Annotated in this window: 27 protein-coding genes; 5 read left to right on the forward strand and 22 right to left on the reverse strand. The window is 55.4% G+C overall.

Going from position 1 to position 45816, the window contains the following annotated elements:
* Positions 1 to 498: 498 nt before the first annotated feature.
* Positions 499 to 816 (reverse strand): hypothetical protein, encoded by a 318-nt coding sequence (locus IDH45_RS31315; RefSeq protein WP_190932089.1) that lies wholly within the window; start codon positions 814 to 816, stop codon positions 499 to 501.
* Positions 817 to 997: 181 nt separating this feature from the next.
* Between IDH45_RS31315 and IDH45_RS31320 the strand changes: the two genes are divergently transcribed.
* Positions 998 to 2542, forward strand: coding sequence for a catalase (locus IDH45_RS31320; protein ID WP_397327120.1), 1545 nt, complete (start codon positions 998 to 1000; stop codon positions 2540 to 2542).
* Positions 2543 to 2683: 141 nt separating this feature from the next.
* Here the strand turns inward: IDH45_RS31320 and IDH45_RS31325 are convergent, their stop codons facing one another.
* From IDH45_RS31325 to IDH45_RS31335, 3 genes are all read right to left on the reverse strand, one after another.
* The gene (locus IDH45_RS31325) at positions 2684 to 4375 is read right to left on the reverse strand and encodes a MutS-related protein (RefSeq protein WP_190932091.1); all 1692 of its coding nucleotides are present in this window, start codon (positions 4373 to 4375) and stop codon (positions 2684 to 2686) included.
* A 1218-nt stretch (positions 4376 to 5593) separates the two neighbouring features.
* Positions 5594 to 6031, reverse strand: coding sequence for an Hsp20/alpha crystallin family protein (locus tag IDH45_RS31330; protein ID WP_190932092.1), 438 nt, complete (start codon positions 6029 to 6031; stop codon positions 5594 to 5596).
* 91 nt (positions 6032 to 6122) lie between these two features.
* Positions 6123 to 7217, reverse strand: coding sequence for a GerAB/ArcD/ProY family transporter (locus IDH45_RS31335; RefSeq protein WP_190932093.1), 1095 nt, complete (start codon positions 7215 to 7217; stop codon positions 6123 to 6125).
* A 157-nt stretch (positions 7218 to 7374) separates the two neighbouring features.
* Between IDH45_RS31335 and IDH45_RS31340 the strand changes: the two genes are divergently transcribed.
* The 4 genes from IDH45_RS31340 to IDH45_RS31355 are packed head-to-tail and all read left to right on the forward strand — an operon-like array spanning position 7375 to position 11536.
* Positions 7375 to 8895, forward strand: coding sequence for a spore germination protein (locus tag IDH45_RS31340; protein WP_190932094.1), 1521 nt, complete (start codon positions 7375 to 7377; stop codon positions 8893 to 8895).
* Between the two features lie 19 nt (positions 8896 to 8914).
* Complete coding sequence (locus IDH45_RS31345) at positions 8915 to 10114, forward strand: Ger(x)C family spore germination protein (RefSeq protein WP_190932095.1); 1200 nt, start codon at positions 8915 to 8917, stop codon at positions 10112 to 10114.
* A 5-nt stretch (positions 10115 to 10119) separates the two neighbouring features.
* Complete coding sequence (locus IDH45_RS31350; RefSeq protein WP_190932096.1) at positions 10120 to 10350, forward strand: hypothetical protein; 231 nt, start codon at positions 10120 to 10122, stop codon at positions 10348 to 10350.
* A 16-nt stretch (positions 10351 to 10366) separates the two neighbouring features.
* Entirely contained in the window at positions 10367 to 11536 is a 1170-nt protein-coding gene (locus IDH45_RS31355; RefSeq protein ID WP_190932097.1) for a GerAB/ArcD/ProY family transporter, read from the forward strand.
* A gap of 57 nt (positions 11537 to 11593) precedes the next feature.
* Here the strand turns inward: IDH45_RS31355 and IDH45_RS31360 are convergent, their stop codons facing one another.
* The 18 genes from IDH45_RS31360 to IDH45_RS31445 all read right to left on the reverse strand — a co-directional run bounded on the left by IDH45_RS31360 (position 11594) and on the right by IDH45_RS31445 (position 44920).
* Entirely contained in the window at positions 11594 to 13678 is a 2085-nt protein-coding gene (locus tag IDH45_RS31360) for an ABC transporter ATP-binding protein (RefSeq protein WP_190932098.1), read from the reverse strand.
* A gap of 8 nt (positions 13679 to 13686) precedes the next feature.
* Positions 13687 to 15444, reverse strand: coding sequence for an ABC transporter ATP-binding protein (locus IDH45_RS31365; RefSeq protein WP_190932099.1), 1758 nt, complete (start codon positions 15442 to 15444; stop codon positions 13687 to 13689).
* Positions 15445 to 15893: 449 nt separating this feature from the next.
* Positions 15894 to 16811, reverse strand: coding sequence for a metallophosphoesterase family protein (locus IDH45_RS31370; protein ID WP_190932100.1), 918 nt, complete (start codon positions 16809 to 16811; stop codon positions 15894 to 15896).
* A 41-nt stretch (positions 16812 to 16852) separates the two neighbouring features.
* On the reverse strand, positions 16853 to 17743 hold the full coding sequence (locus tag IDH45_RS31375; RefSeq protein ID WP_190932101.1) for a carbohydrate ABC transporter permease: 891 nt from the start codon (positions 17741 to 17743) through the stop codon (positions 16853 to 16855).
* A 16-nt stretch (positions 17744 to 17759) separates the two neighbouring features.
* Positions 17760 to 18650, reverse strand: a complete 891-nt coding sequence (locus tag IDH45_RS31380; RefSeq protein WP_190932102.1) for an ABC transporter permease — start codon at positions 18648 to 18650, stop codon at positions 17760 to 17762.
* A gap of 19 nt (positions 18651 to 18669) precedes the next feature.
* Positions 18670 to 20325 carry an extracellular solute-binding protein gene (locus tag IDH45_RS31385; RefSeq protein ID WP_190932103.1) on the reverse strand — a complete coding sequence of 552 codons (1656 nt, stop codon included), beginning with the start codon at positions 20323 to 20325 and terminating at the stop codon, positions 18670 to 18672.
* A gap of 42 nt (positions 20326 to 20367) precedes the next feature.
* Positions 20368 to 21510 carry a phosphonoacetaldehyde reductase gene (locus tag IDH45_RS31390; RefSeq protein ID WP_190932104.1) on the reverse strand — a complete coding sequence of 381 codons (1143 nt, stop codon included), beginning with the start codon at positions 21508 to 21510 and terminating at the stop codon, positions 20368 to 20370.
* Positions 21507 to 22316: a phosphonoacetaldehyde hydrolase gene (gene phnX, locus IDH45_RS31395; RefSeq protein WP_190932105.1), complete on the reverse strand. Its 810-nt coding sequence runs from the start codon at positions 22314 to 22316 to the stop codon at positions 21507 to 21509. The genes IDH45_RS31390 and phnX overlap by 4 nt, the downstream gene beginning before the upstream one ends.
* A 155-nt stretch (positions 22317 to 22471) precedes the next feature.
* Positions 22472 to 23248: a DeoR/GlpR family DNA-binding transcription regulator gene (locus IDH45_RS31400; RefSeq protein ID WP_190932106.1), complete on the reverse strand. Its 777-nt coding sequence runs from the start codon at positions 23246 to 23248 to the stop codon at positions 22472 to 22474.
* A gap of 240 nt (positions 23249 to 23488) precedes the next feature.
* Positions 23489 to 24670 (reverse strand): M20 metallopeptidase family protein, encoded by a 1182-nt coding sequence (locus IDH45_RS31405; protein WP_190932107.1) that lies wholly within the window; start codon positions 24668 to 24670, stop codon positions 23489 to 23491.
* Positions 24671 to 24728: 58 nt separating this feature from the next.
* Entirely contained in the window at positions 24729 to 25760 is a 1032-nt protein-coding gene (locus tag IDH45_RS31410; RefSeq protein WP_223837192.1) for an SGNH/GDSL hydrolase family protein, read from the reverse strand.
* 254 nt (positions 25761 to 26014) lie between these two features.
* On the reverse strand, positions 26015 to 31885 hold the full coding sequence (locus tag IDH45_RS31415) for an OmpL47-type beta-barrel domain-containing protein (protein WP_190932108.1): 5871 nt from the start codon (positions 31883 to 31885) through the stop codon (positions 26015 to 26017).
* A gap of 157 nt (positions 31886 to 32042) precedes the next feature.
* Positions 32043 to 33332 carry an ABC transporter substrate-binding protein gene (locus IDH45_RS31420; RefSeq protein ID WP_190932109.1) on the reverse strand — a complete coding sequence of 430 codons (1290 nt, stop codon included), beginning with the start codon at positions 33330 to 33332 and terminating at the stop codon, positions 32043 to 32045.
* Positions 33333 to 33345: 13 nt separating this feature from the next.
* Positions 33346 to 34965 (reverse strand): response regulator, encoded by a 1620-nt coding sequence (locus IDH45_RS31425; RefSeq protein ID WP_190932110.1) that lies wholly within the window; start codon positions 34963 to 34965, stop codon positions 33346 to 33348.
* Positions 34966 to 35046: 81 nt separating this feature from the next.
* Complete coding sequence (locus IDH45_RS31430; protein ID WP_190932111.1) at positions 35047 to 36888, reverse strand: sensor histidine kinase; 1842 nt, start codon at positions 36886 to 36888, stop codon at positions 35047 to 35049.
* A gap of 62 nt (positions 36889 to 36950) precedes the next feature.
* Positions 36951 to 38585, reverse strand: coding sequence for an extracellular solute-binding protein (locus IDH45_RS31435; protein ID WP_190932112.1), 1635 nt, complete (start codon positions 38583 to 38585; stop codon positions 36951 to 36953).
* Between the two features lie 258 nt (positions 38586 to 38843).
* Positions 38844 to 42872 (reverse strand): immunoglobulin-like domain-containing protein, encoded by a 4029-nt coding sequence (locus IDH45_RS31440; RefSeq protein ID WP_190932113.1) that lies wholly within the window; start codon positions 42870 to 42872, stop codon positions 38844 to 38846.
* A gap of 413 nt (positions 42873 to 43285) precedes the next feature.
* Complete coding sequence (locus IDH45_RS31445; RefSeq protein WP_190932114.1) at positions 43286 to 44920, reverse strand: right-handed parallel beta-helix repeat-containing protein; 1635 nt, start codon at positions 44918 to 44920, stop codon at positions 43286 to 43288.
* Between the last annotated feature and the right edge of the window lie 896 nt (positions 44921 to 45816).

Consider the following 45816-nt stretch of genomic DNA (forward strand, 5'->3'; position numbering starts at 1 on the left):
TTTTAATAGGTTGCATCTATGGATTCCTCTTTTTGGCACAACTATACCATATTCATCCAACCTATACTATTAGATTTGAGAGAGTACTAGGAGTACTTTAGGTAATATGTGACTTAAGCGGCGTGTGCTTGGGTGGCAAATTCGTACAAGCCCCGATGTTCAGATATTAAATCTCCAATATTATATATTTTACTCTACATCCACAAAACTGGACGCATCTTTGTCGTACATCGGCTCCGTAGTGTGCTTGTGTCGGGATGATCGCAAATCGATTCTAACAGATATTACCATTAGCGCACCTGCTCTCTCGGCTACAGCATCATTAAGAGCTTTTTGCACCTCTTAATTTCAACAAACTTGGGCGCCAGACAAGAATAGCGGATGTTTGAAACTCTTATTTTCACATATATTAAGTTTTAAGCCGATTAGGCTGTCAATAAGAGCTTCTATCGACTTCTATTCTCCTCCATCGGCCGAAAACGTGGCAAATAGCGGCTTCTAGAGACTTTTATTCTTATCTTGCTTCCCTGTGCCGAGGGGGGTTATGAGTTTCTGGGAGGATGGGAGTCTCGGGTTGCTTGGGTTGCTCAGGGTTGCTCGGACTTCTCGGGGTTCAGCAGTTTCAGCGGATTTCAGCAGTTCCAGCCGTTCCAGGGGTTCCAGGGGTTTCAGCAGTTTCAGCAGTTTCAGCAGTTTCAGCAGTTTCAGCAGTTTCAGCCCTTTCAGCCCTTCCAGCCCTTCCAGCCCTTCCAGCCCTTCCAGCCCTTCCAGCCCTTCCAGCCCTTCCAGCCCTTCCAGCCCTTCCAGCCCTTCCATCGGTTCAACGGTTCGCCGCCCGCGTCATGCATAATCCTCGGCGTCTAGGCAGAAAATGGGTAGGATTAATGATTTTACCCAGGAGGATTGGAGCATGAACTCGGATCAGACGACACACGGAACGCATGTCAGCGGTGCAGGAGGCCCAACCGACCGGCGGTTCGCCCCGCAGGAAGACGGGATGACGCTTACCGACCGGCAAGGCCATCCCATTACGGATAACCAGAACATCCGGACGATTGGCGACCGCGGACCTTCCACGCTGGAGAACTACCATTTTCTCGAGAAAATCTCCCACTTCGACCGGGAACGCATCCCCGAGCGGGTCGTGCATGCCCGGGGCGCCGGCGCCCACGGTTACTTCGAAGCATATGGCACCGCCGGCGGCGAGCCGGTGTCCAAGTACACCCGGGCCAAGCTGTTCCAGAAGGCGGGGACTCGCACGCCGGTATTCGTCCGCTTTTCCACCGTCGTTCACGGCGGCCATTCTCCGGAGACGCTGCGCGATCCGCGAGGCTTTGCCGTCAAATTTTATACCGAGGACGGAAACTGGGACCTGGTCGGCAACAACCTGAAAATTTTCTTTATCCGTGATCCGCTGAAGTTTCCGGACATGGTGCATGCGTTCAGGCCCGACCCGGTTACGAACATCAACGATCCAGAACGGATGTTCGACTTCCTGTCCAATACGCCGGAATCGATCCATATGGTCACCTTCCTCTTCTCGCCTTGGGGCATCCCGGCTAATTACCGGCAGATGCAGGGCTCCGGTGTCAATACATACAAGTGGGTGAACGCGGAAGGCACCGGCGTGCTCGTCAAATACCATTGGGAGCCGCTGAACGTGCCGATCCGCAACCTGACCCAGCAGGAAGCCGACGAGATTCAGGGGGTAAACTACAGTCACGCCACCCAAGACTTGTACGAAGCGATCGAACGCGGCGAATACCCGGAGTGGGAGCTGAGCGTCCAGATCATGAGCGACGATGAGCATCCCGAGCTCAACTTCGATCCGCTCGATCCGACCAAGCTGTGGGACCAGGAACAGTTCCCCTTCCTCCCGGTCGGCAAAATGGTGCTGAACCAAAACCCGGAAAACTACTTCGCCGAAGTCGAACAAGCCGCATTCGGCACGGGCGTCCTGGTGGACGGGCTCGATTTCTCGGACGACAAACTGCTGCAGGGACGGACGTTTTCGTATTCGGATACGCAGCGCCACCGGGTCGGGACGAACTACTTGCAGCTGCCGATCAACGCTCCCAAAAAACATGTGGCGACGAACCAGCGGGACGGGCAGATGACGCATTTCGTCGACCGGGCCCCGGATCAGGACCCGCACGTGAACTACGAGCCTTCCTCGATCGGCGGGCTTCGCGAAGCGAAACCTGCAGGCCAAGAGCACGAGCCGGCGTACAACGAGAAGCTCGTACGACGCAAAATCGAACGTGCGAACGACTTCAAGCAAGCGGGCGAAACGTACCGCAGCTTCGAGGATTGGGAGCGGGACGAGTTGATCCGCAACTTGACGGGCGCCCTGCTCGTATGCCGACCGGCGGTTCGCGACAAGATGATCGAGCATTTCCGGCAGGCCGACCCGGAGTATGGCCACAGAGTGGCCGAATCGCTGGCAAAGGCTTCCCCCGAGCCGGGCCGCCTCGGGTCTGTGTCTGAACAGCAGGGCGTGGAGATGGCTGAGGAAATGGGCCGCACGACCGACGGGTACTAAGCGCGGTCCAGATCCGGCAGCCGTAAGCGCCGCCTCAGCTTCTCCACGGACCGAATCCCAACAAGAGAGCTTCCACACCCGCAAAGCGGCGAGTGCGAAAGCTCTCTCGTTTTATTTCCGACATTCCGACAGACCGCCGTCCTAGGGGTCGATCGCTTTGCGCTCCTTCAGCGAGCTTACGATCTGCTCGAAGCTGATCCCGTACAGCTCCGCGATATCCCTCGCAAAGCTGAGTTCGCTCGGAGGTCCGGGATTCACGAGGTAGGTCCGTTTCCCTTTGGCTGCCGCAGGCCGGCCATCCCCCGAGCCCAACCGCTCGACACCGGCGACCATACTGATCAGCTTGCTGTCGCCTTCCACTTCTTCGTTAATCCGCTCCACGCCCGCGGCCAGCTCCAGCAAATGCGTGGCATATACCGCCCGGCACCCTAACACTCGCATCCCTTTGACCACGTCCCGGGCCAGATGCATACTGTCCGCATGGCTCGTACTCGACAGCGATTCATTTAATAAAATAAGACTGGTCCGGGTTGCTTCGCCGAAAATTATGCTGATCCGCTTCGATTCTTCTCCCAATCGGCCGTTGTTGATATTCGGCTTCTCCTCTTCGCTGAAGTGAGTAAAAATCCGGTCAACCGGGCTGATCGCCCCGCTCCGTCCCGGCACGAAGATACCGGCCTGGAACAGCAGCTGAGCGACTCCGATCGCCCGGGTATAGGTCGTTTTGCCGCCTTGATTGGGGCCTGTCAGCAAAAAAATTCTGCCGTCCGGGCCGAACTCGACATCGTTGGCGACGATCGAATGGCTAAGATCCATTCCGGGATATTGGCGGGTCAAGCCGATCGACAAAATCAGGTCGGCCATTCCTTCGAGCCGGCAGATCCGCTCATCCGGGGCGACCGTTTCCGGCTTACACATCTTTAATCCTGCGGCGTTCATTCTGTGCGTCAACCGGGAGGCGCCGATATAAAACCCCAGCTCCGCCTCCAGATCGGCAACGATCCGGGTATTAAGATCGATATATTTCTTCAGCGCGTTCCCGATCGGGATAATCGAGTCGTTAAACAGCTCCACCAAGATTTTGGACATCCCCGCGTCCAATGGCGTGTGGCTCAGCTTGCGGACCGGCTGATGCAAGGAAACGCCTTCGTACGAATCCTCACCGGACTTCAGTCCCAGCAATCGGGACACCAGGGGACGCTTCTTCACAGTCTTCGATTCGAGCGCGACAATAACCGCGTCGGCCGGCTTAAACTCGTAATCCAAGTCGATCCGGATCGTCACGCTCGACATGCTTTGCAGCTTGTTCTGGAAATCGGGCAGCTCCTCAACAAGCGCCTGAAACGAATCTCCCTCCATCAACTGCGCGGTGAACCGAAGCAAACGCTGAAGCCCCTCGGAACGAATCTCCGACTTGTATTCGGTCATGATCCGGTTCAGCCCGGAGACGCATTCGACGTATAGGCCCAATATCTCCAGCTGCCAAGCTATATTGCGCAGCGGCTCGGCATTTTTCATATATTTCGAATGATTGTAAGTACCCAGCTTATGAAGAACGGGCAGCAATTTCTCGAAGTCGTCGCCAAGTCCGGAGACGGAGCAGAAATCTTCCATAATATCGAGACGGTACGAAATGGTGCCTGAGTCCGCGCACAATTGCAGCAGTTGCTGCCGGATAAAGTCCGAATAGCTGTAATGAAAGCTTAGTTCCTGGACGATCCGGTCGATTCCCAGATCGGTTATGGCCGATGGGGAAATATGTACGACGTCCCTGTACTGTTCCTTTAAAGCTTCCGACAACCAGAGCAGGCTGACACCTTCGGCATTTGCCATGAGCTGAAGCACCTCCACATAAACAGACGGCGGATACCGTCGTTTCGCTTGCAAGCCTTTCCATTCATTATTTCAAATCACTGGAAAATGTCAACGGAAATTCAGGGGTGAATATTATAGGACCCCAATTTCACTGTAAAGCGGAGGCTGACGACCTTATTCTCAAGCTGCATCCGTTCGAAGAGGGGCTTACACCATCGGAAAAAGATTTGACGATAAATAAGAAAAGCATTTAAACGAAGCCTTTTCCACGATGAATGACCCTGCGTAAGAGGAGGCTTTTCTTGGTACATAAACTCGCATTTTGCTATATTGACGCAAAGCTTCGATGCTTTACCGTTTAGCAAATTTAAAATTTCTGCAACGATAAGAAAGAACCGTCCGTAAAGCACCTGATGGTTCTTTGACATGCAAACCCATCCGCCAGCGCGTGGAAGGGAATGGATACCTTCGCTACAACCGCTCGCTCTCAATCGTGTTGCCTTCATGCGGTGGTATGGCTAACGAACCCCACATTCGTTATCGAAGCCGAATGCGGGCGTTTGAATTTGTAACGAACTCTTGAATCGTTATTCCCGCAAATCGGATCGTTTTTTTCCACTTTCGGTTCGATAACGATGCTTGGATTCGTTAAGTCTGGAATAACGTCGTTTTTCAGCCATAAGTACGGTCCGATTCGTTAGTCATCGAACCTGAGTAGTATATGTTCTCTAATCTAACGCCAAGTAAGGAAACGCGGAGAACAATAACTCTTACGGACACAGCGGTCGTTATTACGGTGCATTTCGATCCATTTGATTTCTAACGGACATGAATGCAACTATTTGGTGAGATATGTTACTTTTAGAGGTGGTTCGGAGTAAATAAGCGCTGTGGTGACCGTTACATTTCAAAAAACTGTTCTTCAGCGAAATAGCCTCCACCATGTCCGTTAGAGTATGGTTTAGCTTACATTCCGGGCTCATCTTCGCTTTAATACGGTGAAGAACATAAACATTCTGATCTTTTAAGAAAAGCTTCTAAACGCCCCCCTTTCCACGATGAATGACCCTGCTTAAGCGGAAGCTTTTCTGATATGAACGAATGTTTCAATTTACCACTTATCGCTTTATTGAATTTAAACATTAAAACATTCTTTAACGTTCAAAAAACAAAAACCCCCAACCACGGCCAAAGCGGCCTGTTTGGGGGTTGCTGCGCTTCTGAGGTTTGCTGCCCTTAGTGAAACTCGATATCGATCTTTTTCTTCGGAGGAGGCTGCAGCTTGGTCATGCGGATCTCGAGCACGCCGTTGCGGTAACTCGCTTTAATCGCCTCTTCGTTCACAGCGGCGGGCAGCGTGACCGACCGGTGAAACCGGCCGTAAAACCGCTCCTGCCGATGCATCTGCTCGTCTTTCACCTCGTGAGTCCGGTTGACGGTTCCGGCAATCGTCAACATATTGCCGTCAACGTCGATATGCACGTCTTCCTTTTTCTCCAGCCCCGGCAAATCGCAGGTAGCCACTACTTCATGCTCGGTCTCGTGGATGTCGATCCGATGGGCGCCGAACTGCTGATCGCCTTTTACAAAGGCCGGAAAATCGTTAAACAGACGGTCCAGATCGCGTCTCCAGCCTTCCAGATTGCGAAACGAATCGTGCGGAATCAAAGCCATTGCCAACACCCTCCCGGCTTCTTTCTAGAATCGTTTTCCTGAATAGATTTCCTTCCTCCCGGTCCGAATATGCGTCTTCGGCGCCCTGCGGTTATTTTTTTACCGGAGACAAGGAGCGGACCCAGGCGCTTCCCAGCATCGCAACCGGAATCAATAACCCGAACGTTGCGCTGAATGCCCACCACGTGTGCTGAATGAACTGATTGAAGTAAATGCTCGTAGGCACGATAACGAACGAGGACACGACAGTCAGTAACGCAAACGGCAAGGACAATACCCGGTCGTCCTTCAGCTTCAGCAAACGGGTCGTCCCTAAGACGGCCGCATAAAAGCACAGAAACAACTTTACAAATAATGTAAGGAACCACAGCGACGCCATAAACACTTCGATCCGTTCCAGAAAATCGGCGATGCTGATTTTTTTGGCCAGTACGAACGAGGTAAACAGCTGCAAGCCCGTAACAGGCGCTCCCAGCACAAGAAGGCATGTCAGGATGGTGACCGCGAGCACCGAACTGCCGGTCAGCATGCCGATCCGATAAGCTCCTCCGATCGGCCGCCGGGAGCGCACGGCTGGGAGCAGCATCATTAAAATAAACGCCTCGCAATAATAACCGACCAGCAAAACGCCGCCTCTCAGCACCGGATTCGCCCCCTTGTCGAACACCGGCAGCAGCCGTTTCGGCTCCACCTCGGGAATAAGCAGCACGATCAGCACGACAAAGAGAAAGATGACCAGATAAAAAAAGATTTCCGCCGAACGGACGATCGTCCCGAGCCCGAGTCGGTATCCCCATACGACAACCGCCATAAACAAAATCAGAAACGACTGAATCGGCGTCTCCGGCATAATATGAGTTACCATAAAATCGCCTACCTGCCACAGAACAATGCCGGAATCAAGCGTGAAAAACAACACCGCCGCCCACCCGAGCGCCTGTCCGGCCAGCTTGCCGAACGCCGATCCGTACATTTCTAGCAGATGTTGACGCGGATACCATCCGGCAAGGACGCCGTATACCGAAACGATCACCAGGCCGGCGGCAATGCCGAACAAGCCCGACAGCCAGGCGTTCTGCTGGCTTTCCTGCACGATTTTGGCCGGCAAGTACAGGATCGTGTCTCCGATGACGAACAGGACGACAAGCATTGCGAATTGACGAGCCGTTACAATTCCCCGTTCCATGCTTCCCCTCCCTGCCGGCGGCGACCGGTCATTCTTTGCCATCCCCGCGCTTTTTATACGGATTAATGTTTTCCAATTGACCGGCGGATATACACCTGATTATAAAGTGAAACCGTTTGGTCCATAATGGGAATAAAACAACTTCGAGGTAGCCGTCATGAACATTCACCGCTCCCTTGCGCAAAATCTGGCCCAGCTGAAATCGAACTTTGGTAACAGCAACGACTTGATCGTACGGGAACTGGTGTTAAGTCAAGGATGGGAAGGCAAACTTGCGATTACATATATGGACGGGCTGGTCAGCAAAGATATGGTTTTCCGTCTGATGGAATCGATGCTGCTGCACAGCGGCTCGATCGACCCGGACGATTCCGGCAGCATCATGCGCCATCTCGCCATAACCGTTGGTGATGTAAGCTGCAAAACCGATTTCGACGCGATTCAAAGGGCTATCTTGTCCGGCGATACCGTCGTCTGGTCCGATCGGGCCGATGTGGCCGTCGTCGTGGACACCCGCGGGGGCGATCTGCGCCCGGTATCCCAGCCTGTGTCGCAGACGGTCGTCCGCGGGCCGCAGGACGCGTTTACCGAAGCGATTCATACGAACATCTCGCTGATCCGCCGAAGGATCAAAGACCCGAACCTTTGGCTCGAGATGAAACAGATCGGCAGCGTCACGAAAACCGATGTGGCCGTCATGTACATTAATGGGCTCGTCAAGGAAGACGTGCTGGCGAAGCTGCATGAGCGGCTCGGAGCCATCCAGCTTGACGGCGTGCTGGAAAGCAACTATATCGAGGAGTTTATTCAGGATACGACGTTCACCGTCTTCCCGACCGTCAACAATTCCGAACGCCCGGATGTCGCGGCGGCGGCGCTGCTGGAAGGAAGAGTGGCCGTAATCGTCGACGGGACGCCGTTCGTGCTGCTCGTTCCCGGGCTGTTCACCCAATTCATGCAATCCCCGGAAGATTACTACCATCGGGCCGATTTCGGGATTTTGCGCGCGCTCCGGTATCTCGCCTTGTTTATCTCGCTGCTGGCTCCCGCCTTGTATATTGCGATCACGACCTTCCATCAGGAGATGCTTCCGACCTCCCTGCTGATCAGTCTGGCCGCTCAGCGGGAGGGCATCCCGTTTCCCGCGTTTATCGAGGCGCTGATGATGGAGATTACGTTCGAGCTGCTGCGGGAAGCGGGCGTCCGGATGCCCCGGGCCGTCGGAACGGCAATCTCGATCGTAGGCGCTCTCGTGCTCGGACAAGCGTCCGTCGAAGCCGGTCTCGTCTCTCCGGCGATGGTCATTATCGTATCGATTACAGCGATTACTGGCTTTATTTTTCCCAGCTTCGAGATCGGCATCTCCATCCGTTTGCTGCGGTTCGCCTTCATGGGGCTGGCGGCGTCGTTCGGCTTCTTCGGGATTATTATCGGGATGATTGCGCTTGTCCTTCATTTGTGCCACCTGCAATCGTTCGGCATTCCGTACATGAAGCCCTTCGCTCCGTTTAACGCCAAAGACCAGAAAGACAACGTAGTCCGCGTTCCTTGGTGGCAAATGAATCGCCGGAGCGGACCGGCAGCGGCCGGCAGCGGGGGAATGTCCTCCGGCAACGATAACCAGGCCAACCAGGCGTCCTCCTCTCCTTCGGGAGTACAAGGACATCAACCAGAATAAAGCATAAGCGGGGGCGCATATGAAACGGATAACGGCAACCTTTGCAATCAGCATATTGACGATCGCGCTGCTGTCGGGCTGCTGGAACCGCAGGGAGCTGAACGATCTGTCCATCGCCCTCGGAGTCGGCATCGATAAGCAAGGGGAGAAATACCAGATATCGATCCAAATCGTAAATCCGCAGGAGATCGCCGCCCGAAAAGGAGGGGGTGACAATTCTCCCGTGACGATCTACGATGAAACGGGAAAGACGATGTTTGAGATTTTTCGGCGGATGACGACGCATACTCCCCGCAAAATCTACATGTCCCATCTGCGGATGCTGATCATCAGCGAGGAAGTGGCCAAGGAAGGCATCCAGAACATATTGGACGTATTCGCCCGGGACCACGAGATGCGCACCGATTTTTACGTCATCATCGCCCGGGATACCGAAGCGAAGCAGGTGCTCAGCATCTTGCAGCCGCTCGAGAAAGTGCCAGCCAACTTTTTATACAAGACGCTGCAAACGTCGGAGAGCGTATGGGCGCCGACAGTCGGGGTATTTCTGGACGAGCTGATGACGGATCTGATGACTACGGGCAAGGAAGCAACGTTAACCGGGGTCCGGGTAATGGGAGAAGCGGAGGGCGGCATCACGGTCGATAATTTAAAGACGACGCAAACGAACGCTTTCCTCAAATATTCGACGATCGGGGTATTCCGCAAGGACAAGCTGGTCGGCTGGTTAAACGAAGAAGAGAGCAAAGGATACAACTACATTGTAAACCGGGTGAAAAGCACGGTCGGCGTTCTCCCTTGTCCGGGAGGAGGACAAATGGACGTAGAGGTAATCCGGACCAAAACGAAGCTGTCGGGCAAACTGGTGAATGGGAAGCCCGAGATAACTCTCGATATCCGCATCGACCAAAATGTCGGGGAAGTTGCGTGCAATATCGATATATCGGATCTGGACACCTTAAACCGAATGGACCGGGAAGGGGAAAAAAAGATAAAGTCGATCGTGGAGAAAACCGTGCAGCGGGCCCAGAAGAAGTACAAAGCGGATATTTTCGGATTCGGCGAAGCGATCCGCCGCAGCAATCCGAAAGAGTGGGAACGTCTGCAGAAAGACTGGGAACAAATATTCCCGAAGGTGCCCGTCCATTATAACATTCAGGTAACCACGCTCGGAACCGGCACACAGAGCAATTCTTTCATTAACAAGATGGAGCGGTGACACTCATGCTGGCAGTTCTCGGAGTTTTGGCGGCTGGAGTAGCGATTGTCTGGTTGGAGCTTCCGAAGCTAAGAAAACTGGGCACACGGGAAAAAGCGGCGTTTTATGCGTTTCTGGCGTTCTCGCTCGGCCTCGGCCTTGCAAAAAGCCTTCGTCTTCCGGTACCCAATCCGCTGGACTGGATCGCCTACGCGTACAAGCCGTTCAGCGATTTTCTGTTCGGTTTGCTGAAATAACCGGGAGGAGAGACCGATGAATCAACGGAAAATAACCGCTCGCCAGCTGAAGCATCTGGTTACTCTTTTTACGATCGGCAGCTCGATTTTGTTCATCCCGCTGAGTACGGCCTCCCAAGTTAGGCAGGATGCCTGGATCCCGATCCTGCTCGGCATGGCGTTCAGCCTGGGGCTGATCGCGCTGTACAGCGCGATCAGCCGGCTGGCGCCGGACTGCACCCTCGTAGAGATGAACCGCAAATGGCTGGGCAAATGGTTCGGCTCAGCGGTATCCGTCCTGTATATATTCACCGCCCTCGTGGTAGGGGCCGCCTCGCTGATCAGCTATTTGGGCGACTTTTTTATTACTCAAATCATAGCCGATACCCCTGCTCCCATCGTTCACACTTTATTTGCGCTTGTCGTCTTGATGGGGATGCGGTTAGGAATCGGAACGCTGGCCCGCGCCTCCGAAATAATGTATCCGGCTTTCTTTATTTTGTACGTCGCCTTAATCGTAATGGTACTGCCTAATATGAAACTGGAACATCTGCAGCCTGCTTTTACCAGCGGGATGAAGCCGGTTTTAAGCGGAATGCTGGACTATGTCAGCTTTTCAACCATGCCGCTCGTCTTTTTTTTGATGATCTTTCCCAGCCGGGTCGACGCGCCGCGCCAAGAAGTCGTCAAAGCGCTTTACACCGGGAGCTTGATTGGAGGCGTCTACCTGTTGATCATTACAGTCGTATGCATCTCCGTGCTCGGATTGGGAAATACGCTGCAGCAAGTATATCCCAGCTATGCCCTTGCCAAAAAAATTAATATCGCCGACTTTCTGACACGGATCGAGGTCATTATGGCTACGCTGTGGATCATTTCCTTGTTTTATAAATTAATCGTTTATTTTTATGCGGGACTCAAAGGAATCGGCCAACTGCTTAAGCTGAAGGACGATACGATGCTGGTCGCTCCCCTTAGCATGCTGCTTGTCGTGATATCGCTGTTGATGTACCCGAATACCGCCTACGTAAAAATGTGGGACGGCAAAATATGGCCGCCTTATATTCTAACGTTCGGGCTGTTCATTCCCTTGCTGTTGTGGAGCGTCGGATCGGTGCGTACGAGGCGAGGAAAAGCCCGGCAGGATTCTCCGAATCCCGCTGGAAATCCCTATCCGGAAACGTCTCCTTCGGGCGGCGGACAATAAACGCCCCGGCCATGGCCGGGGCGTTATTTTGGTATCGGTTGGTTGTAAGAACCGACTTTAGCCGATACCGGCCGGAGCCAAGTCCCCATGCTGGATCTGGACCATCTGATAATATTTGCCCTGCCGCTTCATCAGCTCGTCGTGATTGCCGCGCTCGACGATCCGGCCCCGGTCGAGGACCAGAATCAGATCGGCGCTGCGGATCGTGGACAGCCGGTGCGCGATGACGAACGTCGTCCGCCCCTTCTTGACGACCTCGAGCGCTTTCTGGATCAGCGCCTCTGTCTCGGTGTCGATATTGGACGTCGCTTCGTCCAGAATCAGGATCGCCGGATCGAACGCCAGCGCGCGGGCGAACGAAATCAGCTGCCGCTGGCCGGCGGACAACGTACTCCCCTTCTCGATCACCGGCTCGTCGATGCCTTTGGGCAGATGCTCCAGCAGTCGGTCCGCACCGACGTCGGCAAGTACCTTCAGGATACGCTCGCGTGTGATTGAAGGGTCGTCAAGCGATACATTCGAGCCGATCGTGCCAGTGAACAGGAACGGGTCCTGCAGCACGATGCCCATATGCTGGCGCAGCGTCTGCTTCGGCACGTCGCGGATGTCGGTGCCGTCGATCGAGATCGTTCCCCGCTTCGAGTCGTAGAACCGGAACAGCAGGTTCAGGATCGAGCTTTTGCCCGAACCCGTATGGCCGACCAGCGCCACCGTCTGCCCCTGCTTCGCCTCGAAGCCGATTCCTTTCAGCACGTACTCTTCTTCCTTGTAAGCAAACCATACGTCGTCGAACTTGACGTCACCCTTGAACCGGTCCATCCTCCGGTCCGACACGTCCTCGCCTTCCTCGTCCAGCAGCACGAATACCCGCTCCGCGGAGACGAGCGCCGTCTCCAGATTCGGCAGTTGATTGACGATGTTGACGATCGGATTGAACAGCCGGTTCAAATAATCGACGAACGCGTACAAGACGCCCAGCGTCACGATCGCCCCCGGTCCCGACAAGGCGGTGCCGCCGAAATACCAGATGACGGCGACGAAGGCGATGTTCCGGATAACCCCGACCAGGTTGTGACCGGTGAACGAATTCAAGTTCAGCAGCTTGTTGCGGAACGTAAACAGTCTGGAATTAATCGCTTCGAACTCCGCCTCGATCCGTTTCTCGCCTCCGAACGCCTGAACGACCGGCATTCCTTGGATCGATTCGTTGATCACACCGTTGATTTCGCCGACGGCGGACCGGATCGTCCGGTTGTAGCGTTTGGCCTTGCGGCCGTATACGTAAATCCAGACGGCCAGCACAGGCAGGATGAAGAGGCAAATGGCAGCAAGCTTCACATCGAGAATAAATAAAGCTACAAAGATGCCGGCCATATACAAGGCCCCGGTAAAAAAGTTCGCCAGCACCGTTACGTACAGCTCGCGGATCGTCTCCGTATCGTTCGTTACCCGGGAGACGACCTTGCCTGCCGGCAAATTGTCGAAGTAGCGGACCGGCATCCGGTTCAGTTGCCCGAATACGTCTGTCCGCATATCCCGGATAATCCGGTTCGCCGAAGACTGCAGGAAGTAGCGCTGGCCGTAGGAGAACAGCGCGGATACAGCCAGCAGGCCGAAGTAAAACCAGCAAAGCCGGATCATGCCGGCAATCTCAGGGCGGAAAAAGCTGAACGTTTCTTGCACCGTCAACTGACGCGCTTCGTACGTGCGGGATTCGGCACCGGACTGAATCCGTACCTCCCCCCGCTCCGTCACGGAGCGCGAGCCGTCGAAGGGGATGCTGCCATCTATAAAGTAGTAGGCGGTGCCCGCCTGAACAATCCGGACTTCCGCTCCTTTCGGCTCCCCTTCCCCGAACCGGTCCTCCCGCTTGTAGGCCACCCCGTCGAATATGACGGCAGCGGTGCCGGCCGATTCCGCGCGGAACCAGGGCTTCTCGATTCCGGAAATGTGCAGGTCGATCATCCGCTTCGCGACGAACGGACCGGCCAATTCAGCAGTCACCGCGACGGCCAGCATTAGCAGCGCCAGCAGCAGCTGCGTCTTGAAGCCGAGCGCGTACTTGATCAGCCGCGCCAGCGTCTGCTTCTTGCTGCCCGCCGACCGGTCGATATCCAAATCATAATGCTCCGTATCGCTCATCTATCGTTTCACTCCCCTCCGGTCCGTTTCATCTCCAACTGCTGCACTTCATACTGCTCCTTGTACCAGCCGCCGAGCCGGATGAGATCGTTGTGCGTTCCTTGCTCGGCGATCCGTCCCCCATCCATAACGACGATCCAGTCCGCATGCTGAATGGCAGACAGCCGGTGTGTGGCGATCAGCGTCGTCTTGCCGGCTCTCGCCGTGCGGATGTTCGCCACGATCTCCGCCTCGGTGCGCGAATCGACAGCGGACAGCGCGTCGTCCAGCATCAGAATCGGCGGATCGGATACGAGCGCCCGGGCAATCGAGGCGCGCTGCTTCTGGCCTCCGGACAGCGATACGCCTTTCTCCCCGACCATCGTCTCCAGCCCTTTCGGCAGGAAGCTCATATCTTTGCGCAGCGCTGACACGGAGATCGCCTTCTCCAGTTCCTCCGTCGAGGCACCGCTGGTCCGGCTGCCGAATGCGATGTTCGCGCGTACCGTGCGGGAGAACAGGAAGTGCTCTTGCGGCACGTAGCCGTACCACGACTTCAGCTGTTCAGGCGCGATCGCTTCGATCGGCGTGCCGGAGATGGATACCGTCCCTTCTCCCGGCGGATATTCCCGCAGCAATTGCTTGATCAGCGTCGTCTTGCCGCTACCCGTCCGGCCCACGATGCCGAGCGTCATGCCCGGCTCGAGCGTAATCGTCACATCGCGCAAATTATCGACCGGCGAGGACGGGTAACGGAACGTAACGTTGTTGAACTCGATTCTCTCGGGTGCATCGACCGTTACCGGAACCGCAGGAGGCGGAACGTCCTGCTTCGAGCCCAGCGCCGCCCCGACCCGGTCCAGCGAGGCGCTTCCCCGCTGCATAATATTGATCAGCTCGCCGATCGCGAACATCGGCCAGATCAGCATGCCCAAGTAGACGTTAAACGCGACGAGTCCGCCAATGGTAAGTTCGCTGTTATAGACGAGGTAGGCGCCATAACCGAGACCGATCAGGTAGCTCGCGCCGGTTAATATTTTCATCGTCGGTTCGAATAAAGCGTCGATACGGACGACCGCGATATTTTTGTCCAGCACATCCCGGGTGACGGCGGCAAACCGCTTTTCCGCCTCCCGTTCCTGTACGTAAGCCCGGATGACGCGAATGCCGGATATGGTCTCCAGCACGCCGTCGTTCATATGGCCGAAGGCGTCCTGGGCGTCCATGAACCGCTTATGAATCCATTTGCCGTATAGGCTGACCAGCACCGCCATGATCGGCAGCGGCAGGATCGCCGCCAGCGTAAGCTTCCATGAGACGAAAAACACCATCGTGACGAGCAGCGTCGCCATCCAGATCGTCGAATCCAGAAAGGTCAGGATGCCGAAGCCCGCCGTTTGCGACACCGCCTGCAAGTCGTTGGTCGCCAGCGCCATCAGATCGCCGGTCCGGTTCCGTGCATAGAAGGAAGGCGTCATCTTCAATAAGTGTCTCATGAGCAAGGAACGCTGCATCCGCTCCAGCACAAACGCCCCGCCGAACAGTTTGTATTGCCAATAATAGTTCGTAATGTACGCAACGAGCGTAATGCCCAGCATAATCAGCAGCGTGACCGTAATCTTCTCCCAGGTCAGCGCGCCGCTCTGAATCGCGTCGATCGATTGCCCGACGATCATCGGCGGTACAATCTCCAGAATCCCCGCTATGATCAGCAGCGCGATCGCGAAAATATACCTCTTCCGTTCCAATTTGAAAAACCAGCCTAGCTTGTGCAGTACCGACAGCATCTCTCTCTACGCTCCTCTCCTTAGGGCTCGCCTGAGCCGGTCCAGTGCCGGCTTCGCGTATGCCTCCCTTCTACATCAACCCAAAAAAACACACCGCCCGAAAAGCGATGTGCTCCGTTATAGAAAACGAAAGGCGCACGCCACGAGCCTAAACGTGACCTGCGCCTTGAATACGGCAGAGCAGCGGACCGCGATTAACGCGTCCGACACGATCTCCCGGCTGCCAAGGAAGCCACGCCATACGTAATGAAATTCCGGATATTGCGTTGTTGATCTGCGCGTTGGCGGAATTCCATACCGGGCATATTGGCTTCTCCTTTCCGGGACTCAAGTAATTCGAACCTATCTGTTACGTTATCACGGCCGGATTTCGTCTGTCAATCGTTCTTCCTAAGAAAAAACAACTATAATCAATGTAGACCTGCATCACCCGCGATACGGGTGTACGTTCAGTACTTCAATTGGCGGCGGGATATGTTCGCGGTCACCCGGTGTCCGCCGGCTGTATTCACATGGCCGCAATCGATCGGAGCCGGTCCGACAAATCCGCTTTCCTTGCCTTCGATGGTCAGTAGCCCCGGTTCGAGCGTAACGATCGCATAAAGCGGGTCCTCATAGGGCGCTGACTGCGCAAGAATCGGATACTTTCTCGTAAGCGCTTCGGAATAGCGAATTACGTTGAACGTAGGACCCATGTAGTAGTATGACATGCTGTTGATATGAATGTAATATATATCGTCGATGACTTTGACGCCGTCCAGATGATTGTGGCCGTTCAGGCAGGCGACCACTTTGCGAAAACCGGCGGCTTCATTGGCAGTACGAAGAATCGCCCTCACCTGTTCCCCGTTCTTAATGCCGAGCTCCGAATCGTCCAGGTTTTGGTGACTGAAGATGAACGTAGGTTTGTTCGTCCCCGCCAGATCCTGCCCCAGCCATTCCAGCTGTTCGGCCGATATATGGTCAATATGACCCGGATGCCGGACGTAATTGCCGAATTCGTAATCGATCTCCCGATCTTCAAGCTTGATATAGTTGGCGTCCAGAACGACGAAATGATACGGGCCCCGGTCAAAGGAATAATAGCTCCGATCCATGCCGATAAAGCTCATGACGGTCTTTTTATCGTTTTTATCCATATCGTGATTGCCGAGCACGTGATAGCGCGGTCCGTTAAACTCATTCCATATCGACAGAAAGGAACCGTTTTCCGGAATCGGATGGCAAAAATCGCCCAATTGGATAATAAAGTCTACCCTCTCCGCATTCATGCGGAGGATGAATTCCTGTAGCCGTTTCTCGGCGTTAAACATCAGATCTTGATGAACATCGGCCATAATGCCGAATCGGATAACCGGCTTCGCCAACCTGCACCCCACCTTATCTTCACCGTCCTCCCCGAGGATCGTTATTCTTTTACCGAACCAAGTACGATACCATGTATAAAATACCGCTGCAGCAACGGATAGATGAGTAGGATCGGAATCATGCTGACCATGACTTTAGCGGCATTCAGTCCTTGGTCGGACGTTTGCATCATAATCTTCAACTGCTCCGGATCAAGCCCTTCCAACTGAGCCGGCTGAAGCAGGAAGGAGTTGATATACGTTTGCAGCGGCATTTTTTCCGGAGAATGGATCAGCAGCAGGCCGTCGAAAAAAGCGTTCCAATGCCCGACGACACTGAACAAAGTCACGGTCGCAAGTGCCGGAAGCGAGAGAGGAATGTAGATGTTCAGCAGCAAGTACCACGGTCCGGCTCCGTCCATCGCCGAAGCTTCATCCAGTTCTTTGGGCAAGCTGCGAAAAAAGTTCATCAGCAGGATGACATTAAACACTGGAACCGCTCCTGGCAAAACAAGAGCCCAGATCGTGTCGATCAATCCGACCGCTTTTACCGTCAAATACCATGGGATCAGGCCACCGGAAAAGATCATCGCAAACACAACCGCCCACATGTACACGTTCCGTCCTCTAAACTTGCTGCTGTCCCTCGATAAAGGAAAAGCCATGAGCACCGTGATCAGAAACTGCAAAGCTCCGCCCAGCAATACTCTCTGCAGGGAAACGATGAACGATTGAAAAAACTGCGTATCCTGCATCAAAGTTTGATAGTTATAAAAGCTGAACCCAATCGGAAATAAAGTCACTGCGCCCGAAGTGACGGCGGCCTTATCGCTTAAGGATACCGACACCGTATTTAAGATCGGAAATAACGACAGAAACGCAATAAGAACTACGATAATGATAATGGCCGTATCCGTGATTTTTGTGCCTAGCCTATTGCCGTGGACAATCAAAGGATCTCCCCGCTCTCTAGAATATCCGGTAGTTTGCAAAACGAGCAGCCAACAAATAGGACATCACGATGAGTACAAAGCTGACCAGCGATTTCATCAGACCGACTGCGCTGGCGATTCCGTACTGCATCTGAACCAAACCGACCCGGTACACATACGTGTCGATTACATCACCTGAAGCATAGACTAGCGGATTGTACATGTTCAGGATTTGCTCGAATCCGGCGTTCAGGACGTTCCCTAACGACAGTGTGGTCAGCAGAACTATCGTGGGGGTAATCGACGGTAACGTCACATGGACCAGCTTGTCCCATCGGGTGGCGCCGTCGATATCCGCCGCCTCATACAGCGCCGGATTAATCGCAGTAAGAGCGGCCAAATACACGATGGCCGAGAACCCGAAATCTTTCCATACGTCACTGCCGACTAGAACGAGCGGGAACCACGTATTGCTGCCGAAAAACAGGATCGGTTCGAAGCCGAAAAACGCGATCACTTGATTGACGATACCCTTGAGCGACAACAGGTTAAGCAAAATGACGGATAACAGCACCCACGACATGAAATGCGGCAAGTAAACGATCGTTTGAACCCAGCGTTTCAAGTGGCGGTTCCGGATTTCATTCAATAGGAGCGCAAACAGGATAGGCACAATCAGACCGGCAATGATTTTCATAACGGCAATATAGATCGTGTTGAAGAAAATGATCTTGCTGTCCGATATTTGGAACATGAATAAAATATTGTCCAGACCGACCCAAGGGGATCCCCAAATCCCCTTGGCCGGAAGAAACTTTTTGAACGCGATCACCGCGCCGAACATCGGATAAAAGCTGAATACCGCCAGTATCGCCATGCCCGGGAGCAGCATCGCATGATAATTCCATTGTACGTTCCAGTTTCTCATCCGCGTTCACCGCCCCGCATCAAGTGCCCGAGCCTTTCGCCGCTTTCCGGACTTCTTGCGTAATCTCGTCTCCGCCTTGTTTGTTCCATTCCGAGACGAAGGTGTCGAAGTACTCAAGCGGCTTGTTGCCGGTAATGATCTGGGCAAAGGCTTCATTCTCCAGCTTGGTCAAATTCGCCCACTTCAGTTCCATCGTTTTGGTGCTGCCGTAAAATTGGCTGTACACTTCCTTATTGCGTGGATCCAGTACAATTTGACCGCCTAAGAACTGGTAAGCGGTGTAAGCCCAATCCTGCGGAACGCTTTTAATAGCATCCCAGCCTTTGCTGTAATTGTCGAATATGCTGACATCGGCCGGAGGGAGATCCGCTTTTTTCAGCTTTCCGGCCGCTGTATCTTGAAACCTTTGAAAACGATCTTTAAGCGTTGTTTTCAGCCGGTAGGTCGCCTGCATCGGGCGCACGTTCCAGTTCGTACCGGGACTGTCCGCATACAGCTGCGGGGAATTCGGCCGGTTGTTATCAATCTCGGCGGCTACATTGATCATTTTCAGCAGCGCTTCCGGATGTTTGGCGCCTTTTTTGACGACATAGATCGTACCTAGCGGGTCGGGCTGCCTCGGATAATAGTTGCCGTCCTGCGACAAGATCATATGCGCTTTCCATTCCGCTTTCGGATCGTTCTTGACCGAGTCGGCCAATGCGCTCATCGGCGACCAGGTAGCTCCCGTCGAGATACCCGCTTTACCCGCACTGTTTCCTTTGGCAAACTGGTCGGGTTTGATCGTTCCGAATTCTTTGTCGATCAGCCCTGCCGCATACCATTCGCGCATTTTACCCAGTGCCTGCTTCGTCTCGCTAGTCGTCGAACCGTAGACAATATCGCCGTTTTTGTCCTTCGTCCAAAATTTCGGATAAGCCCGGAGAGAAGTGAAGTAGGCGTCCAGCGAATTATTGCCGGTAGAATTCGTCACAAAATTCGAGGTACTTATGATACCGTACGTATCTTTTACTCCGTTTTGATCCGGATCTTGTTCGATAAACGCTTTTGCAACTTTCTCGACGTCATCGATCGTGATGCCGAGCGGCAGGTTGATTCCGACTTTGTCCAGCCAGTCTTTGCGGATCCATACGACCGGGTCGCTGTCGTGGGCCGGAATGGTTGAAGGAATGCCGAGCAGCTTGCCGTTAGAAGACACCCGGTTCGTCAGTTGGTTGCCGAATCCGCCGATCACTTCTTTTAGAAGCGGCGAAGCATAGCTCTCGTACACGTTCGTCAAATCTTCCAGCATGTCCGATTCTGCGAGCAGCTTGAATTGCGCCTCGTTCACGCGCATAAAATCGGGGATGTCGTTGCCCGAGATGAGCAGATTGACTTTCTGCTCGTAACCTCCACCCGGAATTTGAAACGCATAGTTGAACTTGATGTTCAAATTCTCCTCAAACCAGCGGGTATAGCGATTGTCCGTAAACGAATCGTTTGAGCCTGACGGCCATTTGCTGTCCTGATTCATCACGTAGCCGATGTTCATCGTTACGGGCTCTTCATACTTGCCCAGGTTGACCGGTTTCGTATCCTTGCCGCTATCCGGACCTCCTGTCTTGCTGCTGCAAGCAGCAGTAAATACAAGAGATGACAACACCAACAGGGAAACGCTCTTTTTGACCGTTTTCATTTCGAATCCTCCCATTATAGGTACAGTGAATTGGAATCAGCTTTACAACAGCGATTGAAGCACATCATGTACGTCCTGTTCGGTCATTTCGATCGGATTGTTGTCCATTCGTCCTTTTGTGTACGCCCGCTTCACAATCTCACCGGTGCTTTCGGCAGTTATGCCGTAATCCCGAAGGCGGGTTGGAATCCCATAAAGCTTATAGATATCGAAAATAATGTGTTGAACGTCCTCCACGGAATCCGCGCAAAACGCCTTAAGCAGTCTGTAAGGTTCTATCAATCTTTCCTTATTGAGGGATAATATGGAACCTATCGTAATACTCGTTGCTATACCATGCTCAATTCCATACAGCATCGTCAAAGGGTATGAGATGGAGTGACAAGCCGTCGTTCTCGTATTGCTGAATGCCAATCCGGCGTACAGGCTCGCATACGCCAGCTGCTCCCTCAGCTTTTCACTAGCGGGATCTTCCTTCAACTGCGGGAGCGCCTCCATGATCCGTTCGATCGCTTGCAGCGAGTAAAGCCTTGTAATCGGGTTCGTGCGAACCGACCAGTACGCTTCCACCGCATGACTAAGCGCATCGAGAGCGGTAGACACGCTTAGCTTCAGCGGCATAGAAGCGGCAAGCTCGGGCAAAATTATGGCTGCACAGGCGTACAACCGCGGATCGTCAACGGAGTACTTCACTCCCCTTTCTTCATCCCAGATGGTAGCCCAGCTTGTTACTTCCGAGCCCGTCCCCGATGTGGTCGGTATGCCGATCCAGGGTGCATAACGTTCCTGTTTTCGATAGCTTTTGTCGATGACCGCTTCCCTAAGCACATCCTTCGTCTCCAGTGAGATGCCTTGAAAAGCGGAAAGTACCTTCGCGACGTCCATGACACTGCCGCCGCCGATGGCGATCACGAGCTGATAATCCGTTCCCTCCAGCCGGTTCTTTAACTCCCAGATGTCAGTAACGTCAGGGTTGGCGATCTGGATTTCTATGCTCGTCACGTTGTATCCTTGCAGCCAGTTGTATAGAGAAGCAACACAGGGGCTGCCTTCGACGCCGCCACCTCGAGTCAACAGCAGGATCCGGTCTGCCCCCGGTGCAAGCCGCTTGGTAAGATCCGTTAAAAACGGCGCCACAGACTCGTTGCCGCAATAAACCGCGACCGGGTTATAAAACGTACTCACGCGTGCAACCCCTCTTCCTTCAATCGAAGATTCAATTTCTCGACGATGTCCGGAAGCTCTGCGATCGAGTCGACTACAGCATCCGCACCCGCTTGTTCGAATCTGCCGCGCACTTCCTCCATCCGAATTGCCAGCTCCGACGGTTCCATCGTCCGGACCTCCTCTTGCGTGAGTCCAAGCTCGCTGCTCCCTTTAACGACGGCAACCGTCCATACGCCCGCATGTTTTCCCTCCAGCACATCCGCTACCGTATCTCCAACCTTGACGACGGTTCGAACCGACATCACGCCGAGCTCCTCCATATTTCGATAGATCATGTAGGGATACGGTCTCGCCGCTTTGACTTCATCGGAGGCGATGCGAAAGTCCGGCTCGTATCCTTTGCTTTTGGCTTGCGGCGCCACCACTTGCATCATCGTCTTCGTATAACCCGTGGAAGACCCGATTTGGATGCCCGAGCTTCTAAGTCTGGCAATCGTTTCAACGACTCCGGGGATGGGGTCGGTGAAATTCGCCAAAGATTTCATCAGCAGAGATTCGAAAGACTCGTACAGCCGCTCGACATCGGACAAGGTCGCCTCTCCGCCATATTGACGAATCCATGCTTGCTTGACCCGTTCCATACTTAACAGGGCTTGAATGTGATCCCGCTTCTTCAATCCCATCGGAGCTCTCGCTTCTTCTACCCGTATGGGAACCCCCGCACTCTCGAACGAATTCATAAAAGCTTCCATCGGCGCAAAACAACCATAATCGATTACCGTTCCCGCCCAATCCAATACTACGGCCCGGATTTTACTAGTCATTTTAATAACTCCTCTTGTCTGTTTGGGTGAGTTGCAGCTTGAGTATAAGCTCTATTCTTTGACGATTCAATAACTTTTGCGTTATTTTACAAATAATTTACATGATATTGCTTTATTTTGCTGTTTTATCAAGTGAACAAAGCATAAAAAAACGCTTATCCGTTTGGATAAGCGTTCACGATCGAAACCCCGTTTTCTATATACTGCTCGCGCAGCGTATCATCCATCTGACTGTCCGTAACGATGGCATCGATCTGCTTCAGGCTGCAAATATTCAGGTACGATACCGTTTCAAACTTGCTGGAATCGGCCACCACGACCGATTGTCTGGAGCTGCGGATCATCGCATTGATCACATCCGACTCCCCTTGCCTGAAATCCGTCAGCCCTTTTTCCAGCGAGATGGCATTGATGCTAATGAACGATACGTCGATATTGAAGCCCGCGATTTCGTTTTCAATCGACCTTCCGTACAGCGAATATTCGTCGTGATTCAGAATTCCGCCGAGCAGGATGACCGTAAATCCCTTCTTATGTGCGAGACATTCCACTACTTTCAAGGAGTTGCTTATGATCGTCAATCGTTCGAACCGGGCCGCCAGCTTTTTGGCCACTTCTATATTGGTCGTTCCCGCATTGAGGCAGACCGCTTGATTTTCCTTAATCCGTTCAACGGCATATCCGGCCAGTTCCTGTTTTCTGTCGATTAGGGAGATTTTCCTTTGAAGATACGCTTGATTGGTTACCACATTATTTTTGGATGTCGCACCGCCGTGCACCCTTTGAAGCTTTCCGAGGCTTTCCAATTGGGCCAAGTCTCTGCGGACGGTATCGAGCGAAACCTGCAAGAGCGATTTCAATTCGGTTACCGATACGTTGCCTTTGGACTCCAACTCCATAATGATTAATTTATGTCTTTCCTGAACTAACATCCAAGGAGCCTCCCTGCCGTTTATTGCGGCTTTTTGCTTGTTTCACGCCTAAATCGTATCAAAAAACGCTGCTTACGTAAACGTTCCGGTGGACAATCATACAATAAATCAACAATTGGCGGCATGAAATATAAAAAGAGAGCTCCGCCCGTCCGGCGTCGCCGCTGGCGGAAGCTCTCTTAGATGATTGGCAGGGAAGGGATTGGCTTCCCGCTTATGCCTGTTTGACGATTTCGCGGATCAGGACGACAACCGCTGCAGCGCAATATCCGCCAGCATGGCCGCACCGAGGGCGATGCAGCTCTCGTCCGGATTAAATCTCGGACTGTGGAGTCCCGCCGCCTCGTCCGCGCCGGACCGGGGACCCGAGCCCAGCCAAAAGAAGCAACCGTTGGCGAACTCGGTATATTCCGCGAAATCTTCCCCGTACGTCATCGGATCCGGCTCGAAGCGATTCTCTCTGCCGATCAGCCGGTCGGCGGCCTCCACGACATGCCGGGTGCACGTCTCGTCGTTCATCACCGGCGGAACTTGCCGGATATACGTTACTTTCGCTTCGCACCGGTAAGCTTTGCAAGTATCTGCGACAATACGCTCGACGATCCCCGGCATCTTCTCTCTCCACTCGTTGTCGAGGTTGCGCACCGTGCCGGTCAGCTCCACCGTATCCGGAATAATATTGTTGGCCGTACCGGCATGAATCGTACCGATCGTGACGACCGCCCCCCGGGTAGGTGGAATCTCCCGGCTTACCGCTGTCTGCAGTGCCATCACGACAGCCGATGCGGCGACAATCGGGTCGATACAGGCATGCGGGTAGCCGCCGTGCCCGCCCTTGCCTTCGATCCGGATCTCCAGACGATCGATGGAGCCCATCAGCACCCCCGGCTTGACCGATACGGTTCCGGCAGGCAGCGAGGGCAGATTGTGGAGCCCGTAGATCTCATCGACCCCGTCCATAACTCCTTGCTCGATCATAGCCTTAGCCCCGGCCAGTATTTCCTCGGCGGACTGGAAAATAAACCGCACCGTACCGCTCAGTCCGGCCCGGTGTTCCGTTAAAATCCTCGCAGCTCCAATGAGAACCGACGTATGGACATCGTGGCCGCATGCATGCATAACGCCGGGATGTTCGGAGCTGAACGGCAGCCCGGTCTCCTCCGTCACCGGCAAAGCGTCCATATCCGCGCGCAAGGCGATCAGCGGCCCTTCCCGTCCGCCCTTCAGGTCGGCAACGACGCCATAACCGCCGACGCCGGTTCTCGGTTCCAGGCCGAGCCGGGTCAGCTCCGCCGCTACCGCGGCGGCTGTCCGGGATTCCTCGAAGCTCAGCTCGGGAAACCGGTGCAGCTCGCGCCTAATGGCGATCAAATCGGTTTCGATCCGCCGTGCTTGCTCCATAACAAGTTCGGATGTGCCCATCGGTACGTCCCTCCATGTCCGGTTGACGGACGGCATGATCTTGATTGCCCCAACAACGTTACGGCTTTACGGCCTCCTGGCCGCGTAACAGTCCGTAACGGGCCAGCAGCGGCTCCATGACGGTCGTTCCGTAGTTTTCTCCCATGATCGCATATCCTTTACCGTTCGGATGAAGCTGATCGGGCAGATGCTCGGCCAATTGATCGTCGAATATGGTCAACCCGTCCACATAATGCAGCCGGTCGTCTCCCAGCGACGCCATAAACCCGACCGCCTCCTTGATCTGCTCCCGCATCTCGCAAAGCGTAAACCCGGCCGTATTTTTCGCAGTTTCTCTCGGCGGCGACCAGATCGGCGACATGACGGCGATCGGCTTGTCCGGATGCTTCTCGCGAATGAGCTGCACAAAGCCGATCGCCGCCGCCTGGAACGTCCGGCTGTTCAAGCTGCTTCCGCCATAAACGTTAATGCCGAGACACAACGAGATGATGTCTGCGTCCAGATCCCGGATCAGGCGGGCGACCATCGGCTCCAGGTGACAGTTGCCGGAGAAGCCGAGGCTGGTCAGATGCAGGCCGAAACGGCGCGCGACGATAGCCGGCCATGTCTGCGCCGGGCTGAACGCCCCGTTGCACTGCGTAATCGAGCTGCCGTACGCGATCCATTTGGGGCGGGTGTCCCCGGGAATGAGGAAATCCGCTCCTTCCTCGATCGCAACCGCTTTCACGATCGTCGTCGTTTTTTGCGGCACATACACCTCGACAACTTTGTCTTGCCCCGGCAGCCCTTCAAAAACCGCGAGCGAATCCCCCTGCGCCAGCTTGCACGTCTGTATTATCGTTCCGTCGATGACGAGGTCCAGCTCGACGGCCGCCGGCACAGGTGCCAGCTCGATCCGGATCACGGCCGAATCGGTGGCGAACCGCAAGCGGACCCCCGCCGATATTTCCGACGTTTTGTTAATTCCGTTCGGGGGATACAACACATAATCCTTGTACGGGATTCTCCACGGCTTGATCCCGCCTTCTACAGGCTCCAAAGATACCGCGCCCTGAAACAGCGCATGTTGAAGTTCAATCGTTCGCAGCATTCGTATTTGTCCCCTCTCCATCGTCAATTCCCACTATTAAATGTACAGACTAAGGGGCGCATGCGCAACCAATAATTTTCCTCTGCTGGAATCAGTCTGTGTTTTCCGGCACCGTCTTCCCATGCCGGCTCGTATGCGCGGACGCTAACAGCCCTAGACAATTATCCGCGTTCCAGTACGACGAATAGCAAAAAAAGAGGCGACTGACCGGCTGTCCGCCAAGTCAATCGCCTCACTTCACATTACCGTCTCAGTCAGTTCCCATGAATCCAGTGCTGGGCGCTGCTGACCAGATCCCCCAGCGCTCTACCGGACAGCAGGCCTTGCTGCTGCACGGACGGATCGCGTATATAAGCCAGAAAATCGTTCATATAGTCGATCGCCGTCTGCATGGAGCCTTGACTGACGAGCAGTTTAATAATCGAAAGCCTGTAGCTTAGCTGGGAGGCAAACGTGGCCTGAATATGGCCGCTGCCGGCGTACGAATCTACCTTCGCGCTCATTCCCTCCAGCGTCACTACCTTCACTTCCACCGTTTGCAGCTGTTCCGAGTTCCCGGCCATATCAACGGAGCGGAATTGGAGCACATGGCTGCCGTCCTGCAGCACAATCGGTCCGGTGTAAGGCTGGAAGCCGCCCTGCGGCCCGTACGTGCTTCCCGTCACCGACAACGCATACTCCGTCCTTGCTACTCCCGAATGCGCATCGAAGGCCGTCAGCGCCACGGATACCGGCGAAGCGTACCAGCCTCCGGCACCCGCTTCCGCGCTCGTCTGCGCCTGCGTAACCGGAGCCAGCCGGTCTACAGGGACGGTGACCGATTGGACCGGCTCGTCGTTGCCCGCAGCGTCCGTCGAACGGAACTGAACGATATGAGTGCCGCTATCGGTTAAGGCGAACGGCGTATGATACGTCTGCCAGCTGGTCCCGCCATCGAGACTGTACACCGACGAGCTGACGCTGCCGGCCATGCCGTATACGCTGAGCGATACGGTCGCTTCCGACGTATACCAGCCCTGGTGCTGCTGTCCCGTTACGGCCGCGACGGTCTGCACTTGATATAACGCCCTCGTCAGCGGAATCCGGAAGGCAGTGCCTTCGGCCATATCGTAGACGTAACCTTTGCTGAAGTCGTATGCATCTGCAAACGAGCGGATCGGCGTAATATCACCGATGTCGAGCTTATACCGTCCGGAGCCAAGTGACGCTGCGCCTTGAATCCGATAAGCCGCGTTGCGGACGCCATCGTTGACCACATAGATCGTTTTTCCCGTCAATTGCTCCAGAGTTGCGCCCGTCAAGTCCATCTCGACGATGATCTCGTTATGAACGGACGGCGTCTTCGTGAAGGTAACCACCGTACCCTGCAGCGCTCCGGCAGCGTCTGCCGCATTCTCGCCGACCGGCGCCATATACGAGCCGTCATGCACGTAGCGGTATACCTCTTGGCCGTTCTGTTCGGAATAAACGCCCATAAACCCTTTAAACCGCAGCTTGTCGTCGATCGTATATTCGACAGTCGTATTTAAGGCGCTGACGATGTAATCCACGCGGCCGTTTGCCAGCGTCACTTTCACCGCTTTGACGTCGTTGCCGTCTACCGGCTGGCCTCCCGCCTTCACCGTAGCCGGTACGATCGAAGCGATCGTGCGGTTGTCCTTGTACGGCTCGATCACCGAGGTGAACAGGCTGTCGAGATTGGCGCCGTTCCGGTGGGCGACCATATAACGAAGCGTCTTCGGATTGCCCGGCTTGTTCTGCGGCGGAACGCCGTCCGCCAGCGCCACATCGTCCACCTGTCCGAGCATCGTCAGGCGCAGATGGATATCGGCCGGGGCCGGCAGCACCTTCCACGTGTCGACCACTTTCCAGTCGATGCTGAACGTATCCGCCGGACTCGTATCCCGCGATACGTTTTTCAAATAATGAAATCCGCTGCCCATATAGCCGGGACCTGCCACGTCATCCACCCGCTGCCCGTATTCAACATTCGGACCGGCATAGGTGCCCGTCGGCTGCTGGACGAGCTGAAGCCCCTCGGCGGTTGCCGTTCCTTCCGCTCCGTGGAAGCTGAAATAGTGGTCGCTGCCGCCCTTCACCCGGAAGAAGTCGACCGCATACGAGTTAGCGTCATCGATCTTGATCATCGCAGTCGTCCGCTTATACAAATCGGTCTGCGTGTATACTTTCGGCGCTTCGACGTCGATCAGCTTCACCATGCCGCCGTCGTCGAAGTGCTTCGGTTCGGCTACGAACTGCGGCGACTGTTTCTTTTTGTCGACCACGACCGTATTATGGCTGATCGTATTGACCACCCATTGTGCGCGGTGCATGTCGATGCTGTCGGCAAATTCGGGATACCCGAGATCCGGGGACAGATCGAGCCCGAATGCGTGAACCCCCAGGTTCAGTGTATCGCGGTGGCCGTGGCCGGTGTTCCGGCCGTAATACATCCAGAAATCGCGCAGCGTATTCGCCTGGACCCCTGCCTGATCGCGCTGCTGGCGGGCCGATTCGTCAAGCAAGTTCAAGTTGCGGACGCCCATCTTGTAGTTGCCGGAGGCGGCGTTTTTGCCGATATTCTCGAAGCGGATCTGATGCGTGCCGACGGACAGCTGCTTCCGGCCGAGCGCGATGAAGTCGTTCGAGTTGGAACCGTAAAAGTCCATGTCCATCATCGGCTGCCCGTCGACCGAGATGCGGTAGATCCCGTAAGTCGGCGCCTTAAACGGCAGCAGATCGATCTCGTAATCGTCCGCCTTCGTCACGGTAAATTCAAACGTAATGTCGGCACCGGGATTGTTCGCTTCCAATTGCACCGTTCCCGAAGCTTCGAACAGCTTCACGTCGGTATTCTGGTACGCGATATCCATCGAAGGGAATGCGTACGACAGTCCGAAGCTGTTGAACACATTGGCCCCGTCGCGAAGGGCGGCGAAGCCGTAGCCCGTCAAATTGTCGCTGCCCAGATTAAGCGGGCCGTGCAGGGCGATCACGCTGCGGATCTGCTCCGCTATCGCGTTCGGATCGGCCGAGAATACGTCCAGATGGATGCCGTCTGCGCGGTTGTTGTTCAGGAAATAGGCCATCTGCGCATAAACCGGGTCTCCGAACTTGTAGAACGCCTTCACCATGTCGGTCAGCTTCACCGAGATGCTCGGGTTGCCGGTCGAACCGGTATCCCCGATATTCGCCGTATATTTCTCGCTTAAGATGAGCGGGTAAAAGGCCGAGAACATTTTGCGGAACTTGACGTTTTCATACAAATCGGCTTCCGGGTACAGATCGTAGCCTTCCAGAATGTCCGCCGTCAGCTGATGGGTCGACAGCCAGAGCATGTTGTAGCCCGGCGACGCTTCGTTCCCGTTGCCGTCGCGGTCGACGACACTGATCAGCGAGTTCAGGATGTTGCCGCCCGATACGCCCGGAGGATTCGCCACATTGCCGCCCGACTGGAACGTAAAGTCAAGCCATTCTTTCGTCTGGGGCAGCGTGTCGTACACGACCGCGGCCATCGCCAGCGCGCTTTGGTGCATGCCGTCGTTGCCGCGGATTCGCGCCGCCTTCACGCCCGGGAACACTTCGCGGAGGATGCCGTCCTCGATGTTCCGTTTGATGCCCGCGCCGGTGCTTTTGCTGTTGATCAGCTTATACAGATTTCGCTTCCCTTCCAGAAACGAAGTCAGCTGGGTGTCGTTCATCGCCGGGAAAAACGCGTCATAGGCCGATATAAAATCTTTCACCAGCCCGGTCTCCCAGATCGAGCCGACGGCGTATCCGAGCCCCGTGCCCCCGTGAGAATTGAGGAAGACGGTTTTGTCATGCTTCATCGTATCCATCTCGGGGTAGACATCGGCCACCCGGTCGAGCAGCACCGATCCGGCCCGCGCGTATTTGACGTCTCCGGTGTACAGGTAAGCGTCGCGGAGTCCTTGCATCGCATCCTGAATCATGCCGCTCCCGTACCAGACGAACCAGTGATTGTAATAGGCGATAAACGTATAGCGGTGGCCGTTCTCGTCGACCCAGCCGAAACCGTCGTCGACGCCCCAATCCGGACCTTTCTCCGGATACAGCGTGTTGACCAGCAGGCTGCGGTCGGCCAGACTTGGCTGGAATATGCCGTGATCGTCCAGTCCGCTCTCATAGTACGCGCCGAAGTCGTTCGTCGGGAATTTGTAGCCGCTGCTCGGATCGACGATTTTCCACGGGTCGTTAATTGGATCGGCCTTGTACGGATAGTTGCCGTATTGATCGATCTGCCTGCCGGTAATCGGACTGCCGATCGTCTGATTGACGCCGTAGCTGCGCGGCAGGTTAGGTCCGGTTACGAGGTTCCATAGGAAATCGAGCCCTTTGACCGTATATTTGTCGGCCCGGGCGACGGCCCCGTCCTTCAAGGTTGCCGCCCAGTTGTACTGCAACACGTTGCTCCGGGCAGCCGTCACTTTGGCCGGCGTGTAATAAGTCGTGCGCGTTTTGGCGTTGACGGCCGTATCCGCACGGCGCAGCAGGGCGTCGTCGAAGTAAGCTTCTCCGGCCTGCGAGGCGTTCATCGTCAGACGGAGCGTCACGCTCTTCGCCCCGGCCGGCGCGATGCCGCCCGCGGTCAGCGGCTCCCACGTTCCGGCGCCCGTGCCTTCGGCCGCTGCCGAGGCGAGCAGCGTTTCGTCCGCATCCCAATAATCCAGATGAAGCGCCGGAACGCCTGAAGTCGTATAGACATGGATCGTGCCGTCATACCGCTCTCCGGGCGTTACGGCTACCGGATGGCTTCGTACGCCGGGGACGGCTCCGCTGCCGGAATACGCGATCTTCGCGCTGTTCACGCCGTCTTTCGTCTGATCGCCGGACAGTTGAACGTCGCCGTTTACCCCTTTCCAGCCGACCGGCTTATTCTGCACCGCCTGCTCGAAGCTCCCGTTCTGCAGCTGCGGCACCGGGACGGCAGGCGACTCGCGGAACGTCGCATCGTCGAAGTATGCCGTTCCGATATTCGCGCTATGCAAATAAAACCGGACGGCCGCCTGAGTCGTTCCTTCCGGCGCTAGCCCCTCCACCCGGATTTGTTTCCAGGCATTGAGTGTATCGTTGGTTCCGGTCAAAATCGTCGTATAGTTGTTGTTCGCATCCCAAAACTCCAGGTACAACTGGGACACGCCCTGCAGATTGTACGACCATACGGTCGATTCGTACCGCTGTCCCGCCGTGACGGCGATCCGGTGGCTCCGGACCGTGACGCCGGCCGTGCTGGTCGGGTCGTTGATTTTGACGCTGTAGGTGCCGGACCGCTTCTGCTCGGTGGACAATTGGGCCGTAGCCGCCATCTCCCAATATTTCGGGCGGCCGTTATCGACTTCCTCCAGTCCGCCGTTCAGCAGTCCCAACTGCGGACCGGTCAGCACATGGCTGAAGGTGGCGTCGTCAAAATAGGCGGACCCGATATTCGCCACATGCAGATATAATCGGAGACTTACGGCAACCGTCCCGGCCGGGGCGACGCCGGACACTTGGATGCGGCCCCACCCGTTCAGCGAAGAATTGCTGCCGATATAAATTTGCGTGTAGTTATTGCTAACGTCCCAATATTCCAGATAAAGCTGGGAAACGCCTTCGAGGTTATACGAATACACGCTCGCTTCATACGTCTGGCCAGCCGTTGCCGGCATTTTGGCGCTGCGCAGCCCGGTCGAGCTGGCCGAGCTGGTATCGGTCAGCTTCACGCTGTAGGCTCCCCCGCGCACCTGAGCGGTGGAAGATTCGACGCCTCCGCTTATGTAGCTCCACCCGGCTGGCCGCCCGGCCGCGATCTCCTCGAATCCGCCGTTCGGGAGTTCGGGCGCTTGCTGTATGCTCATCATCTCCCCCGCTTCCTCCATCGTAATCGCTTCAACTTCCGCTTCAATTCCCGTTACTGCTTCTGCTTCAACTTCAGGGTCAGGTTGAGGTTCAGCTTCAGCTCCAACTTCAACTTGCGTCTCCATTCCCGCTTCCGGTTCCAGTACCGCAATCTCCTCGGCCTTAACCGTCTGTCCCGGAACGAACGGCACAGCGCCTAACACCAGGACCGCCGCCATCACCAGCGCGACGGTTCGCAGGACCGACCTGCGAACGAATCGTTTCATACCCGTACCACCTAACCTTTCGTTGTTCAGATGGTTTCCCTGCTTCGTTCCAGTTGCCGTCCTTCTCCGCCTTCCATCTCCGGTTTCCTTCCCCGCCCGTGCAAAGGCTCCCCGGCCGCAACCTGCGCAGGGAAGCTTGCACGAATCCGGGTGCTGTTTATTTCTTGCTCGCCTTGGCCGCCTGAATATCTTTATCAGCCGCCTCCGCCGCTTCGCGGATCGCCGTATTGACGTCTTTGCCGTCTTTGACGATTTGCGTAAGCGCGGCGTTCAGCTTCTGCGCCGCCACAATTTGATACTCGGTAATGTTGGACATTTTCGCATGCGGTTTCGGGAACAGAACCGACATGTTGCGTCCTTGGTACTTCGGCAGATCCTGCCCGTACTTCTCGTGCAGCTTCGTATCTTTCAACGCCGTCGCTAGTCCGCGCGAGTTCAGCGAGATTTGGAATTCCTCGGAAGCGACATATTTGATTACTTCAAACGCGGCGTCACGCTGCTTGCTCGTAGAGCTCATAAACCAGTAGTTCGGGAATACCTGCGGGCCGACATTGCGTTTATCCGGGAAATCCGGAATCCGCACGACGCCCCAGTTTTTGACCGCCTCGCCCGGGGTGAATCCGCAGCAGCCGGTATAGTTGGTCGCCATCGCCACCGTACCCTTCGTATTAAAGCCCGCGACCGTAGCCTGAGCGATATCGACGCCCGGAATGCTCATAAACTTCGTCATCATCTGCACGACCCGTTTCCACTCGTCGGTATTAAAGCTCGCTTTGTGCGTTTTCGGATCGACGAGATCAAGAGACAGCTGATTTACCTGTATATAGGAATAATTGTCGTTGGCAAAACCGTAGTATTGCGTCCCCCCGTCCTGCCTTGTCAGCTTCACCGCCAAATCGTACACTTCGTCCCAGGTCATGCCGTCCTTCGGATACGGCACGGCGAATTTGTCGAACAGATCCTTGTTGTAATACAACCCCGACGTGCCGATGAAAGCAGGCAGCCCGTAAATGCCGCCGCCTGCCAGCTGGCGCTGGAGCTCGACGACGGTCGGCTCTAGCTTGTTCAGATCGTATTTGTCACGTTTGATCAGATCGGAGATGTCGTTTTGCAGATTCATGTTCAGAATCGAAGTATGGAAGGTCGTATAAGCCCCGAATACGATATCGAGCGGATCTTTGGAGGTGGCGACGTAGTCTGCGATGGAAATGTCGGTCGGGTAAGACACTTTAAACGTAATATGCGGGAACTTCTCGCGAAGAAATTTGCCGTACGTATTTTCGAACCATTCGGCTCCTCCGCCGCTGGCGCTGAACATATGCATGTCGATCGGCTTTTTCTCGGTTGCCGCCGGTTCGTTCGTTTTGCCGGAACAGCTTGCGGCGAGCAGCATGACGGATACGGACACCATCATCCAGGCGTATTTTTTTCTTCCCGTTGCGAACATCGGTATGTCCCCCTTAACCATTCGTTTTTTTGATTTCCCCGGGCGTCATGCCCCAATGCTTGCGGAACACTTTCGTAAAATAACTGACGTCGCGGTAGCCGATCGCGGCCGACGTCTCTAGCACTTTCGCCCCGCTTTCAAGCAGCTCCATGGCGCGTTTCATCTTTCTCTCCAGCACATAGTCGGAGAACGCCTGCCCCGTATGCTGCTTGAACAGCCGGGACAAATAAGACGGGGTCAAAAACAGCTTCCTCGCCAGAACGTGCAGCGTCAGGTCGCGATGAATGTCATTCTCGACCGCCTCCAGCATCAACCGGACGATATCGTGCAGCTTGACGCTGTTGCGCGTGCTGGCATAGTCGGTTATCGCGCGGATCGTGCCGTGCAGCCATTGCCGGATCTGCTCCTTCGTATGCAGCGAGCGCAAATCCTGAAACGTATCATACGTGTCGCCTACCACCTCCTTCATCGGCCATCCTTGGGCATGAACGGTGCGGATGAGCAGACTGCTGAAATAGAGCACGTTCTCGTGCACCTCCTCGACAGTCGCAGCCTGACCGATTCCTTCCTCGATCAGCCGGTCGACCGTCTCCAGCGCCTTCTCCCGGTTGCCCGTCTCCAGGGCGTTCTCGAGCTGCTTCTCCAGCGGCGGCGCCGCGGGGATGCACAGATGCGACTGCTGCCCTTCGCGGTACGGCACGACCAGGTCGTCGCCGTAGACGATCCTCTCCTGCAGCGCTTTGTTCGCCTGCTGGTACGATTTGCTCACGCCTTCCGGGTCCGCGGTAACTAGACCGATCCCGGCGCTGGCCGTCGTTTTTATATACTCTTTAATCATCGTCAGCAATCTGGATGTCAACAATTGAATTTCGGCGACAAACTGCTCCTCCGTCCGCTTGCCCCGGTTCAAAAATAGCAGAACGGTCGAGCCGCGGTAGTCGGGGAACACTTTGCAGTCCAGCTGTCCCGGTTTTTCGGCGAAGTAATCTTTGGCGATGACCGTAACGGAATATTGCAGCAGCGAGCCGTCCCGTTCGCCGTAACGGGTATCGCCTTCCCGCAGCGGGTCGGGCTCGACTACGGCGGCCGCATACCGGGTGACGCCGGACAGGTCGATCGTCAGATCGGCACTTTGTTTATCCACCTCCCAGCCGGAATAAGTGCCGGCCACCCAATTTTGATATAACAGCTCCTGGAGCCGCGGAGCGTGCTCGTTCCACTTCCGGCGCAGCTCCTCCAGCGTATGCGTCGACTCGCGGGCTTCTTCGATCCGCTTCCTCGCTTCGAGCACCGCGCTTAAAATCTCGGTATCCCGGGCCGGCTTCAGCAAGTATTTGACCACATTTACGTCAATCGCCTTCTGCGCATACCGGAAGTTGTCGTGTCCGCTCAGCAGCACGATTTTGACCCGGGGATTCCGCTCGCTGACCGTCGCCGCGACGACGAGACCGTCCGGCTCGGGAATCCGGATATCGAGCAGGACGATATCCGGCTTGGTCTCGTCGAACAGTTTCAGCGCTTCGCGTCCGCTTGCGGCGGCGCCTACCACTTCAATGCCGTGCCGCTCCCACGGGATGCCCGATACGATATTTTCCCTCAGCTTGGCTTCGTCCTCTACGACCATCAGGTTCATCGGCGGCACACTCCTTGTTGTGTCGGACTTTCGTCCGGATTGGTTCGACCGACGCGGCGGAGGCGGACGTATGAACGCCCGCTACATGCCTGCTGCAAGCGCATGCATCTTCTCAAGCGGTATCCAGATCGTCACCGCCGTTCCGGCCGCCTCCTGGCTTTCGATGCGAATTCGTGCGTCTTCTCCGTAAAACAGCATGACCCTCGCTTTGACGTTGGATAATCCGTACAGGTCGACAGACTCGCTTCCGGCGTTTGTCACCCGTAGCACGTCTTTGTATGTAATCTTATTCAGTTTGCCGTTAATAAACGACAACCGTTCCGGATCAATGCCCACCCCGTCATCCCTCACTTCCAGTCTCAAGTAAGCGCCTTCGATCCGGGCGCCGACATACAGCTCCCCCCCCTCCGGTTTTTTCTCCAGACCGTGCAGGATGGCGTTTTCGACAAGCGGCTGGAGCAGCAGCTTCAGGATCGGAATTTGCAGCGTTTCCGGATCGACGTCGAACTTCACCGAGAAATGGTTCGTATACCGGATCTGCTGCACCTGCAAATAATATTGAAGATGCTCGATCGTTTCCTCGACTGTAAAGATATCCCGCCCCTCCCCCAGACTGAGCCGGAAAAAGTGGGACAGATGAACGACCATCTCGCTGATTTCTTCGGCATCGTAATTTTTGGCCGTCCAATAGATCGAATCGAGCGTGTTGTACAAAAAATGCGGGTTGATCTGCGATTGGAGAAACTTCAGATCCGTCTTTGCCGTATACAGCTGCTGCTTATAAATATTCTCGATCAGGTGCTGCTGTTCTTCGGCCATCTCGTTGAACGAACGGTTCAAAAACCCGAACTCGTCGGGACGGTTCGCGGACAGCCGGGCGTTCAGATTGCCGAGCCGGATCTGCTTGATCCCGTAAGCCAGCTTGAGCAGCGGAGCCGCGATGCCGCGGTAAACGCCCCATGAGATAAGCAGCGCCAGCAGCACGCTCACGATCGCGATCAGATAAGTGAACTCTCGCACCTTGTTCGACTTCGCGTAGATTGCCTTCTCCGGCTGTACGAGCACGAGCGACCAGCCCGAAGTCTTCGACCGCACCCGCATCGATAAGCTGTCTCCGTCGTCGCCGGTCTTGATCATCACGCCTTCCCGGTTTTCCGTGGCCCGAATTTCCGCGATACTTTCGTCCCGATCGGAGCCGACGATCCGATTATCGTACCGGTCGAGCAGCAGCACCCGGCTGGACGGAGTCGATGCGGTCAAATTTTCGATCACGTTCAGAAACTTTTCCTTGCCGATCGTCATCATCAAAATGTTTTGTCTGACCGGACTGTCGAGCTGATCCATCAGGCGCAGCAGCGTTACGCTGTCCTCGTTGAAGATCGGGTCGACCTCCCGTTCCCCTCCGACATACGTATTGCGGTCGGGAATCATCCAGACGCTGTCGCCGCCGGCCTCGACCGTCCGTGCGTACCAAGCCTCGTTGCGGTATTCCTCCAGACGTCGGACGCCGTACCGGGACGAGAAGATGAGCCCGGACCTCGCATGGTAGATCGAGATTTGCGTCAGCATCGTGTTCACCGAATTCATATTGGTCAAGCTGAATAGCACTTTCTGAAAATCGATCGTCGCTTCGGCCGGCGAATCGACGTCCTGGTGCCGGAGCTGCTGATTCATGTTGTAGTCGGTGGCGGTCAGAACCGACAGCTCCTCGATGTTTTGCAGCGTAAGATCAATGTGGGCCATCGTCGAGCGCAGCGCCGCCAGCGTCCGTTCGCCTACCTGCTCGTTGAGGATACGCTGGGACTGGACATTGGCGTAGAGACTCACCGCGACCAGCGGAATCAGGATCGCCATGAAATAAGAGGTCAGCCTCAGCTGGGTCGACTTCCGATAGGCATCGCGTATTGCGTACAACAGTCTCATGTGCGCCCGCCTCCCGTTAAGGTGTGTCTGCAAGTGCGATTATCGGGGTAACGGCGCGGCCGTCACGGCTCCGCCCGGAAACCGATCGTACGGCCAAAAGCTTCGCTCATTTGCCGGGCGTAGGCTTCGAATATGTCTTTGCCTCGGTGTGTCGTCATCAGCTCCTGGCGGTATTTCGGCCAGTTCGCCGCACTTTTGTCCTCGAACAGCACCCTGGCCTGATACCTCCACATCTCCTTGCGGAACGAGCTGATATCGAGCCCGGTCGGCGGGGCTACGTTCGTGCCGATCGACGGTTTGAATACGTACGACGATATTTTCTCGAAAATTTTCCGGTCGCGCTCGGTCTCATCCGGCTGAAACACCTCGAGGCCCAAAGTCTGCACATCGCCCTGCGAGAAAAAGCCGTACACGGCTAAAAAGTATCCGTTGTCGGCAATGTCCCGTTTGGTCGCGACCGGATCAATCGTGATTTTTTTGCCGTCTCTCGTATAATGGACGCCCTCGATTCCGAATCGCGTCAGCATGAACCCTTCCTCGCTTGCGAGCCAATCGAGAATTTGAATCGACCGCTTCGCTTTTTCGACCGTCGTTTTGGAGCTGAATAAAAACGGGGCTCCGGGCAAGGTCGTCGTCGCCACTCCCGTATCGGCCCACGGATGGAACGGCTGCCAATCAACCTTGGCCGCTTCCTCCGGTTTGCCGGCTTGCCTCAGCACTTCCTTCGTCCGGTACTGGATGGACCAGGTCGCATGGTCATACGCCGCCATGGCGCCGCCGGAGATCACGATGCCGACTTTTCCCTGAACCGCTTTGTTGATGTCTTCGCCGGACTTTTGCAGAAACCAGTCTTTGTCGATCACCCCAAGCCGGAGCGTCTCCAGCAGATCGGTAAACACCTGCTCGATCCGCGGGTCCGTCGTGCCGTCCACGAACATATCGTCGTCCAGCATAAGGCCGCCATAAATTCCGTTTTTGTAAAACTCGGGAAACACAATCGGAACCGAATACCCGCTGCCCGCCGTAGTAAAGCCGTACGTGTCCTGTTTGCCGTTGCCGTCCGGATCTTTGAACGTAAACGCCTTCATCGTCTCGATCATATCCTCGTACGTCTTCGGGATCGGCAATCCGAGCTTATCGAGCCAGTCTTTGCGTACGTAATAGGATATGTAAGCCCGCTTCGGATAGGGGACCGGCGCACGGCGGAACATATCTTGCACCTGATACCGCTTCAGCTCCGTCTCCGTGATCCAGTATTTGAAGTAGTTCGGCATCGTCTGCGGCGTCACCAGCTCCGTCAAATCCATCGCGACCCGGTCCATAATATATTTGTTCGACACGCCCCCGTCGACCATAAACAGGTCAGGCGCTTTGCTCCCGGCCAGCCGCAGATTCAGCCGGTTCGTATAATCGTTGCTCATCTGCATATGCTCGACGTTTAATTCGACATTAAACTTGCGTTCGATCGCCTGCCGGACGAAGTCTTTGTCGCGGGACGGCAGCGACGCGCTGTTGGCCCCGTGGACAAACCAGTTCAATACGAGCTTCTCTTGCGCTGACGCAAGTTCCGCCCCGGTCGCCCGGGCATCAAGCCTGCTCTCCCCGGGTATGCTGTCCGGGCGCAAGGAAGAAGTGCAGCCGCTGCCCAGAAGGACGATCGTATATATGCCTGCGAGACCGATCTTTATCGTCTTCATCTCATCAGCTCCATTCCTTTTCGCTTATAGTGCGTGTTCAAAAAGTCCGGTTTTCAGCACCGAGAAGTTGGGATGAAGCCAGGAAATGAGGAGCGGAGCGTAGTGGGCTACGTGAGCACCGGAAGTTCCGGCTGAATTCCATATTCGATGTCGAGTACGCTTCCTGATCTGCTTCGTGATCAAAAGCGGACTTTTTGAGCAACCTCTTATGACGCCCGGTAAGACTCGCATGAAGGAAGAGGGCGTTCCACCCTCCCTTCACCCTCCCGTCCAGATTTGCAGCAAGGCGTCCGTCTGGAGCTCCAGCCAGCTTCTCGTGCCGCTGCTAATATCGCCGGGGGTGCTGCTCCGGTCGAGATGTTTCCGGAAGTCGCCGATATGTTTGGCCGCCTTCCCCGGGTCCCCCTTCTCCAACTGATGCACCGCCTGCTTCAAACTGTTGCGGAGCTTGACGACCAGCGAATGGACGATATCGCCGTCCGCCTCCCCGGCGTTGATGCGCTGGTCGATCACGTCCGGCCCGGTCGTGACGTGCACAGTCCTGACCGCGGTCGCTTCATTGCCCGACGTATCGGCCACGCGGTACGTCAGCGCGTATGTTCCCGCCGCCTGCGTGTAAACCGAGCCGGTCACAGTCACCTGCGAGGACAGATCGCCTTCGCGGCCGTCCCAGGCGGAGACGCCGGGTTCGGCGTAAGGCGCCCCGACGGTTACCGTCAGCGGGTTGTCGCCGAGCAACGTCAGCGCCGGCGGATCGCAGTCCGGCAGCAACAGCTCGGCGCCGCCGCCTACCGATACGATGTTCCAAGCGCCGGCTTCCGACTTCGCGGCATAGGCGTATGGAACGAGCTTCCATGCTTCTCCGCCAGGGAACGGATAACCGTCCGGCGCTTCATAGGTGACGAACTTCGTTTTCCCGTCCTGCACAGTAACGCCAAGGACCGGGTACGCCGTCCATACGGTTCCGCGCTTGACATAGACCATGCCGCCGATCCACTGCTCCGCTCCCGCTACCAGAGCGGTTGCCGTGAAGCCGTCCGTCTGCGCCCCGCCGATCTGCCCTTCCTTCCCTTGCCCGCCGGCGATCGCCAGTCCCGCCCCGTTATACTCGATCCGCCCTTCTCCGGCCAAATATACCGCATTCATGTTACAGGCTGCTGCGGCTGCGGATGGGTCCGCTCCGAAGGACAACACACCAAGCTGTCCGGCGAACTGGACGGGGTTCGCGTCTCCGTTCCGGAGCAGCTGCAGCGGCTGAGCGCCTCCGCTGCCGGTCCCGCTGACGACGTAGTCGCGCCAGCCCGCCCCGTATACGCTTACGCCGACCGGCGTCTGTACGGTTGCCGTCCAGCCTTGCGGCAGAAGCGGCTCCACGTTCGCTACACTAGGCGCCGTTCGGTACGATTCATACAAAGTCGTGAACGTGCTGCCTTCTGTCGATTGGTCGCGGTGGCGGACAAGATAAGGCAGCTCGGCTCCCGCGTCGTCCTTCCCTCTTTGTCCCCAGCCCTGCCCGACATAAACGTCCTCTTCGGCCGACGGAACTTGCCATGCTTTCGTCCTGGCTCCGCCCCCGTTGTTCGCCCAGTCGGCCGTCCATACGCCTGCGGTCGCCGCGGTCGTCACGCCGGTCAGTCCGTAGGCGCTAACCTCGCTCGCTCCACCCAACTGAAGCGGAATTCCGCCCGTCACGACGCCGTCCGTAGGCGCGTGAACGATCAGATCGTGCGAAGCGCCGCCGCGGACGCGGAAGAAGTCGACTACATACTCCGGCTTCTCCAGATCATTCTGCCCTTCCTGCCCTTGAACCTGAACGACCGTTCTGCGGTACATGTCGGTCTCCGCATAAGCGTTCGATTCCGCCTCCGCCGCATGGACCGGTCCTTCTCCCGTATACAAGCGGATACTTCCGGTCTTGCCGCTGCTCCGCTGATTTTTCTTGTCGACGATAACGAGATTGTGGGCTGCCGAGCGGACGGTCATCGCCTGCTGCGGATGATCCCACAAATACCCCATATCGGATAACGATTCTCCGCCGTTCGCCCAATACGTGAGGTCCAGACTGTCCAGATGGCGGTGTCCGTACCAGTCGCTGGCGTTCAGCAGCGCGACGCTGTCCAGATTGTCCGGACCCCCGCGCAAGTAGGCGAGCTTCCAGTCCGGCAGCAGCAGATCGGGCAGCTCGATCGGCCCCGCTTCATCCAGTCCGTCCGGGTAATACAGCAGCGCCTCGACGCCGCCGTACGGGAACTGGCCGCTCTTCAGCATGCTGAGCAGGATCGGAAGTCCCGTTCGCTTGGCCCCGATCAGCAGAAACTGGCCGGATGGCGCGCTTGTCGTATACGAATCGCCGATCGGCGGATATTTCAGCGACGGCAGCACGGTATCGCCGAGCGCGCGGAACACCATTTGATAGTCCGGGCGGTTATACACTTCGTAGTTATCGATCCGCGACTGTCCCGGAAGCGGCACGTAACCGGCCGGATCGGAATATCCGTTTAAGATCTCGCCGAGCTTCCACATCGTTTGCAGCACCTGGAGCCCGTACGCCGCCGTCTCGGCAGGCGTTCCGTCCGGCTTATACCAGTCGGTCAAAAACTTGTCGAACGCATCGGCACCGAACCGTACCAACTCCGGCTCCCCGATCAGCACGCCAATTGCGGCTGCAGCCGTACGGTTAAAGATCGACTTGTTGTTGTAAGCCGGATCGGCCACGAACAGCGTGGAAGCTTCGAGGAACAGATCCCGTTCGACCGCCAGCCGGTCCGCATCCGATAAAAGCAAGCCCGGACCGGCAGCCGCGTCGCGAATCAGATCGTAAGACGTGACGAGCGGCAGAATGAACAAGCCCTCCATCCCGTTGGCCATCCCTCTTCCGGCCATCCAGTAGCCGGCATGGAGCTGCCGGTTCGGCACGTTGGGCGGTGCGGTCAGCTCATAGCTGGGCAGCCGGCCGATCGCGAAGGCGGCGTCCTTCGGATCCATATCGGCGTATTCGCCGTACCCGGAGTGAAGCAGCCAGCGGGGATACACCTCCGCCATCCGCAGCAAAATCTTCTTCGCCTGCTTCGCATAAGCGATATCGCCGGTCAGCCGGTACAGCAGTGCGATTTTGCCGACCTGATCGGACATGTAGGCGACTTTTTTGGCCCGGATGTACGACGTGAAGCTGGGCGATAATTGAAACCCGGCAAAGTCGTAAGACTGGCGATTGTAATACGTAATCGTCTGAACGGTCGAGCCGCCCCAATAAGCGGTCATCACGCCTTCTTCGGGATAAGTCTCGTTCGGAAACGCTACCCCGCCGCAATACGCCTTATCCGGGTCGAGCGGGCTCCATGTCCACACCCCGTGCGGAAAGCCGTATTCCGGTTGAATCGGGCAAGGCGTGAACAGATCGACCAGCGGCGTCGTCTCCGGAATCATGTTCACGATCTCGGTCTGACCGTAGCCCATGACGAGCTGCGTCTGGCTGATCAGCGCGTTGATCTGGCTGTCTGCGTAGGTCCGGAACGCGGCGTCCGACGCATAACGCGCCCGGTACGCGATCCAATCGTTCTCCTTGTAGATCGCCTTCGGAGGCGAAATATCGCCGCGCTGCGCAGGCTCCACCCAGTTCGGGAACAGCTCCTCCAGGTCGACGGGCGGCTTCGGCATACTGGCCGGCGACGTGTACAGCTGCCAGCGCAGCGGATCGATGCCGTTCTCAAACGTTTCGGTTAATGTAGTCTGACTATCGGCTTGCACCGATATGTTATCTATGTATACGTAACCGGCCGCCCCTACATCCGTAAAATCGTTGGCCAGGAAAGGCTGCGTGTAGGTGGCCGCTGCCCCGAAGCCTTTGCCGACGATCAAATACGGCGGCGGTCCGGACTCCGGCGCCGCTGCGGTACGCAGCAAGGCCGGCTCGGTCCCGGCGGGGCCTCCCCACAGCTTGACGGTACCGTTCTCCCACGTGATGCGGACCCGATATGTCGTTTTTAACGGAGCGGTGCCGATATAACCTCCCGGATTCGTATTGTATTTCGCGTTGCCGGAAATCCCAACGGATACCCATTTGGACGTGCTCCAGTACAGAAAAAGCGACGGCGCCCAAGAGCTTCCCGGATTTTCCATCGGCGTAATGTCCGCTTCGGCGACGATTTGATTCGGTGCGCTCGTCCATTGCAGAGGTGTCACGAGCACATCATGTGCGTTGATCGGCCCGCTGAACAGCAGTTGCCCTCCGGCCAGATGCCAGTCGTGGTCTCCTGGCGCGAAAGCGTTTGCTCGTTTTTGCAGCATACCCGGCATTTCTCCTAACATTGTAATCACCAGTACCATACACAATAGAACAAGCGATTGCTTCTTCCATGCCATCCTTTGCAAAGCCATCACGACCTCCTATTCGCATCCCAGGCGGTGTTAGGATATCTGATAAATCCAGGCTGCATTGAAAGTGCTTACAAATTCTATTATAAAATTATTCGCATCGTAACCAATAGACGAAAACATTTCATCCATTGGTAATTTGATGACTTATCGAGCAGGAATCGTAATCGTATGGAGGAGCTCCCGGTATAACTAAAAAAGGAATACCCTCGGCCTTGCCGTTCCCAAAGAGGGAACATTCATCTTATCGGATTACGTTCCTCCCGGTCTGGACTAATGTGCTCGTCCGGTTGTAAACCCCATTCATCCGCTCGTTATCTCCCCCTCTACTCCAGCGTTCCGTTAAGGAAGTTTCCGGCTTTAAAGCTTTTGGAAGTAAGCCAAGTCTGGTTGTATCCCTTCATGGCTGACGGCTGGGCGATGAGCGAATCTTCGATATGATTACAGATATAGGTAAGCGTTTTTAAACTTCCGTTGTCTACAACGACCACTCCATCGTGACGGTTCGTCTGATGGGTCGATATTTGATTGCCCTGTACGTTCAACTGCTTACATTGCGGCAAATAGAGCGTATACTCGGTGCATTCCTCGACAAAAGCCTGATTGCCTGAAACATCGACCTTCGTATCTCGATTCCCGGCTGAGGTGGCCGTAGACAACAGGATCAAATAAGAAATGCGGCCGGCCCGGATCACATTGTTTTTGATCTGCACGTTTCCTTTTTGAAAGTTGAAGTAGCCGTAAATCGGGTAAGCATCTCCTTCTCCCATCCCGAAATCCGTCAATTGATTGCCTTCAATCAAGTAATTTTCATACTCGTACGGGGTGAGAGCCGTTGAATAATGACCGAAACTGATCCCGGTAATCCAGGTGTAGGGAGAAGGGATTCCAATCGTCTGTCTGCGCATGCCGGAAATAAAATTGCCGCGGATCGTCACGTTGCCCGTCCGTGGCCCTACCGCATAAATCCCGTACAGCCGGTTGCCGTGACAAATATTACCCTCGATGATTGCGTTAAGTCCGGCATGCAGATCGATCCCTTTGCGGTAATTGTAGTTGGCCCGGTTGCCGATGATCTGAATGTGCATGGGCGTCGCTCCCGAGAATCCGGCGCAGCCGTAGCCGGTTCCTCCATCCAACTGAGAGCCGTGGTATTCCAGATCGCAATCGACGATGCTGATAAATTCGACATAACCGAACAATACGCCTGCAACACGGTTGTGATGAAGGTAACACTGATGCACTTTGAACCGTTTGGCATAAGCGGAGCTCGTTCCCGACACATAAATCGCATTGGCATTAAACCCGGAGATATCCACTTTCTCGACAAGCACATCTTCACACCGGTTGAAGAGCAGCGCACTCACTTTGCCGTTATAGCTTTCACCGACGTTCGGGAAAAAAGTGCCGGTATAGTGGAGGTTGAGCCTTTTCACCGTAATGCCGGTCAATCCGGCTTGGAACGTGAACAAGCTGGCTGTCTGCTCGGTGTCGGCCACCGTCTGCTCGTAGGTGTATACGATTTTCGAGTGGCAGCCTTGTCCCTCCAGCGTGATACAATTCGTTTGCACGGACAAATTCCCGGTCACCAGATACGTACCGATCGGAAAATAAACAATGCCGCCTTCAGGTACGGCGCTTATCGCGCTGCGGATGGCAGCCGTGTCATCCGTCGTCCCGTTGCCGGCTGCGCCGAAATCCCTCACGTTCACGATGGGCCCCGTCATCGAAATCAATGGCTGCAGCTTCGTTTTTTTCTTGCCGGCTATATTCTCGTACACGGAATCCACGACTTCACCATCCTTGCTTCTCGCATATCCTGGCGTTATTCTGCTCATTACCGTGCCTGCGGCCATCGCAGCGCTCACAAGGCCAACCGACGCAAGCAGCTTTCTTCGGCTGATTGACGCTCTCGCCGCCGCTTGCTCCTCAGAACCGTCCGTCCGGTCCGTTTGCTGCATAGTCGGCTGCCCCTGCTACCTGCTTCCGTTTTCTTGTTGCCTGTTTCCGTCTTCCTGCAACCTGTTTCCGTTTTCCTGCCGCTCTGCTCCGATTGCCTCTTCTCTGCGGTTTTGATCGGACATATTCATTCCTCCATTATGGATCGTTTATATGACTGTACTATGGATAACCTCGGATAAGACGCACCTTCCGCTGTTGTCATGGATCATACCGATAAGGCGATATCTCGTCTTCACGATAACGGTCTCGGAGCAACCGTGTGGTCCCAGCTTCGACGTAACGATCGGATAGCCGGCAGCACCCCATCAACGAGTTGACTGGACAGTCGGCTGGGAGGCGGCGGTCAGGACTATGTTAGTAGAACCGGATTGTAGACCGAACCGGACTGCGAATCGAGCCGGATCGTAGATCGAACCGGACTATGGATCGAATCGGACGCGGACTCGTACCGTGAATCGAACTGAACTATGAATTAAACAAACCATATTTGAAATCGCTTTCATACTCTATTATAAAATCATCGACTCGTTACCAATAGACGAAAACATTTCATCCGCTGGTAATATGATGACTTCTCCTCCGGTGGATGAATACAACAGCCTCTCTCCTTTTACGATTTAATGCGGCTATAAGAGCGGTTTGCACCCCTTATTGGGCGTGTTTTCTTGAAATGGGAGAAAATAAGAGCGATTTGCACCTCTTATTCCAGCCAATCTGCCGGAAATTCGCCATTTGACGAAAAATAGAAGCTGCATATCGCTCTTTATTTGCATTTGAAACCTGAATACTTACAGAATAAGAGGCTCAAACCGTAACTACTTAGGTACAAAAAAGTGAAAGGTAAAGAAACTGGAATTAAAAGAGGAATTTACCTTGAAGAGACAAGGAGAGGGAA

The organism is Paenibacillus oceani, assembly GCF_014705615.1.
In the GTDB taxonomy this organism is placed as follows: Bacteria; Bacillota; Bacilli; order Paenibacillales; family NBRC-103111; genus Paenibacillus_AB; species Paenibacillus_AB oceani.

Excerpts from the sequence above, each read along its gene's own strand:
- IDH45_RS31315 (WP_190932089.1), bottom strand. The coding sequence starts at position 816 with ATGGAAGGGCTGGAAGGGCTGGAAGGGCTGGAAGGGCTGGAAGGGCTG.
- IDH45_RS31320 (WP_397327120.1), top strand. The coding sequence starts at position 998 with ATGACGCTTACCGACCGGCAAGGCCATCCCATTACGGATAACCAGAAC.
- IDH45_RS31325 (WP_190932091.1), bottom strand. The coding sequence starts at position 4,375 with ATGGCAAATGCCGAAGGTGTCAGCCTGCTCTGGTTGTCGGAAGCTTTA.
- IDH45_RS31330 (WP_190932092.1), bottom strand. The coding sequence starts at position 6,031 with ATGGCTTTGATTCCGCACGATTCGTTTCGCAATCTGGAAGGCTGGAGA.
- IDH45_RS31335 (WP_190932093.1), bottom strand. The coding sequence starts at position 7,217 with ATGGAACGGGGAATTGTAACGGCTCGTCAATTCGCAATGCTTGTCGTC.
- IDH45_RS31340 (WP_190932094.1), top strand. The coding sequence starts at position 7,375 with ATGAACATTCACCGCTCCCTTGCGCAAAATCTGGCCCAGCTGAAATCG.
- IDH45_RS31345 (WP_190932095.1), top strand. The coding sequence starts at position 8,915 with ATGAAACGGATAACGGCAACCTTTGCAATCAGCATATTGACGATCGCG.
- IDH45_RS31350 (WP_190932096.1), top strand. The coding sequence starts at position 10,120 with ATGCTGGCAGTTCTCGGAGTTTTGGCGGCTGGAGTAGCGATTGTCTGG.
- IDH45_RS31355 (WP_190932097.1), top strand. The coding sequence starts at position 10,367 with ATGAATCAACGGAAAATAACCGCTCGCCAGCTGAAGCATCTGGTTACT.
- IDH45_RS31360 (WP_190932098.1), bottom strand. The coding sequence starts at position 13,678 with ATGAGCGATACGGAGCATTATGATTTGGATATCGACCGGTCGGCGGGC.
- IDH45_RS31365 (WP_190932099.1), bottom strand. The coding sequence starts at position 15,444 with ATGCTGTCGGTACTGCACAAGCTAGGCTGGTTTTTCAAATTGGAACGG.
- IDH45_RS31380 (WP_190932102.1), bottom strand. The coding sequence starts at position 18,650 with ATGAGAAACTGGAACGTACAATGGAATTATCATGCGATGCTGCTCCCG.
- IDH45_RS31385 (WP_190932103.1), bottom strand. The coding sequence starts at position 20,325 with ATGAAAACGGTCAAAAAGAGCGTTTCCCTGTTGGTGTTGTCATCTCTT.
- phnX (WP_190932105.1), bottom strand. The coding sequence starts at position 22,316 with ATGACTAGTAAAATCCGGGCCGTAGTATTGGATTGGGCGGGAACGGTA.
- IDH45_RS31400 (WP_190932106.1), bottom strand. The coding sequence starts at position 23,248 with ATGTTAGTTCAGGAAAGACATAAATTAATCATTATGGAGTTGGAGTCC.
- IDH45_RS31405 (WP_190932107.1), bottom strand. The coding sequence starts at position 24,670 with ATGGGCACATCCGAACTTGTTATGGAGCAAGCACGGCGGATCGAAACC.
- IDH45_RS31410 (WP_223837192.1), bottom strand. The coding sequence starts at position 25,760 with ATGCTGCGAACGATTGAACTTCAACATGCGCTGTTTCAGGGCGCGGTA.
- IDH45_RS31415 (WP_190932108.1), bottom strand. The coding sequence starts at position 31,885 with ATGAAACGATTCGTTCGCAGGTCGGTCCTGCGAACCGTCGCGCTGGTG.
- IDH45_RS31420 (WP_190932109.1), bottom strand. The coding sequence starts at position 33,332 with ATGTTCGCAACGGGAAGAAAAAAATACGCCTGGATGATGGTGTCCGTA.
- IDH45_RS31425 (WP_190932110.1), bottom strand. The coding sequence starts at position 34,965 with ATGAACCTGATGGTCGTAGAGGACGAAGCCAAGCTGAGGGAAAATATC.
- IDH45_RS31430 (WP_190932111.1), bottom strand. The coding sequence starts at position 36,888 with ATGAGACTGTTGTACGCAATACGCGATGCCTATCGGAAGTCGACCCAG.
- IDH45_RS31435 (WP_190932112.1), bottom strand. The coding sequence starts at position 38,585 with ATGAAGACGATAAAGATCGGTCTCGCAGGCATATATACGATCGTCCTT.
- IDH45_RS31440 (WP_190932113.1), bottom strand. The coding sequence starts at position 42,872 with ATGCTGCAAAAACGAGCAAACGCTTTCGCGCCAGGAGACCACGACTGG.
- IDH45_RS31445 (WP_190932114.1), bottom strand. The coding sequence starts at position 44,920 with ATGCAGCAAACGGACCGGACGGACGGTTCTGAGGAGCAAGCGGCGGCG.